Raw genomic sequence first — 57,671 nt, forward strand, 5'->3', positions numbered from 1 at the left:
GGCAAACTATAGTTCAGAAGAGCTCCATGAAAGAATCCAAGAATTACAAACTTATTCATCAGTGATCAAAAGGAAAAACGATAGATTAGCTTCGGCATTAGCTGCTGCTCGTCAAGAATTAGATGGTTTGCGTGCAGAAGTTGAGCGTTTAACAGCTCCTCCGTTAAACTTTGGCATATTTTTAAGCGTACACTCAGCAATTGATCGCCTAGTAGATGTTCTTGTCGGTGGTAGGAAAATGCGCTTAACTGCTACGGACAAAGTTGTTATAAATGCGTTACAAAAAGGACAAGAAGTCCTGTTAAATGAACATTTAGCTGTTATAGGTACAAGTAGTTTCACTACAACTGGTGACATCGTAATCGTAAAAGAAAAGATAGATAACGAACGAGTGCTGGTTTTAGTTAGAAACGAAGACGAAAAAGTAATAAAGCTTGCTGACACTTTAGCAAATACGAAGCTACGTGTAGGTGACGCTTTAATCGCTGATATGAAAACAGGGTATGCTTACGAAACTATTTTACGTAGTGAAGTTGAAGAACTACTGCTTGAAGAAATACCTGATATTAGTTATGAAGATATTGGTGGCTTATCTGAACAAATCGAGCAAATCAAAGACACAGTAGAGCTACCATTTTTACATCCAAATCTTTATGTTGAGCATGGCTTGAAACCTCCTAAAGGTGTTTTGCTTTACGGTCCTCCAGGATGTGGTAAAACGCTTATCGCTAAAGCTGTTGCTACTTCTCTAGCGAAAACAGCTGCAGAAAAAGCTGGTTGGGAGCAGCAAAAGTCTTACTTCTTAAACATAAAAGGTCCACAGTTACTAAATAAGTATGTGGGTGAGACTGAACGACAAATCCGTTTAATTTTCTCTAGGGCAAGAGATAAAGCTGAACGAGGAATCCCAGTAGTTATTTTCTTCGACGAGATGGAATCCTTGTTTAGGACAAGAGGAACAGGTAAAAGCTCCGATGTTGAAACTACTGTTGTCCCACAGCTTTTGAGTGAAATTGACGGTGTAGAATCCCTCGAAAACGTTGTAATAATTGGTGCTTCAAACCGTGAAGATATGATTGATCCTGCAATTTTGCGTCCTGGTCGCTTAGACGTGAAAATTAAGATTGAACGTCCAACCCTTGAAGGTGCTAAAGAAATTTTGGGTAAATATTTGACTGAAGAAATTCCTGTTCGAGATACTGATAGTCGTGCTAAAGCTGAAATCATAAAAGAAATGATTGATAAAGTTGCGTGGCGTTTATATGAAGTTTCTGAGGAAAATGAGTATCTAGAAGTCACGTATGCTTCAGGTATAAAAGAAACGTTATACGTCAAAGACTTTGTATCTGGTGCTATGTTGACAAATATTGTCGACAGGGCAAAGAAAACAGCTATCAAAGACTATATTAATGGTGCTGAAAAAGGTATAACTGTTCAACACTTGTTAGACGCAATTGACAACGAAATCAATGAAAACGAAGAGTTACAAAACACCACTAATCCTGACGAATGGGCACGTGTTGCTGGTCGTAAGGGCGAGAGGATTATGTATATTCGCACTATGGGTATGAAACGAGAAGAAGAAAGTCGTAGTGTTTTTGGACAAGTCGTAGATTCACCACAGTCTTTGGGCAATGTTGCTAAAGATACTGATGAACTAGAAGTAAATAATGACTATTTGTGAGCTTAGTTAGGTGGCTATCAAATGACTGTAAAACGAGTTATGGGGATTGAAACTGAATTTGGTATCATAAGCCCTACTTCTGATGATGATTCTGTAATATTAACTAGCCAGATTGTATTTGCTTACGCTGGTGCTATGCGTGAGATGAATGAACCTGAAGGGGTGCGTTGGGATTACTCTTCAGAGCAACCTTTACATGACGCTAGAGGGTATGTGATGGCTCGTGAAGAGGCTGATCCGTCCCAACTTACCGATGACCCTTACAATCTTGCTCCTAGTGGACCAAAAATTCTTTCTAAAGGTCGTCAAATGTCTCAAGTTGTACGTTTGACAGAACTTGAGGAAAAATTCCAAAGAGCCCCTAATAACAGTATGCCTAATGGTTCTAGAATGTACCTTGACCATGCTCATCCAGAGTACTCAAGTCCAGAAGTTCTATCTCCACGACAAGCAGTGCTGTATGACCGTGCAGGTGAATACATTATGCAAAGAGCTATGGTTGAAGTTGAACAGAATAAGGGCTTGCCGGATATTGTTTTGTACAAAAATAATGTTGACGGCAAAGGTGCTACATACGGAAACCACGAAAATTATATGGTAGATAGAAGAGTGCCTTTCGACGATATAGTGCAGACTTTTATTCCTTTCTTTGTAACTCGTCCTATTATTTGCGGTGCTGGCAGGGTAGGTATTGGACCATACAGCGAAAAACCAGGTTTTCAGATTTCTCAGAGAGCAGACTATGTTGAAAACACAGTAGGTTTGGAAACCACATTAAATAGGCCTATCGTAAACACTAGAGATGAGCCTCATGCTGATGGAAAGTTGTTCCGCCGTTTCCACGTAATAGGTGGAGATTCAAATGTTTTTGAAACTTCGACCTTTATAAAAATGGCGTCTACATCTCTAATTCTATGGGTGCTTGAAAACTATGGTGTGCCGAAGGAATGGAAAGAATTAGAATTAGCTGATCCAGTTTCTGAATGCTCTAAAGTTTCACATGATACTAGCTTGACCTACAAGTTATCTCTTGCTGATGGAAGAAAACTAACAGCAATAGAGATACAGCGAGTATATTTGGACACGATTAGTAAATACTACGAAGATAACGCTGATAAAAATGATCCAGAATATGATGAGGAAACTAGACAAGCCCTAAATATGTGGAAGCACATTCTAGACGCTCTTGAGAATAAAGAGTTTTCTAAGCTAGCTTCACAGGTGGAATGGGTATGTAAGAAACAAATCATGGAAGCAATGGCTGGACGAGAAAATCTTGGCTGGGAAAGTCCTAAACTAGCAGCTATGGACTTGCAGTGGGCTGATATGCGTTTAGGTCGTGGTCTAGCTTATCGTTTAATCGAAAGTGGAAAAGTAGCTACTTTGGTAGATAAGGAAGATATTTCTAAAGCAGAATTTTATCCTCCTGAAAACACACGTGCATACTTCCGTGGACAAATGATTAGGCGTTTCAACAAGGATATTTTCTCAGCTGGTTGGCACGCAATGGTAGTAGATACTGGTGAAGAACATATGCTTAGAGTTCCTATGTTCAATCCTCTTGGTGGAACTAAAGAAAGAGTTGAAAGTCTATTCGAGAAATCTACTTCAGTTAAAGACATAGTTGATGCTTTGACTAAGAAGTAATACGATGAAACTGCTTTAGAGGTAGGGCATTTTCACGGATTAGTGTATGCAACCTGAAATATATGTATTATAAGCAAAAAATGAACTAAACAATAGAAAATATAACTAAGGAGATAAAATGGCTGACCGTATTTATCGTCAATCACACCATGAAGATACACCAGAGCCAGAGGATGTTCCAACACCTGCTCCTGCTGGTGACTATGGACAAGTATTCGATGACATCCTAGATGACATTGATGATGTACTTGAAGAAAATGCTCTATCATTCGTACAAGGATTCGTTCAAAAGGGTGGACAATGATAACTGGGCGTATTTACGGGCTTGAAACCGAATATGGTGTTTTTGCTCAGCCAAAAGACTATAATGCTCCTGGTATTATTCCTAACCCTGGTGAATGCGTTAAAGAACTATTTGAATATATGCCTTCATCTAGCAAAACAACAAATTACTTTCTTTCCAATGGTGCAAGATTATACATAGATATTGGTGAGCATCCAGAATATGCTAGTGCTGAATGTGACCAAGTCTATGATGTTGTTGCTAATGACCGTGCTGGTGAAGAATTCTTGCGTGCTATGTTAAGTAGTGCGAATAAGAATTTTGCTGAAAAAAATATTGAAGCTGTCGTTCACCTTTTTAAAAATAACGTTGACTCTGTGGGTAACACTTTCGGCTGTCATGAAAATTATTTGTTTTCACGTAAAGTTGACTTTGACAAGAGCATTAGATCGCTAGTGAATTTCTTTGCTACACGTCAAATACTCACTGGGGCTGGCCATATTAAACATGATGAAAAAACTGGTGAAAGTCGCTATGTTTTCTCTCCACGTGCAGATTTTTTGAGCGAACAAACTAGTGCAGATACAACGAGATCACGTCCAATAATCAACACTAAAGATGAACCACACGGAGATGTAGATTTATACAGGCGTCTTCATGTGCTTTGTAGTGATTCTAATATTTGTGACGTAACTACAATGCTCAAGATAGCTCTTACAGGTATAGTGCTAGATTACTTAGAGTCTGGAAAAGACTTGTGCCAATTCGATTTAGTGAACCCTATTGAAGCTTTACATCAAATTAGTGACGATTTTACAGGAACTGTAAAAGTTGACCTAGTTGATGGTAGAAAAATGAGTGCTGTTGAAATACAGACTGAAATTATAGCTTTACTTGAAGAACACTTACGTGGCAAGAACTATGATTTAGACAACCAAGATGATGTCTATATTCAAGCTTTAAGCTTAGCTAAAGATGGCTTAGAAGCTATAGTTTCGCGTGATTTTTCAAAGGTTGACACTAAATTAGATTGGGCTATTAAATATAAATTATTCAAGCATTATATGAATAAGCATAATATCGATCTCTCATCGCCACTGATAGCAAGGCTAAATTTGGCATACCACGATTTAGATCCTAAGTATGGACTTGCTCCTGCTATGCGTGCTAAAGGTATGATGCAAGAGTATGTTGCTCATGAAGACGTTATTAAAGCCATGACAATGCCTCCACAAACTAGCCGTGCTAAAGTGCGTGGAGATTTCGTTGAAAAAGCTCTTAGATTAGGTTTTGACATCACAGTTAACTGGTCAGGAGTTCGCTTAAATAACCCTTATCGACCAACTATAGATTTAATGGATCCTTTCGCTAACTATAACGAAGAAGTATCACAGCTAATGCAAGATTTAGATGTGATTGTTCCTGAAAAATCTACAGCATAGCTCTAAACTTTTATGTGATTGTGCAAGAATTGTTGCCTACTGCTGACTGAAGATACAGTTAAAGCGTGGGCAACAAATTTTATTACTAACATTTGATATTATTTACTGAGATTTACGTTTTTAGACACTTATACTATGTACAAATGCTGAAATTATAGAATTTGTGAAACTCTGAAAGACGGAAGATGGCGACATGGAATTAAATTCTTATATTGACCACACTTTACTGAAAGCTGATGCTACTGCAAGCGATATTGAAGAATTAGTGCAAGAAGCTGTTGATTACAATTTTGCTGCTGTATGTGTGCAAGGATGCTGGGTTAGTTACGCTAAAGACCGTTTAAGTAATTCTGATGTAAAAGTTGCCACTGTTGTAGGGTTTCCTTTGGGTGGAAGTTCTACAGAATCAAAAGGTAATGAAGCTAGTAATGCTGTCATAAATGGTGCTGACGAAATAGATATGGTTATAAATGTCGGTTGGGCATTATCAGGTATGTGGGATAGTGTACAGGCTGATATTGAAAATGTTGTGGTTTCTTCTCGCATAGCAGAGTTACTATTATCTGATAATGCTGTAGATTTTGAAAATGATTTAGATTCTTTATACGAGTGTTCTACAAATGAAGAATTACAACGAGCATTAAATGAGTTAAAAATAGATAAGAATTCTTTCAACACAAAAGTAAAGGTAATACTAGAAACATCACTTTTAGATAACGAACAGATAAAAAATGCATGTGAATGTGCAAGGGTTGCTGGTGCTGATTTTGTAAAAACTTCCACAGGTTTTTCTTCCTCTGGAGCCAAGCTTGAACACGTTCAGCTTATGTGTGAAACAGTTGGTAATACAATGGAAATTAAGGCTTCTGGTGGAATACGCTCGTATGAGGAAGCTATTGAATTTATCAATGCAGGAGCATCGCGTTTAGGTACAAGTGCAAGTGTGAAAATTGTTACTGAACAGTTATAAAAGTTTTAGCAAAACATAGCAGTAAATTCATGTTCTAATTATAAAATTATCCAAATAAGTTTTGGATAAGGTAGTGATTTATGATTGGATCTTGGCTAGGTTTTGCTTTTGCTTTTGTAGTTTCTGTAATGTTAGTTTATTTACCTGGCATTACATTAGCTTACTGTTTGAGGATTAAAGGATTTTTAAGCCTTGCTGTTGCTCCAATTATCAGTGTCGCTTTATTGAGTTCATTTGCTGTAATTTTTGCAAGTTTAGGTATCAAATGGAAAGTCTGGTACTTTTGTGGAGCTGTTTTATTGCTAGCATTGCTGTTACTGGGAATTAGGAGATTGTTCGGCAAAATACTTATAAATACAAAGCCTCAAAAGACTGAACTAATAGTTGTTTCTTGGCGTGGGTTGTTTGTGCCTTTGTGTGTTGGTTTGGTTGCTGGTTTTGTTTTGTTTGTGCGTGTTTTGTTGGCTTTGAGGGTTCCTTTTGCTTTTAGTCAGAGTTCTGATGGGCATTATCATTATAATAGTGTTGCTAGTATGCTTGAGAGTGGGGATTTGTCTTCTTTGCATATGTTGCAGCTTCCTCCTAATTCTAGTTTTTATCCTGCTGCTTGGCATGATTTTGTTACTAGTGTTATTCATGTTACGGGTGTTAGTATTCCTGTTGCTGCTAATGCTTTTACTTATTTTTTGCTTTGTTTTGTGTGGCCTTTGTCTATGCTTACTTTTGCTTTATGTATCAGCAAAAACAAAGTATTTTTAACAACCGTTGTACTTATATGTAACCTTATCCCTTTCTTCCCGGGAATATACTTATATTTCGGAATATTGTACGCAAATATTGTTGGTTTATCTTTTATTCCAGTTGTATTTTTTATTGTTGTCACATTTTTGTTTAGACAAAAGTATTTTCAATATTGGCAAAGCATTTTATTAGGTATTTTTTCAGTGTTTGCTTTAGGTTTTTCTCAGCCTAATACTGTGTTTAGTGTGTATTATATTGTACTTATTGTTTTGCCTTTTGCTGGATATGAATTAGGGAAGAAATACGATACTATTACAAAACAACTTGTTGAAAATAATGTAGATAAAAAGTATAAATTTGCGTATAAAAATAGAATTATTTTCACTTTATTAGGTGTATTATTAAGCATTTTGATAGCTTGTTTAGTTATTTATATTTGCTATAAAACTCCTACTTTGTACAATGCAAAATTTACACCAAATATGCTTGTTAGAAATAAATATGATTACTATGAAGGAATATTAACATTTTTAACATCAGCTATCAGGTTCTTACCAGTGAGCTTAGATTCTGTATTTTATGAAACTATTTATATTTCTGTATTATCTTTTAGCGGTATTTTCTTTATTCTATGGAAAAAACGAAATGCAAAATACTTATGGTTAATAGTTGGTTGGTTGTGGTTTTCTTTTCTAGTTTTTGTATCTGCAACTTGTGAAAATAAACAAATTAGAGCTTTTCTAACAGGGTTATACTATGGGGATACAGTTCGTTTTATTCCAATTCAAACAGTTTTCATGGTGATTTTTATATCCTTGAGCATACTATTCATATTTTCAAAACTAAAACTTCTGTTCGTTGATAAGGCTGGCAATTACTCTTTTAAAACTGTTACAATTCTGGGGCTTTTAGTAGTGTTTATATCTGGGCATTCTACTTCGGTGATGAAAGACAGATTCGATAAACTTGAATATAATTTCTCATTACCTGATGATAATTTTCAAAATGTTTTAGCTTATTCTAAACATGAACTTGAATTTATGAAAAATAATGCTACCAAAGTTGATAAATCCTACACTTTTGCAGGTAACCCAAGAAAAGGTGTTACTGCGTCGTGGTTTATGTTTGGACAAAAGAATATTTTCTATCATGTTCAGACTCCTAAGGATAAGTATCACTTATTACTAGCTGAAAATTTGCAGAATGCGAATACTAATCCTAATGTTTGTAAGGCTGTAAAGAAGTATAATTTACGTTATATTTACTCTTTCTCTGGTAAATGTCAGTGGAATAAACCGTGTGATAAAAAATATCCAAGCTTTGATAACTTAGATGGTAAAAATGTTGCTAAAATAATCGACCAAGATAAGTATGGCAACAAGCTTTATGAAATTACTGCTTGTAAAGATTAGTATTATTAAGCATTACTAACGAATACTGTTTTAGTTCTAAACTTTATTTTGTTTTATATTTATAACCTTATAATATAAGATGTAGAATGGTTTATGAGTCTTTACTTATAGATAATAAAAGTTAGGTGTGTCATGAGTGCGAAAAGTAGTTTTATGAATGATCCACAGAGGAAACGTTTACATGAACTAATGGTCGGTACAGAGTTTTTTACTGCTGATTATTACGATGCTTTCGGGCAGCGCCTAGCTTTGCTTTTAAATCAGGAATTTTCTGTTTTGCTTGGACACGTTTTGCTGGACGTCCTAGAAGAAGGTGGTATAAGCCCTGACGATATTGATGGTATTGGTGCTAAAATGCCTCTGTCTGCACTTATGGCTTCTTCAATTACTCATGCAGCATCTTCTCGTGGCCAATCTTTGAATGCTTTCGGATATGTTGCTCCTCATGTTTTTGAACACGAAATAGTTACTAATACTGCTTCTTCTTTTGATTTGACTGGTTCTAGTGTAGTGCTTTTGATTTCTAGGCATGATAAACCTGAAGACGTTATGAAAGTAATAGAGGGATTAGAAAATTCAGGCACTCAAGTAAAAGCTTTGCTTTCGCTGATTTCGCATTCACAACACGATATTGAAACTTTCGAATCAGTGTCTTTGACTTATTTATATGTTTTCTAATATTTATCTATTTATCGCAGAAATTAACCATGAGTAATTACAATTTTTTCTTAAAAAACACTCCTAGAGATTTTAGTGCAAACACCATTAGAGTTGCTGAATATTTGGCTAGAATGAGCGATAAATCTGGCAGTATTATTGAAGTGAATCAGCTCAAGTTATCTAACACTTTGAATATTTCACGTACCACAGTTTACAAAGCTATAAAAAAACTTAAAGATGGTGGCATACTGGTTGAATTAAATCACGGAGTATTCAATAAGAAAATATTTGAATGGAAGTTTACTAAAGATTCTTTTGAAAAAACTGCTACCTCCGATTCTCATAAGGATAAGACAGAAGAGGATCGTATCGTTGGTGTTGGTCCTTGGCCTGGAGGTGAACAGAATTGGCCGACCGAAGATTTCTATGATCCAGAATTGCTACAAAATGGCGACAGACGTAATGTTTTAGACCATTATCGTTACTGGAAAATGTCAGCAATAATTGCAGATTTGGACTCTAACTATCGCACACCATTACATATAGCTATCGAAAATTTAGAGCATGATTACAATATAGGTTCAATTGTACGTAGTGCTAACGCTTTTGCTGTAAGTATGGTTCATATTGTGGGACGTAAACGCTGGAATCGTCGTGGAGCAATGGTTACAGATAGATATCAGCATATTATTCACCACAGCACTTTTGACGATTTCACCAGCTGGTGCTTAGAAAACGATATGCCAATTATAGGTATAGATATTTTGGATAACTCTAAGCCAATTGAAAAAGCTGTGTTGCCTGAAAAGTGTATGTTGTTGTTCGGGCAAGAAGGTGCTGGAATTTCTAAAGACTTACTCGATAAATGCGATCAGGTTTTGCATATTACTCAAAGAGGTTCTACTCGCTCAATAAATGTGGGGGCTGCGGCTGCTGTTGCAATGTACACATGGGGATTGCAGAATATAAACAATTTTTAGAGTATTGTTTATTAATTTTGATTTAGATATCTCCATTTAAATAGTTTAAATTTTCAGCATATTCTAATAAAACTAGCATTTTCACTTTAATCATCTTATCTCACATTTTGTATAACTTTACGTATTCTTTTGTTTTACGTATTTGTTTAGTTTCACTCTTCTAATGCATTTTATATAATATTGGAGGTTATATGAATAACACTGTTTTATATAAAGGGAATATATGTACGGGTCTTGGCTAGGTTTTGCTTTTGCTTTTATAATTTCTGGTATTTTGTTGTATTTTCCGGGTTACTTGATGAGCAGGGCAATAGGTATTCGTGGGTTTTTAGCTGTTTCTGTTGCTCCACTTATTAGCATTGGGTTTGTTTCAACTTTGGCTGTTTTGCTGGGTGCTTTACGTATTAAATGGAGCGTGTGGATTTTATTTGCCTGTATTTTCCTGACTTGCTTTTTGTTATTCATAATAAATGGGGGGGGGATTTATAATCGAGCTTTAATATTTTTTAAGGCAAAATTTTACCCGAAAACTTACGCAAATAGTTACGAGATAATTCCTAGTCGAGTGGGTAAAACTAGCAGAGTAGTTATTTCTTGGTGTGGGTTGTTTGTGCCTTTGTGTGTTGGTTTGGTTGCTGGTTTTGTTTTGTTTGTGCGTGTTTTGTTGGCTTTGAGGGTTCCTTTTGCTTTTAGTCAGAGTTCTGATGGGCATTATCATTATAATAGTGTTGCTAGTATGCTTGAGAGTGGGGATTTGTCTTCTTTGCATATGTTGCAGCTTCCTCCTAATTCTAGTTTTTATCCTGCTGCTTGGCATGATTTTGTTACTAGTGTTATTCATGTTACGGGTGTTAGTATTCCTGTTGCTGCTAATGCTTTTACTTATTTTTTGCTTTGTTTTGTGTGGCCTTTGTCTATGCTTACTTTTGCTTTATGTATCAGCAAAAACAAAGTATTCCTAAGCGTAGTAGCTGGTACTAGTACTCTGATTTCATTTTTCCCAGGTATTTATTTAACCTTCGGCATTCTTTACGCAAATATTACAGCTGCTGTTGTATTACCAGTAGTTTTCATGATTGTAGTGTCTTTCTTATTCAGACAACGTTTCTTTGGATTTTGGCAAGTAGTATTTTTGGGTGTAACTTCTTTGCTAGCCTTAGCTTTCGCTCAATCTAGTGGAATATTTACTGTCTACTATGTCGTCCTTATTGTTCTGCCTTTTGCTGGATATAAGTTAGGTAAAGAATTTGACGTTTATAATCTCGGTTTTAAAGACTTTATATTTGGTGTTTCAAAAACGAAAACTCTAAATGATAGTGGCAGTGCTGGTGAAATCGAAAGCCATTCTTATAAATATAGAATAATTTTTACAGCCTTAGCGTTTTTAGTATTGTTTGCAATTATTGCTGCTGTTACATACATTTCTTTAACAAATCCATCCATATATAACGCTCGATTTACTTCTAATATAGTAATACCGACAAGATATGGTAGAAAAGAAGCTTTATTAGCATTTTTGACTACAGGTCAGAGGTTTTTAACAGTACCTGGAGATCAAGTATTTTATGAGAACATATATGTGTCGGTTTTGTGTTTTATTGGCTTAGGTGTAATTTTACGCAGACATTTTAAAACTAACTATTTGTGGATAATTGTTGCGTGGATATGGTTCTCATTCTTGAACTTTATTGCTGCAAGCTGGCCAGATAATAGGCTCCGTGCCTTTTTGACTGGTATTTATTATGGTGAACCTATACGTTTGATATCAATACAAGTAATTTTCATGGTGATAATTATAGCTTTAGCTGTAATGTTTATGCTTTCAAAGTTAAAGTTGCTTGCTTATGATAGTGGAAAATATGGTTTTAAGATATTTGGTGCTATTACGTTAGTTCTTTTGTTTATTGTAGCCCAAGTAATACCTGCGTATTCATATAGATTTGTTGCTCAAAATATAAGTTTTTCTTTGCCTGAATCTAATCTAAATAATGAGTTAGTATATTCGAAATCTGAAGTTGACTTTATGCAATCCAATACGGATAAAATCGATAAATCTTATAATGTTATAGGCAATCCTTTCAAAGGAACTACTGCTTCTTGGTTCCTGTTTGGGCAAAGAAACGTAATGTACCATATTCAGCACCCAAGAGACGAGTATAGGCAAATATTGTCTAATAACCTTGAGGAAATTAATACGAATCCTAAGGTCTGTAAAGCTATTAAGAAGTATAAAGTACGTTACGTTTATTCTTTTGTTGGAAAGTGTCAGTGGGGTAGGGATTGCGATAGAGAATATCCTAGCTTTGATAATCTTGATAACAAACCATTCGCTAAGTTAATCAATAAAGATAAATATGGTAATAAACTTTTTGAAATCAATGGATGTGATAATCACTAAAGTTTTAATTTGAAATATAGCTTTTATTAGTACTCTTCTTTATCGTATACAGATAGTTTCTGATAAGATACTTTTAATTTGTAGATAAATATTGAGGGGAAAAATGCACGGAACTTGGTCTGATTTCACTTTTGCTTTGATAATTTGTGGTATTTTAGTTTATTTACCGGGCTTTATTCTTGCACGTGCTTTGAATATTCGTGGATTCCTCTCTATAGGTGTTGCTCCTATTATTAGCATATCTTTAATATCTACTACAGCTGTAATGTTTGGTTCCATAGGAATTCCATGGACAATAGTTGGCTTATTTATAGTATTTGTACTTGTCACCGTTTTTGCTTTAATCATAAGAGTTTTATTCAATTACGATGAAAAAATAAAAGTAGTTAGGTATAGAGAAACTTTTATACCTACTGTAATAGCCCTACTTACTGGTGGCGTATTCTTTGCAAGAGTTTTGTATTCTTTGAAAGTTCCTTATGCCATAAGTCAGACTTATGATGCAAACTATCATTATAATAGTGTTGCTAGTATGCTTGAGAGTGGGGATTTGTCTTCTTTGCATATGTTGCAGCTTCCTCCTAATTCTAGTTTTTATCCTGCTGCTTGGCATGATTTTGTTACTAGTGTTATTCATGTTACGGGTGTTAGTATTCCTGTTGCTGCTAATGCTTTTACTTATTTTTTGCTTTGTTTTGTGTGGCCTTTGTCTATGCTTACTTTTGCTTTATGTATCAGCAAAAACAAAGTATTCCTAAGCGCGGTTGCAACAGTTAGCACTTTAATAGCTTTCTTCCCAGGCGTTTACTTATGGTTTGGTATGTTATATGCCAATGTTGTGGCTTCATCTTTCTTGCCTGCTGTTTTGATGGTAGTTGTGGCATTCTTGTTTAGACAAAATTATTTCCAGTGGTGGCAGAGCATTATACTGGGAATTGCTTCTTTCTTAGGGCTAGTTTTCTCTCAACCTAATGGTATTTTTACTGTTTACTATGTTGTACTTATTGTTTTGCCTTTTGCTGCTTATTACTTTGGTAAAGATTTGGATAAAGGTAAATCCAAGAAAAATCGAATTCTTTTTGTTTTACTAGCGATAGTTGCTGATATTGCTTTAGAAATAGTAGTTGGTATTTTGTCATACAACATAAAGACACTATATAATCTTCGCTTTGACTACAATGTTATTATTGGGGCACCTCATGGTTATAAGAGCGGTATTCTAGCTTTCTTGACTGCTAGATTTGAAGGTTATGAAGGTAGCTTGTTACCTTATCTGGATAATTTACCTATAGCTGTCTTGGTGTTTCTCGGTCTTTTCTTAGTGCTTAGAAATTACAAAAAATCCTCATGGTTAATACTGGCTTATTTGTGGTTCTCTTTCATAAATTTTGTAGCAGGTTCTTTGCCTACTTCTTTGTTCAGAACACTTATAAGTGGTGTGTATTACTCTGAAAAAATGCGTTTAATTTCTATACAAGCAATATTTATGGTGATTTTTGTCGCTATATCTGTGCTGTTTATTTTTGAGAAAATCAAAGCTGTAAAGAAAAATTCACAAGGAGAATATAGCTTTAAGCTCGTTACTATTGCTGGGTTAGTGTTAGTTTTTGTTGCTGGTAATTTTGTTCCGTATTATGCAAGTCAATTTGAAGCTACTGAAGGTGCTTTTAGCTTGCCGAAAGATAATACGAAGTTAGGTTACGAGTACTCTAAAGAAGAAATTGATTTTATGGCAAGAACTATTAAATCTTTAGATAAGAACTACACGGTTACTGGTAATCCTTGGAAAGGTGCTACTGCTACTTGGTATTTATTTGGACACAAGAATCCTTTATATCATGCCGCATATCCATCTGATAAAAATCAATTACTGATAATCCAAAGTCTAAATAAAGCTAACGAAAATCCTAAAGTGTGTGAAGCAGTAAAGGCTTTGAAGCTGAAATATGTTTATTCTCTCAGTGGTAAGTGTTTATGGGAACGTAATTGTGATGTAGAAGGTTATCAGGGTTTAGCAGATTTGGAAGAAAATAATGTAGCCAAATTGTTAGATCAGGATAATGCTGGTAATAAACTATATGAGATTACAGCATGCAAATAGACTAAATTTGTGCTGTGTGAAGTAACTTAGATTAATTGCGAAGACTACATTTTGTTTCGTTTTGATTATTGTAAAAAGGAGCATAGTTTTTATATTGCTGAGCTGTCCTATTGTTAGAATATTTCCTTAAATATAACTTATATTATAAAGGTTATTTTCTAAATAGATAATATTTGAAAACGTTGAAATATCAATAATTTTTCTATTTATTTTAGGATAAAAGTTCAAATAAAAATTAGTTTTAATATTTTAAAATATACCCTTAAAAAATTGTTATTACTATGTTATAATTTTTGGACTGCCCACAATGGTGTGTGAGTTCTTAGTGATTTGTGCAAATTGTAACTAGAAATTTATGGGGAATTTCAATGAAGAACTTTTCTGAAGGTAAAAAAAATTTAGAGTTTTTACCGCAAGAAATATTAGACAAGGCATTAGTATGTGCTGATTATGCTATGGAACGTGAAATTCTTGCTTTAAATACAGCTAAGGAAAAAAATAAAATTTTGCTACCTGAAGTTATTAAGGTTCTTGCTTTGTCTCAGGGAAGAGTAATTGTCTCAGGTATAGGAAAGTCTGGGCACATAGGTAAAAAAATAGCAGCAACTTTAGCTTCAACAGGAACTCCATCATTTTTTGTACATTCAACTGAGTCTTTACACGGTGATTCTGGAATGTTTGTTTCAGGGGACGTTGCAATTTTAATTTCTTATTCAGGTACAACTGCTGAAGTTGTACAGTTAGCTACAATGCTTTCGCAACGTGGAGTAAAGACTATAGCTATGACAAAGTCAGCTGAAAGCATTTTAGCTCAAGAGTGTGATTTATTTATTGATATTAGTGTTGAGCGTGAAGCTGACCCGCTAAACTTAGCACCTACAGCCTCAACTACTGTTACACTGATGTTAGGTGATAGTATAGCTAGTGCTTTGATGGGAATATATAACTTTGAACCTAAAGACTTTAAATTTTTCCATCCAGGAGGAGCTTTAGGCTCCAAGCTTTCAGGAGGAAAAAAATGACTGTATGTGTAGTTGGATCTTTTATGATGGACTTGGTAGTTGTAGCTAGTCGTCGCCCAAATCCTGGAGAAACTCTAATAGGGGACAGCTTCTCAATGTTTGTTGGAGGTAAAGGTTTCAACCAAGCTGTAGCAGCAAAGCGTGCAGGAAGCCAAGTCTCAATGGTAGGACGTTTAGGGCAAGATCCTTTTGCTGACAAGTTTGTTGAGTTCATGAGGGCTGAGGGGATTGATTTTTCAGGCGTTGAATATGATGAAGAAGTCGGCACAGGTACCGCGACACCTTTAGTTGAGCATAGTGGCCAAAATTCAATTGTCATTGTTCCTCAATCTAATATGAGAATTACTGAAGAACAAATCGATGCTAAAAGCAATATCTTAGCTCAAAGTGATGTAGTAGTTTTGCAACTTGAAATACCTATACCGACTGTAAAGTACGTTGCTAAAAAAGCGAAAACTCTAGGGAAAACAGTTATTTTAAACCCAGCTCCTTATGCTGAATTAGATGCAGAACTGTTAAATAATGTTGACTTTATTATTCCAAATGAAGCAGAATTATTGGGATTAATTCCAGATTGCAATATTGATGATATTGATTCCATTATTTCTAGTGTAAAAGATTTCCAGAAAAAAATACCATTAAATTTTGTGGTTACTTTGGGAGAGCGTGGTGTGGTCTCAATTGATGAGAACGGCAAAGTGCTGTCAATAGAGCCTCATTGCGTAACACCAATAGATACTGTTGGTGCAGGAGATACTTTCTGTGGCTATTTCGCCAGTGCTTTATCTGAAGGAAAAGCCTTGCAAGAATGTTTAAGTCTTGCAAATAAAGCAGCTAGTATTTCAGTTACTCGCAGAGGTGCAGCACAGTCTGTTCCTCTAATAGACGAAGTAAGAATATAACATAAATACAAGGAGATAATTGTGCGTAAAACACAACGACGTGTTAGTGCGTTGATTGCTAGCGTTGCAGTTTTGGGATTAGCAGCAGGTTGTGCAGGTGCAGCAGATAGCAAATCATCTGACACAGGTAAAGACGGAGCAATCACTTTCCGTTCATGGAGCCCAGTAGATCAGACAACTAAAGACATGGTTAAGGCTACTGAAGCTGAACACAAAGACATTAAAATTGATTCAGTAATTTTCAACTACCCAGAATATCTAGTTGATCTAAGCACTCGTGCTTCTTCAGATTCAATGCCAGATATCGTTGGTTTGCAGCCAGGCGCTTTGACACAGCAGTACCGTGACAAGTTGATGCCTTTGCAAGATTGTGCTGAAAAAACTTGGGGTAAGGATTGGAAAGAAAAGTTCTTCCCAATTGGTATTGAGCAGGCTCGCATGGGTAATCCAGAAGGTGATGAAAACTTCTATGCTTTGCCAATGCTAGTACAGACAGTAAATATGTGGGGTAACACAGAAATTATGAAGTCTGAAGGTCTAGAAATTCCTAAGACTTGGGATGATCTAAAGACTATTGCTGAAAAGATGAAGGGCAAAGACAAGGCTGGTTTCATGCTACCTGCTAAGGATAGCTGGCTACGAAATGTTGTTTTCTTGCAAATTGCTAACAACATTGAACCAGGTTTAGCATACAAAGCTGAAGATGGCTCAGATAAATGGACCAATGCACGTATTGTTGAAGCTCTAGGCTACTGGCAGAAGCTATTCACAGAAAAACTAGTACAGGACGGTGCTGTAAGCTTGGATGCATACCCAGGTGGTGCTAACCAATTCGAAGCTGGAAATGCAGCTATGATTCCTCTAGGTGCTTGGTGGATTCAGCAGTCCGATCCTTCAAAGAAGGAAATTGCTCCTTTGAGTGAAGGTATGAAGGGCTTTGAACCATTCTTGTTCCCAACAATTCCAGGCGGTGCTGATAAGTCTCAGTTCGTTGGTGGTATCGACGTTTCTTTAGGTATTTCAAAGAACACAAAGAACCCAGAAAAGGCTTGTAAAGTTCTAACAGACTGGATTTCAGGCAAGGGTGCACAAACTCTAATCAACACATTCAACGACCTACCAGCATTCAAGGGTATAACACCTGAGAAATTCACTTCTGATCATCAGAAAGAATTGTGGTCAAAGTTTGTTGATGAATGGATGCCACAAGTTAAGTACTCACGTTACCTAAAGTCACCTAAGATGGATCAGGCTTTGGGCGATCAGCTAGCTGCTTTGGCTACTGGTAGTACTACTCCTGAAAAAGCTGCTGAAGAGTTGCAAAAAGTTCAGGATAAAGTTAACAAGAAATAGTTCTTAGTTATTAGTTTAGATTGGGTCTGTAGATATTATCAGGCTCAATCTAAACTTTTTGAATATTCTTATCTATTGATTTCCTTATATGTCTAAATATAAGCAAAGTAATGACAATAAGTTTATTCCACTAGAGGTTATACGTTTGTAGCTTACCTCTAAATAATCGTAATAATATAATTTGAAGAAAAGATAGTGATTTAAGTCAATGAAGACTAGATTTAGAAAAGGCAATTGGACAAACTACGCATTTGTACTGCCAGCTTTTGCTTTATTTATAGTGTTTATTATTTATCCAATTTTTTATAATATCCAAGCATCTTTCTTGGATTGGGATGGAGTAAATGCTGGTAAAAATGTAGGTATTGATAACTATAAGAACTTATTTTCTGATTCAGTTTTTTATACGACTTTGAAAAATTCTGTTCTATGGATGATTTTTACAATTATTCCGCAGTCTACTATAGGTTTCTTCTTAGCATTGGCTTTGAATGAAAAACTACGTGGACGCACTATTTATAGAACTTTATTTTTCTTACCTGTAGTTATTTCTCCTGTTGTTATTGGCATCGTGTGGCAACGTCTACTTGATCCTTTCAATGGTGTTTTTGCACAACTAGGTAGAAAAACTGGAATTGACTTTTTAACTACTAATTATCTTTCTTCAGATAAAGCTATTTTTGTTGTTATTTTTGTCAACGTCTGGATGTGGTCAGGTTATTCAATGCTGTTCTATTTGGCTGGTTTGCAACAAATTGATAAGTCTGTTTTGGAAGCAGCTAAAATTGATGGCGCTAGTGGTATGAAACTGGTTACAAGAATTATATTCCCACTTTTGAAGCCTACTCACTTGTCATTGTTACTTTTGTCAGTAATTGGATCTTTCAAGACTTTCGAGTTAGTTTACGTTATGACAGAAGGTGGACCAAATCACGCATCTGAAATGATACCTACTTATACTTTCTTATCAGCAATTAAGCTACAGCAAGTTGGATATGCTTCCACAATCAGCGTTATTTTATTAATACTTTCCTTATGTGCTGCTCTTGGAATAGTTAGAATTTTTGGTGCTGGTTTCATTTCTGGTAAGGATGAGAGGTAAAAGTTATGGCTAAAAATAATACTTCTTCTGTTGTCCAAATGAAACGTAGAAAAGATAAGACAAAGAACTGGATGCATAGTTTTTTGCTTCCTTTAGCAGCTATTTGGATGCTTCCTATATTCTTAGTCCTATCTATTTCCTTATTGCCTGCTAGCAACCCTAAGACTACTGCTTTAGGGCTGTTCCCGGAGTCTGCATCATTTTCTAACTACATTTTGATTTGGAAACAAAACCCTTTATTCGGTCATTTGATTAACAGCTTATTAATCACTGTTCCATCAGTTATCTTAACCGTATTAGTTGGTTCAATGATGGCTTTTGCTTTGGCTCGTCTGCAAATGCGTGGCAAGAAACTAATGTTCGGCGTGCTAGTTGGTGCTATGGTTTTGCCAATGGCTTCAATTATTGTTGCAACATACAAAATTTTGCAGTACTTGAATTTGTACAATAGCTTGGTTGGATTAGTTTTAGTATATACTGCACTCGGTATTCCTTTCGCTACAATCATGATTAGAAATGCTTTCATGGCTATACCCGATGATACTTATGAGGCTGCTTTGATTGATGGGGCGTCCAAATGGCGTATCTACTGGTCAATTTATTTGCCATTAGCTCGTCCTTCTTTAGCTGTTGTTATTGTTTGGCAATCTATGATGAGCTGGAACGATTTCTTGTTACCTCTAGTTTCTATAGCTGATAACGCTTTGAAACCTTTGGTTCTTGTGCCTTTGGCTTATCGTGGAATTTATTTGAGTCAGCCGGGTGGCCTATTCGCCATTCTAGTAGTGGTTTCTATTCCTATGGTTGTAATATTCTTGCTGGTTCAAAAGAATCTAGTTAACGGTTTAAGTGGAGCTGTGAAATGAAAATTTTGTCTGTTGACATTGGTACTTCAGGACTTCGATCTGCGATTTACACTCAAGATTTGAAATGCCTTGGTTCTAAGTCTGTTAGAACTCAGTTATATAGAGCAGATGGTGGAATTGTTGAAACTGATGTCGATGAAATATTTGATAATTTCATAACTACTGCTCGTGGAGTTATTGCTGAAGTATCTAAGACTCATAATATTGATGACTTAAGTTTGATTTCATACAGTGTACAAGGTGAAGCTGTCATTGCTGTTGACCATAAGGGAAATCCTAAGGGATTAGCACCTGTATCAATGGATGAAAGAGGCAAAGAATTAGCAAAGTCATTTAGTCAGGAAATGACAACGGACCAATTCAGGGAGATAACTGGTCAGCCTTTGCACCCAATGTTTTCTATTTTCAAAATAGCTGTTACTCCTAAGTGGCAGGATATGGAAATAGGTGAGTTTTTCTTGCCTATGGACGCTTATATTTCTTTAAAATTAGGTGCTAAACCTTATGTTGATATAACCTCTGCGGCTCGTTTTGGCTTACTCAATGCTGATACGGGGCAGTGGGACCACGATTTGGCTACTCGTTTTGGTATTTCTGTTCACACTTTACCTCCTATTGCTTATCCTGGTGAAAAAGTTGGGGTAGTTTCTAAAGAATGGAAAGAAACCTTAGGTTTGAGCGTAGAAAATGAAGTTGTAATTACTGCTGGCGCTCATGACCAAGCTTGTGCGTTTTGGGGTAGTGGTGGACGCTGTGACGGTGTAGTTACTTATTCTTTAGGCTCTACCGACTGTTTTACACAAGGCAGTACTTCTCGTCCTTCTTTGCCTGCTAATTCAGGTTTAGCTACTTATAAGGCTTTTGATAATTTGTGGATTACTTTGGCTGGTACGGCGGCTAGTGGCTGGTCTCTAGAGTGGCTAGATAAGGTTTTGAATAATACTCAAACATCAGATGTTGGTGCTATGTCTGAAAATATGAGCGATAAGCCGAGTGAGTTACTAGTTTTGCCTTATCATGCTGGTTCTGGAACTTTGGATAATAACCCGAATGCTCGTGGTGTGATACTAGGATTAGGATTAGATACTACGCGTGGAGATATTATTCGAGCTTTTTTGGAAGCTAGTGGATATGAAGTTGCTAAGATTATTCAAGCAACGAAGGATAGTTTTGCTCCAATACGTGTGGTTAATGCTGTTGGTGGCGGAGCTTGTGACAGTGATGTTATGCAACTTAGAGCTGATTCTTCCAATCTTGTTTTACAGCGTTTAGGATATGATGCAGCTTTGCGTGGAGCAGCAATACAGGCTCTAGTTGGAGCTGGTTTACTGTCAGATTACACTGAAGCCACCCCTGTAGCAAAGCAAGAAGAAGTATCACCCAGACCGGAGTATGTTGACCACTACGACAAGCAAAGAGATAAATATATTCGAGCTTATTCAAATTTGTTGAATTTGGAGAACTAAATTTCACCTTAAGGTGTTAAAAGTTTCTAAGAAAAATATAGGAGAAAAAATGTCTGTAAATGAATACAGAGAACTAAAAGAAGAAATTCTAGATTACTGTTTGCGTTCAATGGAATATGGATTGAATTTTAACACTCAAGGAAATATCAGTGTTCGTATTCCTGGTGAAGAGGATTTGTTCATTATTACACCAACCGATCTTGAATATGACAAGATGGGTCCAGGAGACATGGTTATTGTGGATTCTGATTGCAACGTTGTTTCAGGTATTCACGAGCCTTCATCTGAAGTAACTGTACATATGGCAACTTATAAGCGTCGCCCAGATGTAAATGCTATTGTTCACACTGAACCTATTTATACAAATGTATTTGGTGTTGCTGGTCAGCCTATTACAGGTTCTATGGTAAATATGGTTATTTACACAAAGGGTGATGTTCCTATCATGCCTTTCCACTTGTCAAACTCAACTGAATTTGGTGAGATGAGCTGTGATGTAATGGGTGACTTGAATGCTGTCGTATGGGCAAACCACGGTTTGTTGACTGTAGGTCCAGATTTGCGTACTGCTTTTAAAACTTCTGTTGCAGTAGAAAGTGCTGCTAAGGTACTTTTGTTCTCACGTGTTTTGACAGATAAGCCTAATCTTTTGGTATATGAAGAACTAGGTATTGATCACTCACTATAATTTATATTTTTATATTTATTGTGGCGGAATTACTTTTGAACTTCGTGTAACCGTTGGACTTTCTAAGTAGTTCTGCCACATAGTATTATTAGTTTATTAAAGATTAGTTTTATTAGATCGGATGATTTGTATGTTGTCGAATATGAAGTCAATACTTGATGATTGTGAAAAGCATTCTTATGCTATTGGTTCTTTTAACGTTTCTAGTATTGATCAGGTTTTGGCTGTTATTGATGCGGCAAATTTAGAAAAATCACCTGCTCTTATTCAGCCTATTGTAGGTACAACTTGTTATGACGATGAAGCTCGCTGGTGGGCTATGATACGTGAAGCTATTGTGAAGTATAGCGAAGTTCCGATAGGATTACATCTTGATCATGGATTGTCCTATGAGGATTGTGTTAGGGCATGCGAGAGTGGTTTTACTTCTGTAATGATTGACGCTTCACGTAATGTTGAAGACGGTGTTGCTAATAGTTTTGAAGATAATGTTGAGACTACTTTGAGAGTTGTCGAATATGCTCATGCTCACGGTATTGATGTTGAAGGTGAGATTGGTACCATTGGTGGTGGCGGTGAGGGAGCCAGCGCTAGAAGCGTAGATGATATTGAGTATACTGATCCTTTGCAGGCTAAGGAATTTGTGACAGTAACGGGTGTTGATGCACTTGCAATTGGTGCTGGTACTAGCCATGGTTCTGTTAAGTTTCCTAAGGGACATCAGCCACATTTAGCTATAGATTTGATTAAAGAAATCCATAGTCTTGTTCCTGATACTCATCTTGTTTTGCATGGTAGCTCAAGTATTGGTGAGGAAGATGTTGATACTATAAATAAGTATCATGGTGTGTTATCTCCTTCTTGCGGTATTGCTGATGAAGAAAAAGTTGCAGCAATTGCTGCTGGTGTCCGTAAGATTAATCAAGGCACAGATTCGCATTTAGCATTTACAGCTGCTATGCGTGAATATTTGGCATTAAATCCTTCTGATGTTGATCCTTACTTTTATTTGAAGCCAGGTATCAATGCGATGGTTGATATTGTGCGTATGCGTATGAGAGTTTTCGGATCAGCTGGTCGTGCGATTTAGGCAAACTTTAGGCAATTTTTACCTCTAACAGTGTTGGATAGTTTATTCGTTTATATACATAATCTCTGTATTTATAGAATATAAACAACCACTTATGTGTTTATTATTGTTTTAATTTGCCTTTAAAATATACCATGTAAGATGGTATGAAAGGTGTTTGATTTGGAAATTGAGATATCAATAGATCCATCTTGCGTTAACCCTAAAATCGTCATCAAAACAGCCGAAGTCAATGAACAAGTTAATTCACTAGTAGATACATTATCAAAATATTTTCCTAAAGTTATATCAGGTTTTGATGGTGAAAAGTATGAAATTTTAAATGAAGAAGATTTGATACATATCTACGCAAGTAACGGTAAAGTTTTTGCCCAAACTTTTTCTAAGAAGTATATTTTGAAATTTCGTCTTTATGAAATAGAAAAATTCTTAGATAAGACGAAATTTGTACGCATTTCAAAGTCTGAAATTATTAATTTAAAGATGGTTGAAAACTTTGATTTAAGCTTTTCAGGCACTATATGTATTAATTTGAAAAATGGAATTAAAACATATACATCTCGCAGATATGTTGCTAAAATTAAGGACATATTGGGGGTATAGTTGCAATGTATAGAGATTGCTATATTAGAGGGTTAAAAGGTCTAATTACTGGCTTTTTTATGACATTTTCTTTGTGCTTTACTTATTTCTTTTATAAATGGTAATCAGGCTTTTACACCTACTCATCAATCGATGATAGTTGCTTGGAATAATAACGAGAATATTGCCACTTTGATTCAAGGTTGTTTGGGCGGGGTAATTGGTTTCGTGCTTTATGCCAGTAGCATTGTTTGGGATTATTGTGATTGTTCGATAAATAAACAAATACTTTTAGTCTATCTTTTGAACATGCCTTCTACTTTTATTGCCACTTATGTTTGCTACTGGGTAGATAGAAATTGGTATGGATATTCGATTTTCTTGGGAATATACACTTCAATATTTACTCTTATAGGTATCGTGTATTATTACCTAAATGTAGAAAATGTTAAGCGTATAAACGCAAAGTTGTAAGGGTAGAATCGAAGTTATTAAACTTATAACTTTTACCTTAGTTAAGTATTTTACTTCTTTTATTTATCTGTAGTAGAATTTATTTGAGCTTATTCTGTAAACTGATAATAAAATAAAAAGTTATAAAAATAAGTGCGTGTTGCTTGACTTTTTGTGTAAATTTTGTTGAATCCTTTTCTATTTTTGTGTAGAATTATAAGTTACGTTTACTATGTCCGAGGTGGGCTATTTACGCACGTTTTAAGGCGCAAGACGTGGTCGGGTAGTGCCAGTTAGGGACTGTTTTCGTGTGCGCATTCCGAATAAACTTGCAGGGAAGGAAACCCGTGGCTGCACAGAAAAACTCTGCCGCACCAAAGTCTACACGTATCTCCTTCGCAAAATTCCATGAACCTTTGCAAGCACCTAACCTTTTGGGTGTCCAGATGGACAGTTTCAACTGGTTGCTAGGTTCTGATGAATGGAAGAAACGCGTTGAAGAGGACAAGGCTTTAGGAACTAATTCAGTAGCAACTGTTTCAGGTCTTGAAGAAATTTTCGAAGAAATTTCACCAATTGAAAATGCTGACAAGACCATGTCTCTTACAATTAAAGAACCTCAGTTCGAACCTCCGAAATATACAGCACAAGAATGTAAAGATAAAGACTTTACTTATGCTGCACAGATGTTCGTCAAAGGTGAATTTATAAATCACAAAACAGGTGAAATTAAACCACAAACTGTATTTATGGGTGACTTCCCATTGATGACAGAACATGGCACATTCATTATCAACGGTACAGAACGTGTCGTTGTATCACAGCTAGTACGCTCTCCAGGTGTGTACTTTGAAAAAGTAGTTGATAAAACAACAGATAAAGATCTTTTCAGTGCCAAAATTATTCCATCTCGTGGTGCATGGTTAGAACTAGAAATTGATAAGCGTGAAACAGTTTCTATTCGTATCGACCGCAAACGTAAGCAATCAGCAACTTTGTTCTTACGTGCTCTAGGTATGACAGAATCTGAAATACGTGAAGAATTTGCTAGCTACCCATTGTTGATTGACACTCTTGAAAAAGACACTGTTACAACACAAGAAGAAGCATTAATTGATATTTTCCGTAAGGTACGTCCAGGAGATCCTCCATCTGTTGAAGCTGGTCGTATTGCAGTGGAAAATCTATATTTCAACCCAAAACGCTATGATTTAGCTAAAGTTGGACGTTACAAGATTAACAAGAAGCTAGGCTTAGATGCTGAACTATCAGAATCAGTTCTAACACTTGAAGACGTTGTTACATCAATCAAATACTTGTTAGCTTTGCAAAAAGGTGAAGAAACATTCGCTGGAAAGAAAAATGGCGAAGATATTACTCTTAACGTTGAAGCTGATGACATTGACCACTTTGGTAACCGTCGTATTCGTGCAGTTGGTGAACTGATTCAGGGACAAATTCGTACAGGTTTGGCACGTATGGAACGTGTTGTACATGACCGCATGACTACCCAAGATGCTGATTCAATTACTGCTCAGTCATTGATTAACATTCGTCCGGTTACAGCTGCTATCAAAGAATTCTTTGGTACTAGCCAGCTATCACAGTTTATGGATCAGAACAACCCACTTGCTGGTTTGACACACAAGCGTCGTCTATCAGCACTAGGTCCAGGTGGTCTATCACGTGACCGTGCAGGTATGGAAGTTCGTGACGTTCACCCTTCACACTATGGTCGTATGTGTCCTATTGAAACACCTGAAGGTCCAAACATTGGTTTGATTGGTTCTCTTGCTGCTTTTGCACGTATTAACTCATTTGGTTTCATCGAGACACCTTACCGTATCGTACGTGACAGCCAAGTAACTGACGAAATTGCATACCTAACAGCTGATGACGAAGATCGTCACACAATTGCTCAGGCATCATCTCCAGTTGATGGCACAGGTCGTTTCATAGAAGACCATGTACTATGCCGTGTTACTGGTGGTGAACCAGCATTGATTCCATCAAACGAAGTTGACTATATGGACGTTTCAGCACGTCAGATGGTTTCAGTCGGTACAGCTATGATTCCGTTCCTAGAACACGATGACGCTAACCGTGCTTTGATGGGTGCTAACATGCAACGTCAAGCTGTTCCATTGTTAACTGTGCAAGCACCACTTGTAGGTACAGGTATGGAACGCCGTGCAGCTATCGATGCTGGTGACGTATTGACAGCCAAAGAAGCTGGTGTTGTTAAAGAAGTTTCAGCTGATAGTGTTGTAATTGCTTGCGATGAAGGTGGAACTCACACATACGCAATATCAAAGTTCTTGCGTTCAAACCAAGGTAACTGCTACAACCAGCGTGTAGTCGTAAATGAGGGTGACCGTGTTGAAGTTGGAACTATCTTGGCTGATGGTCCAGCAACAGATGGCGGAGAACTAGCTCTAGGCAAGAACCTACTCGTAGCATTTATGCCATGGGAAGGCTTGAACTATGAGGACGCTATCATCTTGTCACAGCGTGTCGTCTCAGAAGACGTATTGACTTCAATTCACATCGAAGAACATGAAATTGACGCACGTGATACAAAGCTAGGTCCAGAAGAAATTACTCGCGAAGTTCCAAACGTATCACCAGACGCAGTTGCTGATTTGGATGAAAGAGGAATTATTCGTATCGGTGCTGAAGTACAAGCAGGTGACATCCTAGTAGGTAAAGTAACTCCTAAGGGTGAAACAGAACTAACTTCAGAAGAACGTTTGCTACGTGCTATTTTCGGTGAAAAAGCAAAAGAAGTTCGTGATACATCACTACGTGTACCTCACGGTGAATCCGGTATCGTAATTGGCGTACGTGAATTTTCTAAGGAAAATAACGATGAAATGGCTGCTGGTGTAAATAACATGGTTCGTGTTTACATTGCACAGCGTCGTAAGATTACTGATGGTGACAAGCTTGCTGGTCGTCACGGTAACAAGGGTGTTATTTCTAAGATTCTACCTGTTGAAGATATGCCGTTCTTGGCTGACGGTACACCAGTTGACATTATTTTGAACCCACTTGGTGTTCCTGCTCGTATGAACGTCGGACAGGTTCTAGAACTTCACTTAGGTTGGATTGCAGCTCAAGGTTGGGATGCAACTGCTGCTGTTGAACAAGCTAAAGAATGGGCTAAGAAACTACCAGAAAATGGCTTGCAGGCTGAACCATTTACACCAGTTGCAACACCAGTATTCGACGGTGTTCAAGAGGACGAGCTACGTGGATTGCTATCTTGCACATTGCCTAACCGTGATGGCGATAGAATGGTCAACTCAGACGGTAAAGCTCAACTATTCGACGGCCGTAGTGGTGAACCATTCCCATACCCAATTTCAGTGGGTTATATGTATATCTTGAAGCTACACCACTTGGTAGACGATAAGATTCACGCACGTTCAACTGGTCCATACTCCATGATTACTCAGCAACCACTTGGTGGTAAAGCACAATTCGGTGGTCAGCGTTTTGGTGAAATGGAAGTTTGGGCTCTTGAAGCTTATGGTGCTGCTTATGCTTTGCAGGAATTGCTAACAATCAAGTCTGACGATGTTACAGGTCGTGTCAAGGTATACGAAGCAATCATTAAGGGCGAGGACATTCCAGAACCAGGTATTCCTGAGTCATTCCGCGTTCTAATTCAAGAAATGCGTTCCTTGTGTCTAAATGTTGAAGCGTTAGATGCAGCCGGAAATGCTATTGAATTGCGTGATACAGAAGATGAACCAAACAAGGCCTCAGAAGAATTAGGTATTGATTTGAGTCAACCAGTTCAGCCAACAACTTTGGAAGAACTCTAATAGTCCGTACATGATAAAAAGAGCAAAACGCTACGGATTGTAGAAAATAATCTGCTCTACTGAATAGGAAGTAAGAACATTGCTAGATGCGAATATCTTCGATAAGTTGCACATTGGTCTTGCCACCGCAAGCGATGTACGTGACTGGTCTCATGGTGAAGTAAAGAAACCAGAGACAATCAATTACCGTACATTGAAGCCAGAAAAGGAAGGTCTTTTCTGTGAACGTATTTTCGGTCCAACTCGTGACTGGGAATGTAACTGTGGTAAATACAAGCGTGTGCGTTACAAAGGTATTGTTTGTGAACGTTGTGGCGTTGAAGTTACACGTTCAAAAGTTCGTCGTGAACGCATGGCTCACATTGAGCTAGCAGCACCAGTAACACATATTTGGTACTTTAAAGGCGTACCATCACGTCTAGGTTACTTGTTGAACCTAGCACCAAAAGACTTGGAAAAAGTCATTTACTTTGCTGCTTACATGATTACCGAAGTTGATACTGAGGGTCGCCATGAAGATATGGCTTCTTTGCAGAACGAATATGATTTAGATTGCAAAGAAATAACAGCTTTCATGGAAGGTCAAATCAACAATCGCCTAGAAGCTTTGGAAAAAGAACTAGCTACTTTGGAAGCTGAAAATGCTAAGGAAGAGCTAAAGTCTAAAGTACGCAAAGCTGGCGAAAAAGAAGTTAACTTTATGCGTAAAAAGCTAGAGTCAGATTTGGCTTTGCTTGAGAAAGTATGGGAACGTTTCAAGAATCTACAGGTCGGTGACCTTGAAGGTGACGAAATCGTATTCCGTGAAATGGTTAACCGTTACGGTATTTACTTCAAAGGCTCAATGGGTGCTGAAGCTATTCAAAAACGTTTGCAGAACTTTGATTTAGAAGCTGAAGCAGAACTTTTGCATGAAATTATTGCTAATGGCACAGGTCAGCGTAAAGCTCGTGCATTGAAGCGCCTAAAGGTGGTAAATGCATTCCTAACCACAGGTAACTCACCTGAAGGTATGGTCTTGGACTGCATTCCAGTTATTCCGCCAGATTTGCGTCCAATGGTTCAGCTAGACGGTGGACGTTTCGCAACAAGTGACTTGAACGATTTATATCGTCGTGTTATCAACCGAAACAACCGTTTGAAGAAACTAATCGAACTAAATGCACCAGACATCATTATCAACAATGAGAAGCGTATGCTACAAGAATCAGTTGATGCTTTGTTTGACAACGGTCGCCGTGGTCGCCCAGTTACTGGTCCGGGTAACCGTGCACTCAAGTCTATTTCTGATATGTTAAAAGGTAAGCAAGGTCGTTTCCGTCAAAATTTGCTAGGTAAGCGTGTTGACTATTCTGGTCGTTCAGTTATCGTTGTTGGTCCACAGCTCAAGCTACACCAGTGTGGTTTGCCAAAGCAGATGGCTCTTGAATTGTTCAAGCCATTTGTTATGAAGAGACTAGTTGACCATAACTTCGCACAGAACATTAAAGCTGCTAAGCGTAAGGTAGAACGTGGAACTCCTGAAGTTTGGGACGTATTGGACGAAGTAATTCGTGAGCACCCTGTTTTGCTAAACCGTGCTCCTACCTTGCACCGTCTGGGTATTCAGGCATTCGAACCACAACTGGTTGAAGGTAAAGCTATTCAGTTGCACCCACTAGTTTGTGCTGCTTTCAATGCTGACTTCGACGGTGACCAGATGGCTGTTCACTTGCCACTTAGTGCTGAAGCACAAGCTGAAGCTCGTATTTTGATGCTTTCAGCTAACAATATTTTGAAACCAAGCGACGGTCGCCCAGTTACAATGCCTGCTCAGGACATGATTACTGGTTTGTACCACTTGACTTCAGAACCAAATCCAAATATTGAAGTAGCAGTTGACAGTGCTGGTAACCCAATAATTCCAACTTTCACATCAGTTGCTGAAGCAATTATGGCTTTTGATGCTGGTTGGTTAGATTTGAATGCTACCGTAGATATTCGTATGGACGACTTTGTACCTTATCCAGAATGGGATGGTCCAAGGGATTACTTCGAAGAGGAACCTGTTGTTGTACGCACTTCACTAGGTCGTGCATTGTTCAACGGTTTACTACCAGAAGATTACCCATATGTAAACTACGTTGTTGACAAGAAGCGTTTAGGTAGCTTGGTAAACGACTTAGCTGAACGTTATCCAAAGGTAGTTGTTGCTGCATCTTTGGACGCTTTGAAAGAAGCTGGTTTCCACTGGGCAACTTGGTCAGGTATGACAATTGCTTTCCCTGATATCGTTGGTCCATCAGATAAGCCAGAAATTCTAGCTAAGTACGAAGATCTAGCTGCTAAGATTCAGTCAGACTATGACATGGGTCTAATCGGTGAAGATGACCGTTACCGTGAACTTGTTGATATTTGGCAGGAATGTACAAAGAAAGTTGCTGAAGCAATGCTTTCATCATTCCCAGAACGCAACACCATTTTCCGTATGGTCAACTCCGGTTCTCGTGGTAACTGGGATCAGATTCGCCAGATTGCTGGTATGCGTGGTTTGGTGTCAGACCCTAAGCAAAAGCTAATTGAACGTCCAATTAAGTCTAACTATGCTGAAGGTTTGTCAGTTCTTGAGTACTTCATCGCTACACACGGTGCTCGTAAAGGTTTGGCTGATACCGCTTTGCGTACTGCTGACTCAGGTTACTTGACTCGTCGTCTAGTTGATGTTTCACAAGATGTTATTGTCCGTGAAGAAGACTGTGGCACTCGTCGTGGTCTGTCAATCACTATCGGTGAAAAGGACGCAGCAGGTAACGTTGTTATCTTGGATACTGTTGAAACTACTGCTTTTGCGCGTACTTTGGCTAAAGATGTTCTAAATGCTGAAGGTGAAGTACTTGCTCAAGCTGGTAGCGATATTGGTGATGTATTGATTAACAAGTTGATTGCTGAAGGTGTAACTCAAATTCCAGTTCGCTCAGTTTTGACTTGTGAATCAGCAGCCGGCGCTTGTGCTACTTGCTATGGTCGAAGCCTAGCAACAGGTAAACGAGTTGACATTGGTGAAGCAGTGGGTATTATTGCTGCACAGTCAATTGGTGAACCTGGTACACAGCTAACAATGCGTACTTTCCACACTGGTGGTGCTGCATCTGCTGCCGACATTACTCAAGGTTTGCCTCGTGTTCAAGAGTTGTTTGAAGCTCGTACACCTAAGGGTGAAGCTATCATCACTGAGGCTGCTGGTCGTGTAAAGATTGATGATTCTGAAGCTATTCGTCGTATTATTATTGTTCGCGATGATGCTGAAGAAGATTTGGTCATTGAAGTTTCACGTCGTCAAGAAATCCTAGTTGCTGATGGAGATCAGGTATCTGTTGGACAGCAATTGACTGCTGGTCCAGTTGATCCTAAGAAAGTTTTGCGCGTCTTGGGTCAAAACGCTACTCAGCGTATGCTAGTGAATGAAGTACAGAGCGTATACCGTTCACAGGGTGTAGATATCCACTCAAAGCACATCGAAGTTATTGTTCGTCAGATGCTACGTCGCGTTACTGTTCTAGAGCCAGGGGGCACAAACTTGTTACCAGGTGAGTTGATTGAGCAGTCTCGTTTCCGTGCAGAAAATGCTCGTATTCAGAGCGAAGGTGGCACTCCTGCATCTGGTCGTCCAGAACTAATGGGTATCACTAAGGCATCACTGGCAACTGAGTCTTGGCTATCTGCTGCTTCCTTCCAGGAAACAACTAAGGTCTTGACTGAGGCTGCTATGACACGTCGTAGTGATCCATTGCTAGGTCTAAAAGAAAATGTCATTTTGGGTAAGCTTATTCCAGCTGGTACTGGTTTGCAACGCTACAGCACTGTAGTAGTTCAGCCAACTGATGAAGCAATCAATGATGCTACTTATAATCAGTTTGATTTTGTTTCACAGCCAGATATGGATTACTTGTCTAACTTGAATTTAGACGTCGACTTCGCTGATACTTTCGGTGTAGATTTTGACTAATATTTGATTATGAGGCTCTTGTTTTTGATGGCAAGAGCCTCATTTTTATTTGTCATGTTATAGCTATGTCTGATGTACTTGTTCTTATTTTCAAGAAATATAATCTTTAGAATGCTTTGTTCATAATGCGCTTTTGAAAGTTAATGGTTTTTATATAAATTAATTATGAAATTTTGTTTTCTATCTTTATAGCAATGTATGTATACTCGTACGTGTAGAGTACCTTAAATATCATTTAAAACTATTTCTCAGTTATGGTAAATATAAGCTAACAAAATTTTAAAAAATATTACAATAATATAAATATTTAAGTGTGAATGAAATACTAGTATATTATAAATTTACAAGTCAGTATATTTCTGGCTTATTTGTTATAAAGTTATTACAGTCATTTATAAAAATAAGTATTTATAGTTTTGATGTAGTAATTTTATATAAAGTATTTCAACATTTATAATAAGTAAATTTTAATTTTGTTTATCGTGCTGGATAATATTTGAAGTTATTTTAGAATCTAGCAAGTTGAATAAATACTGTATGTATTAATAGTCGTATATTTGACTAAATACGTCACAGTATACTTAGAAATATTTAAAATGATGTAGTATCATACAATACGGATAAATAAATATATTTTATTGTATATTGTTACATCCTTTATACATAAATAATAGATAAGGGTTTTATTATGGTTAAGAAGATTGTTGCTCTATTTGCAACATTGTTCCTAGGTTTGTCTTTAGTAGCTTGCTCTAGCGATTCTGCTGAAACAAAGACTTTCGTTAAAGAAGGAAATGGCGTTAATTCAACATTGGTATACTACTACTCTGGCGATGAAGTAAGTAAGCAAACATTTGAAAATACTTTGGATTTGGCTGAGATTAAGAAAACAACAAAGATTGATGTTGAAGGCGTAAAAGCTCAAATTAAACAGCTAGGTAAACAGTACGAAGGTGTTAAAGGTATCGACTATAAGCTAGATATTAACGGCGATAAAGTTGTAGAAAAAGGCACAGTTGACTACAAAAACCTAGATTTTGCTAAGGCAAAGCAAATTAAAAGCATTATGCTAACAGGTGACGGTAAACAAAAAATTAGTATGAAGAAATCTGAAGAATCCGTTCTTAAAGCAGGATTTACAGAAAAGAAGTAGTTCTTACTGATTAATACTTTTAATGGGTGTGGCTTTGTGTCACACCCATTTTGCTGTTAAGGTATGTGAGTTTTGTAATTTTGTATTTTTGTCGAATTTTGATTTTGATTTGGTGTATTGTTTTTATCTGGATGCCGTTTTAATACGTGAGTAATGTACTAATGTTAAGTGTGTTTTGTGTAACTGTTTTGTAAATAGGTTATTTTATTTAAGTTGTTTTATTACAATAAAAGATAGATTCGTTTTGTTTAAGCTCTTTGTGAAATGGTGAAATTTTATGTTTAGGAAACTCTTTACAAGTTTGATTATTCTTGCCTTAGGTTTGTTGATGACAGGTTGTAGTAGTTCTGACTTTTTAGATAATAATAAATCTGCTGTTTCAAAAGAGTCTGATAAAAAGAATAAGCCTTTAGCGTTTAAGAAATTTTACAATAATAGTACAAAAGGTAGGAAAACATATTATATTTATTACGATAATGACAATAATGTTGTTAAATATACGTATGAATCTAGCTTAGACTTACAAGAAATAAAAGCTGCTCATCCTGAGGTTGATTTTGAAAAACTTACTCAAAACCTCATGGCACTTGAAGAGCAGATTGCTGGACATGAACACACTCTGTCGCTTTCAAATGATACTCTCATTGAGAAACAAATTGTAGATTATTCTAGTTTAGACTTTGAGAAAGCTAAAAAATAGAAGACGATATTTATGTCGAAAAATGATGGTAGGAGAGTTAGAGTTAATGAATTTGTTAAGTATTTGCTTTCGAAAGGATTTACTGAAGAAAAGTAGATATATTTAGCTGTTTATTAGCGAGTTTTTTATGTGCCTTAGAATGTGGTTTATTTGTTGGTAAGTTTTTTTGTGTGTTTGTCTCTTTAGGTGTTTGTATGTTTTTTAGGGTGTTTCCTTAGGTATTTTGTGGGTTTTATATTTTTTTCATTTTGATTTCTGGGTGTGATAGGACGTATATGTCAATAGAATTCCCTCAGCTGAAAATTGAAGTGACTAAATGTAATAGTTTTGGCTAAATTTTATAATTTTGTAAGCATTTAGGTGATATTTTTATGTTGAGTAAAACCGGAAAGTCTATAAAATAATACTTAGTCGCTTTTTTACCTATTTTCCGACTAAAAAGTTGATATTTTAAGCTTTTAGGTATAAATTTAATCTCAGTGCCCACATCGGGTTGCTACTTTTATGTCTCGTTTTTGTTTTCTCGAGATACGGACTCTTAGCTGTTAGCAGAGTTCCAGGACGTTATTACCATAGCGGTCTGGCCCTTTCTAGGTAGGAGTCTGTCTAAGTAGGGCTAGATGAGGAGCTATGGTTATTATTTTTTAACCAGCCTCTTTTAGAGGTTTAGTGAAATGTAAGATTTATCGAGACGGAGACGTAGTGCCTACGATACAGCAGCTGGTCCGTAAGGGTCGCAGCGTAAAGGCTGGAAAGACAAAGACTCCAGCCCTAAAAGGTAGCCCACAGCGCCGCGGTGTTTGTACTCGTGTATATACAACAACACCAAAGAAGCCTAACTCAGCGCTTCGCAAGGTAGCTCGTGTGCGTTTATCCAGTGGTATTGAAGTTACCGCTTATATTCCAGGTGAAGGTCACAACCTACAGGAACACTCAATCGTTCTTGTTCGTGGTGGACGTGTAAAGGATCTTCCAGGTGTTCGTTATAAGATCATCCGTGGTGCATTGGATACACAGGGTGTTCGTGATCGCAAGCAGGCTCGTAGCCGCTATGGTGCAAAGAAGGAGAAGAAGTAATGCCTCGTAAAGGTCCGGCTCCTAAACGCCCATTGGTTATTGACCCAGTTTACAACTCTCCAGTTGTTACACAGCTAATTAACCGTGTTTTGTTGGACGGTAAAAAGTCAATCGCTCAGAGCATTGTTTATGGTGCTTTGGAAGGTGTTCGCACAAAAGCTGATCAGGATCCAGTAGTTGTTCTAAAGCGTGCTTTGGATAACTTGCGTCCACAGCTTGAAGTTCGTTCACGTCGTGTTGGTGGTGCAACATACCAGGTTCCAGTTGAAGTTCGTGCATCACGTGCAACAACTTTGGCTCTACGCTGGTTGGTTGACTACTCACGTCAGCGTCGTGAAAAGACTATGACAGAACGCTTGCAGAATGAAATTCTTGATGCTGCTAACGGCCTAGGTGCTGCAGTTAAGCGTCGTGAAGACATGCATAAGATGGCTGAATCCAATAAGGCATTCGCTCACTATCGCTGGTAATATTCAGCTGTATTTTATTACTTTTATCGAAAGGGTTGTCCCGTGGCACTTGACGTGCTTACTGACCTAAAAAAGGTTCGCAACATCGGCATCATGGCTCACATTGATGCTGGTAAAACAACTGTTACTGAACGTATCTTGTTCTATACAGGTATTAACTACAAAATTGGTGAAACACATGATGGTGCTTCAACAATGGACTGGATGGAACAAGAACAAGAGCGTGGTATTACAATTACTTCTGCTGCTACAACATGTTTCTGGAAGAACAACCAGGTTAACATTATTGATACACCAGGACACGTTGACTTCACAGTAGAAGTTGAACGTTCATTGCGTGTTCTAGACGGCGCTGTTGCTGTTTTCGACGGTAAAGAAGGTGTTGAACCTCAGTCTGAAACAGTTTGGCGCCAAGCAGATAAATACGATGTACCACGTATTTGCTTCATCAACAAGATGGATAAACTAGGTGCTGACTTCTATTTCTCAGTACAGACCATTCGTGATCGTCTAAACGCAACACCAATTGTTATGACTTTGCCAATCGGTGCTGAAAACGATTTCGCTGGCGTTATCGACCTTATGAAGATGAAGGCTATTCGTTTCCCAGAAAAAGATGCTGATGGTAAAGAAACCAAGGGTTCTGTACTAGTTGAGGAAGAAATTCCAGCTGACTTGCAGGAAAAGGCTGAAGAATACCGCGAAATGTTGGTTGAAGCAGCTGCTGAAGGTACAGAAGAACTTATGGAAATTTACCTAGAAAACGGTGAACTTACAAACGAACAGATCAAAGAAGGTGTTCGTGCGTTAACAGTTTCATCACAGGCATATCCAGTATTCTGTGGTTCTGCTTTCAAGAACAAGGGTGTACAGGTAATGCTTGATGGTGTTGTTGACTATCTACCATCACCTCTTGATGTTCCAGCCGTTGAAGGTACAGAAGTTAATGACGAAGAGTCTGTAATCTCACGTAAAGCTGATGCAAGTGAACCATTTGCTGCTTTGGCTTTCAAAGTTGCAGCACATCCATTCTATGGAAAACTAACATACATTCGTGTTTATTCCGGTAAAGTTTCTCAGAGTGCTCAGGTTATGAACTCAACTAAGGGCAAGAAGGAACGTATCGGTAAAATGTTCCAGATGCACTCCAACAAGGAAAATCCTGTTGAAGAAGCAACAGCTGGACATATTTACGCATTTATTGGTTTGAAGGATGTTACAACTGGTGACACATTGTGTGCAATTGATTCTCCAATTGTTTTGGAATCAATGACATTCCCAGATCCAGTTATCCACGTTTCCATTGAACCTAAGACAAAGTCTGACCAAGAAAAGCTATCAATTGCTATTCAGAAACTAGCTGAAGAAGATCCAACCTTCACAGTTAAGTTGGACGAAGAAACAGGTCAAACAGTTATTGGTGGTATGGGTGAACTTCACCTAGATATCATCGTTGACCGTATGCGTCGTGAATTCAAAGTTGAAGCTAACGTAGGTAACCCACAGGTTGCTTACCGTGAAACCATTCGTAAGACTGTTGAAAAAGTTGAATATACACACAAGAAGCAGTCTGGTGGTTCTGGTCAGTTCGCTAAGGTTCAAGTTACATTTGAACCACTTGAAACAACTTCAGAGAAGTTCTACGAATTTGAAAACCAAATTACTGGTGGTCGTGTTCCACGTGAATACATTCCTTCAGTTGATGTTGGTATTCAAGACGCAATGCAGTCTGGTGTCCTAGCAGGTTATCCACTTGTAGGTATCAAGGCTATTTTGGTCGATGGTGCATACCATGACGTTGACTCCTCTGAAATGGCCTTCAAGATTGCCGGTACTATGGTTCTAAAGGAAGGTGCAAAGCGCGCTAATCCAGTTCTTCTAGAACCTATCATGGCAGTTGAAGTTCGTACACCTGAAGAATATATGGGTGATGTTATTGGTGACCTAAACTCCCGTCGTGGTGCTATCCAGTCAATGGATGACGCTTCTGGTGTTAAGGTTATTCGTGCTCAGGTACCTTTGTCTGAAATGTTTGGTTATATTGGCGACTTGCGTTCAAAGACTCAAGGTCGTGCTGTATACTCCATGCAATTCGATACATATGCTGAGGTTCCACGTAACGTTTCTGAAGAAATTATTGCTAAATCACGTGGCGAATAGTTTCTTTAGGATAAAAAATTAAAAAAGTAATTTATCCGACGTAGTTAACTCTTAGCATTAATGACAATTAGGTGATAAAGTAGTAATGTAATTACCTAAATTACGGGTTTAAAGTTAACTACCAGAGTCCAGGAGGACACAAGTGGCTAAGGCCAAGTTTGAACGTACCAAACCACACGTAAATATCGGTACAATTGGTCACGTTGACCATGGTAAGACAACTCTTACCGCTGCTATCACAAAGGTACTACATGACAAGTACCCAGAATTGAATGAATTCACACCATTCGATCAGGTTGATAACGCTCCAGAAGAGCGCGACCGTGGTATTACAATTAACGTTTCACACGTTGAATACCAGACAGACAAGCGTCACTATGCACACGTTGATGCTCCAGGTCACGCTGACTATATCAAGAACATGATTACAGGTGCTGCACAGATGGACGGTGCTATTCTTGTTGTTGCTGCAACAGATGGTCCAATGGCACAGACACGTGAACACGTTCTACTAGCTCGCCAGGTTGGTGTTCCATACCTATTGGTAGCTCTAAACAAGTCAGACATGGTTGATGACGAAGAAATGCTAGAACTAGTTGAAGAAGAAGTTCGCGATCTTCTATCATCACAGGGCTTCCCAGGTGAAGATGCTCCAGTTGTTCGCGTTTCAGCTCTAAAGGCTCTAGAAGGCGACGCTGAATGGGCAAAGAAAGTTGAAGAACTAATGGAAGCTGTCGACGAATTCGTTCCAGAACCAGTTCGTGACATGGACAAGCCATTCTTGATGCCTATTGAAGACGTTTTCACAATCACAGGCCGTGGTACAGTTGTTACTGGTCGTGTTGAACGTGGTAAGCTACCAATCAACTCAGAAGTTGAAATTTTAGGTATTCGTGAACCACAGAAGACAACTGTTACAGGTATCGAAATGTTCCACAAGTCAATGGACGAAGCATGGGCAGGCGAAAACTGCGGTCTTCTATTGCGTGGTACAAAGCGTGACGAAGTTGAACGTGGTCAGGTTGTTGCAGCTGTTGGCTCAATCACACCTCACACCAAGTTCGAAGGTCAAGTCTACATCCTAACAAAGGATGAAGGTGGCCGCCACAAGTCATTCTACGATGGTTACCGTCCACAGTTCTACTTCCGTACAACTGACGTAACAGGTATCATCAACCTTCCAGAAGGTACAGAAATGGTTATGCCAGGTGACACAACTGATATTAGTGTTGAACTAATCCAGCCAATTGCTATGGAAAAGGGTCTAGGCTTCGCTATTCGTGAAGGTGGCCGTACAGTTGGTTCAGGTCGTGTTACAGAAGTTATCGAATAATTCAGATAATTCGACTTTACTTTAATAAAAATGGGATTCACTTTTTGTGAATCTCATTTTTATTTTAAATATCCTTTTTGATATACTTTATGCAATTGTCTTATTTAGGGCGTTTGGAGTATTACCCATGAGTATAAAAGATACATTAGAGTACGGTATAGAGCAGGATGGTTGGGAATCTGTACATAGGATTATTTTTCCAATATCAGCCAATTATGACCGTGGTATTTTATATACTCAAGATGGTAGTGACAAATATAAGGTTTCCCCTAAATATCTTAAAGTAAATGAAACTTCTTACTATAGTGCAATACTATCTCCTAGTTCACACTTAAGTTTTGCTACTTATTTTAATTCTTTCCCTGCTGCTTATTGGAAGCATTGGACTCATGTAAATAAAGTTAGATTATTTGTTAAGATTTCTGGTTCTGGAAAGATTTTGCTGTATAAATCTAATGTTAAAGGTGATTGTATTCTTTTAGATTCCAAAGAGTTTTCTATGAACTCTGAGGTAAGTAATAGAAATTTTGTAGTCGTTGAGGGTGGAAATACTAAGAACTCTGCAGATTTTGAAGTTGAAGGTGAAACTGGCAACAAGTCTTTAGGCGCTGTGGCTGAGGACAGAAGTGATAAAAACTCTTTAGATGTTGAGAATAGAAATACTACTAATTCTGCAGGCGTTGAGGATAACCATAGTTCTAACATCTTTTATTTTGATGTTTCATTAAATAGTTTTTCCAGCGGGGGATATTTATGGTTTGATGTAGTGTCTGATGATGTTGAAGTGATAGTAGAATCTGCTTCTTGGTGTGTGCCTATCTTAGAGCGAAGAGTCACCCAAAAAACTCATTCTAATATTGGTATCACTACTTTCAATATGGGTGTTGAATGCATTGCACAACTTGAACGATTACAGTGCAACGAAAAGCTGATGGATCGTATTTGCCAGATAACTCTTGTTGATCAGGGTACGAATAAAGTGCGTGATACTCAAGGATATGAAGAACAAGCTGAGAAACTAGCTGAAAAGTTTAAGCTTATTGAACAACCTAATTTGGGTGGTTCTGGCGGATTTTCTCGCAGTATGTATGAGATGTTGAATAATCCTAATGCTGATTATGTTTTGCTTTTGGACGATGATGCTGTTGCTGAACCTGAAAGTATATTGCGTGCTATCCAGTTTGCTGATTACACTTGCGACCCAACTATAGTTGGCGGTCATATGTTTAACTTAAATGATCCGACCGTTTTGCATTCTTTAGGCGAAAGAGTAGGAGGACGCATATTTTTCTGGGGGGCAGTTGATTCTACTTTAAGTAATATAGATTTTAGAGGTAAGTCAATCCGCTCCAATATTGCTTTGAATAAGCGTATCGATGTTGGATATAACGGCTGGTGGATGTGCTTAATTCCTAAGGAAGTTGTAGAAAGTATTGGTTTATCTTTGCCTATTTTTATCAAGTGGGATGACGCTGAATACGGTATGCGTGCTGCGAATGCTGGATTTTCAACTGTTTCCATGCCTGGTGTAGCTGTTTGGCATTTGCCTTGGACTATAAAGAATGACAGGGTTGATTGGCAAGCTTATTATCATCAACGAAATAGGTGGATTACGGCTTTTGTGTCCAGTGATAGAAAGAGAGCTGGTTGGCTAGGTATACATAGTTTTGCAAACGATCTTGTACATTTGATTTCTATGCAGTATACACCTGTTAAACTGCGTAACTTAGCTTTGAAAGATTTACTTGTGGGTCCTTATCACTTGCATAAGACTATTATTAGTCGAGCAAAGCAGGTGCGTGAGGAAATAAAATCTAATCCAGATACAGTTATTCATTCTAACGAGAGTTTACATGAGCAGTTTGGTGAAGCTTTGTATGATTTACCTTTGGATAATGTTTCTCATAAGAAGATTGGAAGTGCAGGTTGGTTTTTTGCTAGTGTGAAGATTGTTTTACATCAGTTTAGGAAACCTAATAAGACCTATATTTCTGTTCCGAGGGAAAGAGTTAGTGCCGATAATGGTCGTTGGTGGGGGATAGGATTAAAAGATTCTGTTTTAGTGAATACACCTGATGGTTTAGGTGCATGGTGGTATAAGCGAAATCGTAGAAAATTTGTGATGAATTTGTATTATAGTGTCAAGTTACATTTGCGTGTTCGTAAAGAATGGGACATTTTGAAAAAAGTTTACAGTGATGCTTTGCCAGATATTACTTCGCCTGAAAGTTGGAAAGAAATTTTTGAGAGCAGATAGTTAGTGTTGTTGGATTTGTGATAATTTATTGTCTATTTAGTTGTATTAGGTAACTTTACTGCCAAGTTTTGTTAGTTTTAGGTACTTGGTACTTTTGGTATGCATGGTTAGTGTATGGTGTGTATTTAAAAGTTTTATTTATCAGGGTATTTATGGCTGTATTTGTTGATGTGGGAAAGTGTTTAAAAATCTCTGAAGGATTGTTTAACAATATTTTATAATTACATTATTGTAATTTGTTTTACGATTTTTCAAAGTTACTTTTAGATAAAACATTGAATTTTAGCCGTTATCCTGCATTCGGGCGTGTCTAGAAAAGTTCCATTATCCCGCATTCGGGCGTGTCGTGTGAAAAAACTTTGACATTTAGGCAAAAAAGTAGGTAAAGTATATAGTCGAGTCTGTTTGACTACCTTTAAAAAGTTTTCATGACAGATTCAGCCATTTAGAAATATTTATCATTTTGATACAAATATTTGTAGATGGTGGACCATGTGTCCTTGTTGTTTATAATCGTTTCCACTAGGAACATGACAGTTTTGTAACAGTCTTTCTTAAGTGAAATACGACATCAAAACTTGATTGATATCTATTGGTGGTACTACGAAGAAGAGGTAAAACGGTATGGCGGGACAAAAAATCCGCATCCGGTTGAAGTCCTATGACCACGAAGTCATTGACAATTCAGCACGTAAAATTGTTGAAACTGTGACTCGTGCTGGCGCTACAGTCGTTGGACCAGTGCCATTGCCGACTGAAAAGAACGTATTTTGCGTTATTAGGTCGCCACATAAGTATAAGGACAGCCGCGAGCACTTTGAAATGCGCACTCACAAGCGGCTTATCGACATTATCGATCCATCTCCAAAGGCAGTTGATTCACTAATGCGTCTTGACTTGCCAGCGGATGTAAATATCGAGATTAAGCTCTGAGGAATCTGCAATGACTATGACCTACAAGCAGGTTGCCGCAACTAAAGCGTTGCTAGGCACAAAGCTAGGTATGACTCAAGCATGGAATGAAGACGGTCGTGTCGTTCCATTGACAGTCGTACAGGTGGGCACCAACGTCGTTACGCAGGTGCGCACTATTGAAACAGACGGCTACGAAGCCGTACAAATTGGATATGGCGAATTGGACCCACGCAGGGTAACAAAGCCACTATCAGGTCACTTCGCAAAGGCAGGCGTAACACCACGTCGCCATCTAGTCGAAGTGCGCACATCGGATGCATCCTCCTACGAATTGGGTCAGGAATTAACAGCTGAAACATTCGAAGTAGGCGCTGCAGTCGATGTTACAGGTAAGACCAAGGGTAAAGGTACAGCTGGTGTTATGAAGCGTCACGGCTTCGCTGGTGTATCAGCTTCCCACGGTGCTCACCGAAATCACCGCAAGCCAGGTTCAATTGGTGCTTGCGCTACTCCAGGACGCGTTTTCAAAGGCCTACGCATGGCAGGTCGCATGGGTAACGTTCGTCACACAGTCCAGAATCTAACAGTTCATGCTGTAGACGTGGAAAAGGGTCTAGTTCTACTAGCTGGTCCAGTTCCAGGTCCAAAGGGCTCAGTTGTTATGATTCGTAACGCAGCGAAAGGCATGTGATTATGGCTGAAATGACAATCGATATCCTAGATGCTTCTGGAAAGAAGAATGGTTCAGCTGTTCTACCAGCTGATGTTTTTGACGTTGTTACAAACGTTCCATTGATTCACCAAGTTGTGGTGGCTCAATTAGCTGCTGCTCGTCAGGGTACACACGCTACTAAGACACGTGCGATGGTATCTGGTGGTGGTAAGAAACCTTACCGTCAGAAAGGTACAGGTCGTGCTCGTCAGGGTTCTACTCGTGCTCCACAGTTTGCTGGTGGTGGCACAGTACACGGTCCACAGCCTCGTGATTACTCACAGCGCACACCTAAGAAGATGAAAGCTGCCGCTCTACGTGGTGCTTTGTCAGATAGGGCCCGTGCAGGACGTGTACACGTTGTTACAGGTTTTGTTGCAGGTGAAAAGCCATCAACAAAGGTTGCTTTGTCAACTTTGAATGCTGTAACACCACGCTCAGCTTTGGTTGTTTTGCACCGTGGTGCTGATGTTGATGCACTATCTTTGCGTAACTTGCCAAACGTACATGCACTTTGGGTAGATCAGCTAAACACATATGATGTTTTGGTATATGACGATGTCGTATTCACCTCAACTGCTCTAGATCTATTCTTGGGTAATAATGAGGGGGTAAACTAATGAGTTTAGAACTTACTAAGAACCCACGCGACATTATTCTAAAACCTGTCGTGTCTGAAAAATCGTACAATCTAATGGATCAAGGAAAATACACATTCCTTGTAGATCCACGAGCAAATAAGACAGAAATTAAGATTGCAATCGAAAAGATTTTTGATGTCAAGGTCTCATCTGTCAACACAGCAAACCGTTTGGGTAAAGTAAAGCGTACTCGTAACGGTTTTGGTAAGCGTAAGGACACCAAGCGCGCAATTGTTACATTGCGTGAAGGTACTATCGACATCTTTGGCGAGTTGGCTGGATAGCCGCCGCTAAGAGAATAAAGGATCAATATGGGAATCCGTAAATATAAGCCAACTACCCCGGGTCGCCGTGGTAGTAGTGTGGCCGACTTTGCCGAGATCACCCGCTCTGAGCCGGAGAAGTCGCTGGTTCGTCCGTTGACAAAGACCGGCGGCCGTAACTCAAACGGTCGAGTGACATCTCGTCATCGCGGTGGTGGCCACAAGAGAGCCTACCGCATTATTGACTTCCGTCGTCATGATAAAGACGGTGTACCAGCAAAGGTCGCACACATTGAGTACGATCCAAACCGTACTGCACGTATTGCTCTATTGCACTATGCAGACGGCGAAAAACGTTACATTATTGCTCCAGCAAAACTAAGCCAGGGCGATATTGTTGAAAACGGACCTAAAGCTGATATCAAGCCAGGTAACAACTTGCCTCTACGCAATATCCCACTAGGTACAGTTATCCACGCTGTGGAACTAAAGCCAGGTGGCGGTGCTAAGATCGCTCGTTCTGCTGGTTCATCAGTACAGCTAGTAGCTAAAGAAGGTCGTTTCGCTCAGTTGCGTATGCCATCTGGTGAAATTCGTAACGTTGATGCACGTTGTCGCGCATCCATTGGTGAAGTAGGCAACGCTGAACAGTCCAACATTAACTGGGGTAAAGCCGGTCGTATGCGTTGGAAGGGCCGTCGCCCACATGTTCGCGGTGTTGTCATGAACCCAGTGGATCACCCACATGGTGGTGGTGAAGGACGCACCTCAGGTGGTCGTCACCCAGTTAGCCCATGGGGTAAGCCAGAAGGCCGTACACGTCGTCCAAATAAGCCAAGTGATAAGCTCATTGTACGTCGTCGCCGTACTGGTAAGAAGCGCTGATAGGGGAATACGATGCCACGTAGTTTGAAAAAGGGACCTTTCGTTGATGAACATCTAATGAAAAAAGTAGATGCTGAAAATGAAAAAGGTACAAAGAACGTCATCAAGACCTGGTCACGTCGTTCGGTTATTACACCAGACTTTCTAGGTCACACTTTTGCAGTGCATGATGGTCGTAAGCATGTAACAGTTTTCGTAACTGAATCCATGGTTGGCCATAAACTCGGAGAGTTCGCTCCAACTCGTACTTTCCGTGGACATGTTAAGGAAGACCGCAAAGGACGTCGTCGTTAAGACGCGACCTCTGACGAGCGAAAATTAAAGTAAGGCAGGAATACATGAACGCCAAGGCGCAGGCACGATTCGTGCGTGTTACGCCAATGAAAGCACGTCGTGTTGTTGATATTATTCGCAACAAGGGTGCAATTGAGGCCGTAAACGTACTGCGTTACGCTCCTCAGGCTGTAGCGGTTGATGTCCGCAAAGTTCTTGAGAGCGCAATTGCCAACGCAAAGGTTAAGGCTGAAAAAGCCGGAACAGTTTTTAATGAAGCCGAACTAGTTATTGTTGAGGCTTTCGTAGATGGTGGACCAACAATGAAACGTTACCGTGCACGTGCACAGGGACGTGGTGGACGTATTTTGAAGCGTACATCACACATTACAATCGTTGTTGGCACAAAGAGTGAGAAGGGGGACCAGTAAGATGGGTCAGAAGGTAAACCCAACTGGGTTCCGTCTAGGTATCACAACTGAATACCGTTCACGCTGGTTCGCTGATTCCACAGATAAAGGACAGCGTTACTCCGATTATGTTCGTGAAGATGTTGAAATCCGTAAGCTAATGACAGCTCGACTAGAGCGCGCTGGTATTTCACATGTAGACATCGAACGTACTCGTGACCGTGTTCGCATCGACCTACACACAGCCCGTCCAGGCATTGTTATTGGTCGTCGTGGTACAGAAGCTGATCGTCTACGTAGCCAGTTAGAAAAGCTAACAGGCAAGCAAGTTCAGCTAAACATTCTTGAAGTAAAGAATCCAGAAATCGACGCACAGCTTGTTGCTCAGGGTATTGCTGAGCAGTTGACATCACGTGTCTCATTCCGTCGCGCAATGCGTAAGGGAATTCAAGCTGCTCTACGTTCAGGTGCCAAAGGTATCCGCGTCCAGTGCTCTGGTCGTTTGGGTGGTGCTGAAATGAGCCGCGCCGAATTCTATCGTGAAGGTCGTGTGCCATTGCATACACTTCGCGCAAATATTGACTATGGCTTCTATGAAGCTCACACAACTTTCGGCCGTATTGGTGTGAAAGTTTGGATTTATAAGGGCGACGTTACCGAAAAAGAATTTGCACGTTTGCAGGCTGAACAAGGCTCTCGCGGACGTCGTGGTGACCGTCGTGGTGGTTCTCGCCGTCAGCGTGATAACGCTAAGCAGGTTAAGAACGCTCAAACACCAGCACCTGAAGCAAAAACTGAAACAGAAGGAACGGAGGCCTAATAGTGTTAATCCCACGTAGGACCAAGTTCCGTCGTCAGCACCGTCCACATCGTACAGGTATGTCAAAAGGTGGAACTGAGGTAGTATTCGGTCAGTATGGTATTCAGGCTCTAGAACCTGCATACATCACTAACCGCCAGATCGAGGCAGCCCGTATCGCTATGACACGTCATGTCAAGCGTGGTGGTAAGGTTTGGATTAATATTTTCCCAGACCGTCCTCTAACAAAGAAACCAGCTGAAACTCGTATGGGTTCAGGTAAAGGTTCCCCAGAATGGTGGGTAGCACCAGTAAAGCCAGGTCGAATTATGTTCGAATTGGCTGGCGTACCGGAGCCGCTAGCACGCGAAGCTATGCGTCGTGCAATGCACAAGCTCCCAATGAAGACTCGTTTTGTTGTCCGTGAGGGTGGTGAAGACTGATGGCTATCGGTTCTGAAGGACTACGTCCAACTGACCTCGATGAGATGGATGACATCCGTCTAGCACAGGAACTGGAAAAGGCGAAAGCTGAACTATTCAACTTGCGATTTTCGCAGGCAACTGGTCAGCTTGAAGACCACGGCCGTATTAAGGCTGTTCGCCGCGATATTGCCCGTATCTACACGATTGCGCGTGAACGCGAATTAGGAATTCGCACTGCGCCAGAGTCTGAGAAGTGAGCGTAAACGTGAGCGAAAATAACGAAAAGGTCGTACGCAATGACCGTAAAGTACGTCGTGGTTACGTCGTAAGTGACAAAATGGACAAAACCATTGTTGTCGAGGTTGAAGAACGAGTAAAGCACGCTCTTTACGGTAAAGTTGTTCGTAGATCAAAGAAGGTTAAGGCACACGACGAAAACAGCATTGCTGCAGTCGGTGACTTAGTCCGCATTATGGAAACTCGTCCACTAAGTGCAACAAAGCACTGGCGTTTGGTCGAGATTATTGAGAAGGCTAAGTAAGCCCTTCTACTAAAAGAAGTCCAAATCCGTTCGGCTAGGCTCGTAAAAGACGAGAACCGGCACGACGACAGGAGAAAGAATGATTCAGCAGGAGTCGCGACTAAAAGTTGCCGACAACACAGGTGCAAAAGAAATTCTATGTATCCGTGTTCTAGGTGGTTCAGGTCGCCGCTACGCGGGAATCGGTGACATCATCGTCGCCACAGTAAAGGATGCTATTCCTGGTGGCAACGTTAAGAAGGGTGATGTCGTCAAGGCAGTGGTTGTTCGTACAGCTAAAGAACGCCGCCGCCCAGACGGTTCCTACATACGTTTCGATGAGAACGCAGCCGTTATTCTCAAAAATAAAGACGGAGATCCACGCGGTACACGTATTTTCGGCCCAGTAGGTCGTGAACTACGTGAAAAGAAATTCATGCGTATTATCTCCTTGGCTCCGGAGGTGATTTAATAATGGCGTCCAAAATTAAAAAGGGCGACCTCGTACAGGTCATCTCTGGTAAAGACAAAGGTAAACAAGGTCGTGTTACCAACGTTGATAAGTTACGTGATCGCGTAACAGTTGAAGGCGTTCAGCTTGTAACACGTCACCTTCGTCAAGGACAAAACGGTTCTTCCGGAGGTATCCAGACAGTCGAGGCCCCAATTCATATTAGTAACGTTATGCTAGTTGACCCTGAAACAAAGAAGCCAACACGCGTTGGTTTCCGCGAAGAAGAGGTTACACGTGGTGGACGTAAGCGTGTTGTACGTATACGTGTCGCCAAGAAGTCAGGAAAGGATGTTGAGTAATGAGTGATCTAACACCTCGTCTCAAGACTCGCTATAAAGAGGAAATCCTTCCTAAGCTACGTGAAGAGTTTGGTCACAAAAACATCCATCAGGTTGGCGGTCTAGTAAAGATCGTAGTCAACATGGGTGTTGGTGAAGCTGCACGCGACTCAAAGCAAATTGAAGGTGCGGTTCGTGACTTGACAGCTATTACTGGTCAAAAGCCAGTTGTTACAAAAGCTCGTAAGTCAATTGCACAGTTCAAACTACGTGAAGGTCAGCCAATTGGTGCTCACGTTACACTACGTGGAGATCGCATGTGGGAATTCCTAGATCGTTTGTTATCTTTGGCATTGCCACGTATTCGTGACTTCCGTGGTCTATCCTCAAAACAGTTTGATGGTAACGGAAACTACACATTCGGTTTGACTGAACAATCAATGTTCCATGAGATTGACCAGGATGCCATTGACCGTGTACGCGGTATGGATATTACTGTTGTCACCTCTGCAACAACCGATGAAGAAGGACGTGCATTGTTGCGTCATCTAGGTTTCCCATTCAAGGAGGACTAATATGGCAAAGACCTCACTAAAGATTAAAGCAGCACGTAAACCAAAATTTGCTGTACGTGCATACACACGCTGTCAGCGTTGTGGTCGTCCACACTCTGTGTACCGCAAATTCGGCTTATGCCGTATTTGTCTTCGTGAGATGGCTCATGCGGGCCAGCTCCCAGGTGTAAGCAAGTCTAGCTGGTAACAACTACGTCGTAGGTCTCTGGTTGATAACTGGGAAACCGCGATGAGGAAGGGCTGTAGCCCAAAATGACTATGACAGATCCAATCGCAGATATGTTAACTCGTCTGCGTAATGCCAATTCGGCACATCACGATTCGGTTTCAATGCCTTATTCAAAGCTAAAAGCCGCAATCGCTAACATTTTGAAGACTGAAGGTTATATTGCTGACTGGTCTGAAGAAGAAGCACGCGTAGGTAAAACACTTACATTGACACTAAAGTACAGCGCTAATCGCGAACGTGCTATTTCAGGTATCAAACGTGTTTCAAAGCCTGGTATGCGTATTTACGCAAAATCCACTAAGCTACCTAAGGTTCTTGGTGGGCTAGGTGTTGCAATTTTGTCCACATCCTCAGGTCTACTAACAGACCGTGAGGCATCCGAGAAGGGTGTGGGTGGGGAAGTCCTCGCCTACATCTGGTAAGAATGGAGGCTGAATAAAATGTCGAGAATCGGCAAGATTCCAGTATCCATTCCAGCAGGTGTGGACGTTAAGCTTGAAGGCTCAACACTAACTGTCAAGGGTCCTAAAGGTGAATTGACTCACCAGATCCCTGAACAGATTACTGTAACTTTGGCAGAAAACGAAGTAGTTGTAACACGTAATGGTGAAGATCGCCTACCTCGTTCACTACACGGTCTAACTCGTACACTAATTTCCAACATGGTTATTGGTGTTACAGCAGGTTTCGAAAAGAAACTTGAAATTGTTGGTACAGGTTACCGTGTTGCTGCTAAAGGTCAAGGTATTGAACTAGCACTAGGTTTCTCTCACCCAGTCGTTGTTGAACCACCAGCTGGTATTACACTAGCTGTTGAAGGCACAACAAAGATTACTGTTTCTGGTATCAGCAAGCAGCAGGTCGGAGAAGTCGCAGCAAATATTCGCAAGATTCGTAAGCCTGAACCATACAAAGGTAAAGGTATTCGATATGCTGGTGAACATGTCCGTCGCAAGGTTGGAAAGGCTGGTAAGTAATAATGGCTTACTCGATCGCAGGAAAGGGAAAGGCTGTTGCTCGTAAGCGTCGCCATATTCGTGTACGCAAGCGTGTAAATGGTTCTTCAGAACGTCCTCGTTTGGTCGTAACACGTTCCAACCGCCACATGGTTGCTCAAATAATCGATGACACTAAAGGTCACACATTGGTTTCTGCTTCAACTCTTGAAGCAGTTGCTAAGGGCTTTGAAGGTACAAAGGTTGAAGCAGCTCGTGAAGTTGGTAAGCGTATTGCTGAACGTGCCCAAGCTTCAGGCATTACTACTGTAGTATTTGACCGCGGTGGTAACAAATATCATGGTCGCGTAGCGGCTGTCGCAGAAGGTGCCCGTGAGGGTGGCTTAAGCTTATAATCCCCGGAAGAGAGTAGAGGAATACTGATGGCTGCAACGCAGCGTGTAAAGAATGGTCAGGCCTCAGCCGAGGGTCGCGACGAAGAACGTCGCGAACGCAGGGGAGGACGCCGTGAAGAGCGCCGTGACAATCGTCGTGGTGAAGAAAGAAATCAATATATTGAGCGTGTTGTTACTATCAACCGCGTTTCCAAGGTTGTAAAGGGTGGACGTCGTTTCTCCTTTACAGCTCTAGTAGTTGTCGGTGACGGTGAAGGTACCGTTGGCGTAGGCTATGGAAAAGCTAAAGAAGTTCCAGCCGCTATTGCTAAAGGCATTGAAGAAGCTAAGAAAAACTTCTTCAACATTCCAATGATTCGTCGCACAATTCCTCACCTAGTTCAAGGTGAAGATGCTGCTGGCGTAGTTTTGTTGCGTCCTGCATCTCCAGGTACTGGTGTTATCGCTGGTGGTCCTGTTCGTGCGGTACTTGAATGCGCTGGTATTCATGACGTACTAAGTAAATCACTTGGTTCTGCTAATGCAATAAATATCGTTCATGCAACCGTAGATGCACTAAAGCAACTAGAACAGCCAGAAGCTGTTGCTGCTCGCCGTGGTTTGCCATTGGAGCGTGTTGCTCCAGCAGCTATGCTACGTGCACGTGCAGAAGGTGAAGCTGAAAAGCGTGCTACTCGTGAAGCAAAGGTCGGTGAATAATGGCTCAGCTAAAGATTACACAGACTAAGTCTTCAATTGGTGGTAAGCGTAACCAGCGTGAAACTCTTCGCACTCTAGGTTTGCATCGTATTGGTCAGACAGTAGTTCGTGAAGACAACGCTCAGGTTCGTGGAATGATCCATGTTGTTTCACACCTAGTGAAGGTTGAGGAGGACAACTGATTATGGCTGATGAAAAAGTACAGACTTTGAAAGTTCACCATTTGCGTCCAGCACCAGGTGCTAAGACAGCTAAGACTCGTGTGGGTCGTGGTGAAGCTTCTAAAGGTAAGACAGCTGGTCGTGGTACTAAAGGTACAAAGGCTCGTTATCAAGTTTCAGCACGCTTTGAAGGTGGTCAGATGCCATTGCATATGCGCCTTCCAAAGTTGCGTGGATTCAAGAATCCATTCCGTGTTGAATACCAAGTAGTAAACTTGGAAAAACTTGTTGAACTTTTCCCAGAAGGTGGCAAAGTAACTGTTGCTGACTTGGTAGAAAAGGGAGCTGTTCGCGACAAGAATCTTGTTAAAGTTCTTGGTACAGGCGAAGTTTCTGTAAAGTTTGAACTTGAAGTTGATGCAGCTTCTGCATCTGCTAAAGACAAGATTGAAAAGGCTGGCGGTAGCGTTAACATTGTTACTCGCTAAAGTTTGTTTTTTAGTTTGGGTGGTATATATTGCCACCCAAATTTTTTTAAAAAAATTTGTAGAGTTTAATCAAAAATAACTGAAAAGTTTAACTAGATTTATTGTAGTTTGCAGTCGGAATTACAATCATGTCTCTAAAAGTTGTATTAGATAACTTAACACTAACAACATAGCGAAAACTTAAACAGGTTACTATGGATATAAATTTAAAACAGGTATTTAAATTTATTTATGAAGTGACCATTTGCTGTTTTATGGGATAGTCAAGTTTTTAAATATAGGCATTTATATTTGTGAAATCTGCTTTATTGCAAGAAAATGTGTAGTTATTTTGAGGATAAAGTTATTTTGTCCTGTAGTGGATAAAAATAATTCATTCTACGCCTAGGTATTTTCTAAATTAGACAGAAAGCAAAAGTATATTTGTACTGTTATATCAGATAGTATTTCTAGCCATTTTATTAAGCTTGGTATTCCTAATAGGCAATGAAGATTTTGGAATTTTCGCAAAAGTATATAGTTCTTTCATTTAAAGATAGAGCTTTTGGGAAAATGGAGGGTTCTTTTATTGAGAAAATAGTGCTTTTCTTACTAAGAGGCTATACTGCTTTTGCTACTTTAAAGAGTAGCTCCTTTGGATACTGAGGAGATATCAGGGGCTACCATTATGAAAAAATAGTCATGCCTAAGATTATTGTTATAAATTCGATTTTTTAGAAAACAAATCAAGTAAAACGAGTTCTTTTCTATCAGAGTATGAATAAAAACTGCTCGCATTGCGTGTGGTTTACAAATGTATTATTGAGCGTGTCTATGTAAGGTATAACGTATTTGATTTTACTTATTGTACGTTGCTACAGGAGTTTTATATTTATAGTTTAGTTATAATATATTTATGAAAGTAAACTTATATTGTATTGCTACATTGTAATAATTACCGTTGTGAATAACATTGGATTGTCTAGGATTTCTAAGATATTAGAATAAGAGTATGTGCAAGTAAATGTTCCTTTTTATAATTCTTAATTATTAAAAAAGTAAAATATTGGAACTATTTTTATATATTTTTATAATTTTAATGTATTTTTTTGATAAATCAGATACAGTATTAAAGGTTTAATGTAATTATTGACTATATTGAAAGTTAGTAATTACTTGTTCGTTTAAGTGGAAAATAAGGTGGAATAAGATTGTTCTCCGTGTTTGCTCAAGCATTGCGTACACCTGATTTGCGACGCAAAATATTATTTACATTAATGATTATTGTATTGTTCCGCGCGGGTTCGCATTTGCCTACGCCAGGTATTTCATATACTAATGTGCAAAAATGCTTGGTTGCTACCCAAGAAGGTGGATTCCTATCTTTAGTTAATCTGTTTTCTGGTGGAGCTTTGCTTCAGCTTTCAGTTTTTGCTTTAGGTATTACGCCTTACATTACGGCTTCAATCATTATTCAGCTTTTGCGTGTGGTAATTCCTCGTTTTGAAGATCTTCATCAAGAGGGACAAAGTGGTCATGCTGTAATGACTCAGTACACACGTTATTTGACTATTTTCCTAGCTATTTTACAATCTGCAGTTATTATTTCCATTGCTAGGGCTGGGCGACTATTCCCTGGATGTAATACACCAATTATTCCAAATAACACTGTCATGAACTTCATTATTATGATGATTACTATGACTGCTGGTACTGGTGTAATCATGTGGTTAGCAGAGTTAATAACTCAAAAGGGAATTGGTAATGGTATGTCATTGCTAATTTTCACTTCCATTATTTCTAATATGCCAAGTCATATTTGGGCTATTTCTAACTCAAACAACGGGGTATCAAAGACATTTGGTGTTATAGGAATTATCGTTGCTGTTACGATAGCTATTGTGTTCATTGAACAGGCTGCTCGTCGTATACCAGTTCAGTACACTAAGCGTATGATTGGTAGCCGTAGTTATGGTGGTACAACAACTTATATCCCAATAAAAATTAACATTTCAGGTGTTATTCCTATCATATTCGCTGTTTCAATTTTGGCTTTGCCTCAGTTGATTGTTCAGTTCGGAGATCAAAAGAGTAGTTGGGTAGCATGGGTCAGTGCTAATTTCCACAACCAGTCTGCACTATATCTAGTTATTTATGCGGTGCTAGTTAGCTTCTTCTGCTTCTTCTACACAACTATTGCTTTCAATCCAGATGAAGTTGCTGAGAATATGAAGAAATATGGAGGATTTATTCCAGGTGTTCGCGCTGGACGTCCAACAGCAGAATATTTGCGTTATGTAGTTAGCCGTATTACAACTGCGGGTGCTATTTATCTTGTAGGTATAGCTATGATTCCTGAAATCATTATGATTGCTATGGGAATTCAGCAGATGCCGTTTGGTGGTACAACACTACTAATTATGGTTGGTGTAGGTTTGCAAACTGTACAGCAACTTAACTCACAATTAAAACAACATCATTATGAAGGATTCTTGAGATGATACGCATAATTTTGCTAGGTCCTCCGGGGGCTGGTAAAGGTACACAGGCTGTTCGTATTGCTGAACATTTTAATATTCCAGCTATATCAACTGGTGAAATTTTCCGCAAAAATATGAGCGAGAATACACCTTTGGGAATTGAAGCTAAAAAATATGTAGAAAAGGGCGAATATGTCCCTGATACAGTTACAAATCCTATGGTGGCAAGTCGTCTAACTGAAGATGACTGTAGTAACGGATTTTTGTTGGATGGATATCCACGTACAATTGAACAAGCTGAAGTATTGAATGGTATTCTTGTTGAACGTGGAGAAGAACTAGACTTTGTCCTTGAAATTCAAGCAGATGATGACGAAGTTGTAAAGCGTATGCTTAACCGCGCTAAAGAACAAAACCGTCCAGATGACAATGAAGAAGTAATTCGTGAACGTATGAAGATTTATCATGAATTGACTCGCCCATTGACTGATTACTATTCAAAACTTGGATTGCTCGTTCAAGTAGACGGTAGCGGTAGTATAGATGAAGTTAGTGAACTAATTTTCAAGGCGCTAGCAAAATAAAGTTTTACTATAAGAAACGGGATTTATTCCCGTTTCTTTTGCATTAAGGGAATATTAAAAATGGGACGTATAGAGTATAAAACATTAGATCAGATGAGACATATGCGTAGAGCTGGTCTAGTTGTAGCTAAGATACATGAAAATTTACGTAAAGAATGTAAAGCTGGAATGACAACTGCTGACTTAGATGATGTGAGCAGGCAAACAATTGCTTCCTTGGGAGCAAAATCAAATTTCTTAGGATATTATGGGTTTCCAGCAACAGTATGTATTAGTGTGAATGAAGTAATTGTGCATGGCATACCGGGTAAGCAAAAGCTACGAGACGGCGATTTAGTTTCTTTTGACTGTGGAGCAATAGTTGAAGATGAAAAGGGCAATCAGTGGCACGGTGATGCAGCTTTTACGATGATTGTCGGTGGAGATGAAAAAGGCGCTGAGAAAGATAGGCAGCTTTGCGAAGCTACACGTAGGGCAATGTGGGCAGGAATAGCTTCTTTGTCCAGATCTAAGACTTTATCTGGTGTTGGGGTAGCTGTTGAAGATGTAGTTAGCCAATTTGCTCATAAATTTGGTTGGGAACCAGATATTGTTCTAGATTTTATTGGGCATGGCATTGGTTCGACTTTGCATCAGCCGCCTGATGTTTTGAACTATGTTGCTGCTGGACGTCACGCAAAGATTAAGCCGGGGTTAGTAGTTTGTGTTGAACCAATGCTCACTGCAGGCAAGCAGGACAACCGGACTCTTGAAGATGAGTGGACAGTGGTGACTTTGGATAAATCTAGAGCTGCTCATTGGGAGCATACAGTTGCTATAACTCCTGATGGAATTAGTGTTTTGAGTGCACCTGATTACGGGAAAGAAGAATTATCTAAATTTGGTATAACTCCTGTTAGTTTAGATTAAAATTTCTTCTTTGCTTAAATTTTCTCATATTTATAATTATTGCTTTATTTTATTATAAAAATAGCGTAAAGTATTAGTCTGTGCGTCCTCTCTACGTACTTTATTTATGAAATATGTTTTGGGGGTTTCTTACATAAGGTGTGTAAGGAATTATTTGCGTGCTAAATATTAAGGATAGTCGGAGTAAATGGCTAAAAAAGACGGTGTTATTGAGATCGAGGGAACGATTATTGAATCCCTACCGAACGCAATGTTTCGTGTGGAACTAAGTAATGGCCACCTTGTTCTTGCGCATATTTCAGGTAAGATGCGTCAGCATTATATTCGTATTCTTCCAGAAGACCGCGTTATCGTTGAATTGAGCCCATACGACCTAACTCGTGGTCGTATAGTTTACCGCTATAAGTAACTGTTGCCAGCGTGCGCTGGCGGAGGAAGATTATGAAGGTAAAGCCGAGTGTCAAGAAAATCTGTGATAAGTGCAAGGTGATTCGTCGCCATGGACGTGTCATGGTTATCTGTGAAAATAGTCGACACAAACAGCGTCAGGGCTAATTTCTGACGTAATTAAATGATAGGTGTCCAACAAGCTTTTGAAGCAACCCCCGGTGTCGGAGGCCGGGGCCGATGGAACCAGCATCGGATGTTGGGCAAAGCCTCCGAATGAACAATTGGAGTAGAAATAGTGGCACGTCTTGCCGGTGTTGATCTCCCCCGCGAAAAGCGGCTAGAGATCGCATTAACCTATATCTATGGTGTTGGTCGTACAAGCGCAAAGCAAACTTTGGAAGCTACAGGTATTAGTCCTGATTTGCGCGTTAAAGATATGACTGACGATGATCTGGTCAAGCTTCGTGATTATATTGAAGCAAACTTCAAAGTTGAGGGTGACTTGCGCCGTGAGGTAGCAGCTAATATTCGTCGTAAAGTTGAAATTGCTTGTTATCAAGGTCTTCGCCACCGTCGTGGTTTGCCAGTTCACGGTCAGCGTACCAAGACAAACGCACGTACTCGTAAGGGTCCAAAGCGTACAGTGGCTGGAAAGAAGAAGGCCAAGTAAAAGTTGTCCGCGCCTTAAAATAAGGTAGCGGTTGATTACCTCTCAGGAGAAAGAAAAATATGGCATCAAAGGCTCGCGTTAGCTCTGCACGTAAAGGTCGTCGCAAAGAGCGTAAGAACGTAACTCATGGCAATGCTTATATTAAGTCAACCTTCAACAATACAATCGTCTCTATTACAGACCCAACAGGTGCTGTTATTGCATGGGCCTCTTCAGGTCAGGTCGGTTTTAAGGGTTCTCGTAAATCTACACCATTTGCTGCACAGCTAGTAGCTGAAGCTGCTTCACGTCGTGCACAAGAACATGGTATGAAAAAGGTTGATGTTTTTGTAAAAGGACCAGGATCAGGTCGCGAAACAGCGATTCGCTCTCTACAGGCTACAGGTCTGGAAGTTGGTTCTATCCAGGACGTTACACCACAAGCACATAATGGTTGCCGTCCTCCAAAGCGTCGTCATCCATAATTGAACTATATAACGTAACTACCTGCTTTATTTAAGCAAGGTGCTTCGACTGTGGTATTGCCACAGAAACCCTGCCCCCGGCATCATATAGTGGATGCTGGAAAGAAAGGACATTAAAGTGCTTATTGCACAGCGACCAACATTAACCGAGGAAGTTGTTTCTCCTTTCCGTTCTCGTTTCACAATTGAACCACTTGAACCAGGATTCGGTTATACTCTCGGTAACTCACTGCGTCGTACGCTACTTTCCTCTATACCTGGTGCGGCAGTAACATCCATTCGCATTGATGGTGTTCCACACGAATTCCGCACTATTGCAGGGGTAAAAGAAGATGTAACTGAAATTATTTTGAATATCAAAGAATTAGTTTTGTCTTCAGATAATGACGAACCAGTAGTGATGTACCTACGCAAATCTGGTCCAGGAGAAGTTACAGCAGCTGACATTACTTTGCCAGCTGGTGTTGAAGTACACAATCCAGATTTGCATATCGCAACACTAAACAGCAAAGGTAAGATTGAAATCGAACTTACTGTTGAACGTGGACGTGGATATGTTTCAGCACAACAGAACAAAGATGCTAATGCTGAAATTTCACGTATCCCAATTGATTCAATTTATTCACCAGTTCTAAAGGTGACATATAAAGTTGAAGCAACACGTGTTGAACAGCGTACTGACTTCGATTGTCTAATTATCGATGTTGAAACAAAGCCAGCTATTAAGCCTCGTGACGCTGTAGCATCAGCTGGTAAGACACTAGTTGAACTATTCGGTTTGGCTCGTGAATTGAATGTTGATGCTGAAGGTGTTGAAATTGGCTTAGCTGTAACAGATGCGTCTTTGACAGCTGAATATGCTATTTCTGTTCAGGATTTGGGCTTGTCATCTCGTTCTTTGAACTGCTTGATGCGTGAAGGTATTGCAACTGTTGGTGAACTTGTTGCTCGTTCTGAAGCAGACTTGATGGATATTCGTAACTTCGGTGCAAAATCTATTAGTGAAATTAAGGACAAGTTGGCTTCTATGGGAATGTCATTGAAAGATAGCCCAGTACCATCTCTTGTCCCAGACGCAGTTACAACTAGTGATATTCAATTCAGTAACGGAACCCCATTCTGATTGAGACGATTTATTAAATAGGAGACATTATGCCGAAGCCGGCAAAAGGCCCACGTTTGGGTGGTAGCCCAGCACATGAGCGTCTAATGTTGGCCAACTTGGCCACTGAATTGTTTAGACATGAGTC

The 57,671-nt window shown here is 39.3% G+C and carries 58 protein-coding genes and 1 pseudogene (2 of these 59 running past the window's edge); all 59 read left to right on the forward strand.

The genetic code is table 11. The annotated features are described in order from the left end of the window. A protein-coding gene (arc, locus tag HCQ94_RS00435; RefSeq protein WP_166982769.1) for a proteasome ATPase crosses the window boundary here: on the forward strand, positions 1-1,684 show its 3' portion. Its footprint begins 2 nt before the window's first position; only the last 1,684 of its 1,686 coding nucleotides appear in the window; its start codon straddles the left edge of the window (only 1 of its three bases is visible, at position 1); the stop codon is at positions 1,682-1,684. 21 nt (positions 1,685-1,705) lie between these two features. After that, entirely contained in the window at positions 1,706-3,331 is a 1,626-nt protein-coding gene (gene dop / locus HCQ94_RS00440; RefSeq protein WP_166982771.1) for a depupylase/deamidase Dop, read from the forward strand. Positions 3,332-3,449: 118 nt separating this feature from the next. After that, positions 3,450-3,635, forward strand: a complete 186-nt coding sequence (locus tag HCQ94_RS00445; protein ID WP_166978047.1) for a ubiquitin-like protein Pup — start codon at positions 3,450-3,452, stop codon at positions 3,633-3,635. Then, complete coding sequence (locus tag HCQ94_RS00450) at positions 3,632-5,056, forward strand: proteasome accessory factor PafA2 family protein (protein WP_166982773.1); 1,425 nt, start codon at positions 3,632-3,634, stop codon at positions 5,054-5,056. Before HCQ94_RS00445 ends, HCQ94_RS00450 begins: the two co-directional genes overlap by 4 nt. A gap of 193 nt (positions 5,057-5,249) precedes the next feature. Beyond that, positions 5,250-6,026 (forward strand): deoxyribose-phosphate aldolase, encoded by a 777-nt coding sequence (gene deoC, locus HCQ94_RS00455; RefSeq protein WP_232525728.1) that lies wholly within the window; start codon positions 5,250-5,252, stop codon positions 6,024-6,026. Positions 6,027-6,106: 80 nt separating this feature from the next. Continuing rightward, a complete protein-coding gene (locus HCQ94_RS00460; RefSeq protein ID WP_166982774.1) occupies positions 6,107-8,179 on the forward strand; it encodes a DUF6541 family protein in 2,073 nt (690 codons plus the stop codon). 153 nt (positions 8,180-8,332) lie between these two features. Continuing rightward, positions 8,333-8,857, forward strand: coding sequence for a hypothetical protein (locus HCQ94_RS00465; RefSeq protein WP_166982776.1), 525 nt, complete (start codon positions 8,333-8,335; stop codon positions 8,855-8,857). A 29-nt stretch (positions 8,858-8,886) separates the two neighbouring features. Then, positions 8,887-9,819: a TrmH family RNA methyltransferase gene (locus HCQ94_RS00470; protein ID WP_166982778.1), complete on the forward strand. Its 933-nt coding sequence runs from the start codon at positions 8,887-8,889 to the stop codon at positions 9,817-9,819. Positions 9,820-10,042: 223 nt separating this feature from the next. Further along, the gene (locus tag HCQ94_RS00475; protein WP_196373609.1) at positions 10,043-12,217 is read left to right on the forward strand and encodes a DUF6541 family protein; all 2,175 of its coding nucleotides are present in this window, start codon (positions 10,043-10,045) and stop codon (positions 12,215-12,217) included. A 103-nt stretch (positions 12,218-12,320) separates the two neighbouring features. Beyond that, complete coding sequence (locus tag HCQ94_RS00480) at positions 12,321-14,318, forward strand: DUF6541 family protein (protein ID WP_166982929.1); 1,998 nt, start codon at positions 12,321-12,323, stop codon at positions 14,316-14,318. A 368-nt stretch (positions 14,319-14,686) separates the two neighbouring features. Continuing rightward, a complete protein-coding gene (locus tag HCQ94_RS00485; protein ID WP_198426294.1) occupies positions 14,687-15,340 on the forward strand; it encodes a KpsF/GutQ family sugar-phosphate isomerase in 654 nt (217 codons plus the stop codon). After that, complete coding sequence (rbsK, locus tag HCQ94_RS00490; protein ID WP_166982931.1) at positions 15,337-16,242, forward strand: ribokinase; 906 nt, start codon at positions 15,337-15,339, stop codon at positions 16,240-16,242. The genes HCQ94_RS00485 and rbsK overlap by 4 nt, the downstream gene beginning before the upstream one ends. Before the next feature lie 21 nt (positions 16,243-16,263). After that, entirely contained in the window at positions 16,264-17,595 is a 1,332-nt protein-coding gene (locus HCQ94_RS00495) for an ABC transporter substrate-binding protein (RefSeq protein WP_166979139.1), read from the forward strand. 208 nt (positions 17,596-17,803) lie between these two features. Beyond that, the gene (locus HCQ94_RS00500; protein ID WP_166979142.1) at positions 17,804-18,697 is read left to right on the forward strand and encodes a carbohydrate ABC transporter permease; all 894 of its coding nucleotides are present in this window, start codon (positions 17,804-17,806) and stop codon (positions 18,695-18,697) included. A 5-nt stretch (positions 18,698-18,702) separates the two neighbouring features. Further along, positions 18,703-19,563: a carbohydrate ABC transporter permease gene (locus tag HCQ94_RS00505; protein ID WP_166982933.1), complete on the forward strand. Its 861-nt coding sequence runs from the start codon at positions 18,703-18,705 to the stop codon at positions 19,561-19,563. Continuing rightward, positions 19,560-21,029: an FGGY-family carbohydrate kinase gene (locus HCQ94_RS00510; protein ID WP_166982935.1), complete on the forward strand. Its 1,470-nt coding sequence runs from the start codon at positions 19,560-19,562 to the stop codon at positions 21,027-21,029. The genes HCQ94_RS00505 and HCQ94_RS00510 overlap by 4 nt, the downstream gene beginning before the upstream one ends. A 49-nt stretch (positions 21,030-21,078) precedes the next feature. Then, a complete protein-coding gene (locus HCQ94_RS00515) occupies positions 21,079-21,717 on the forward strand; it encodes a class II aldolase/adducin family protein (RefSeq protein ID WP_166979151.1) in 639 nt (212 codons plus the stop codon). A gap of 142 nt (positions 21,718-21,859) precedes the next feature. Then, a complete protein-coding gene (locus HCQ94_RS00520; protein WP_198426295.1) occupies positions 21,860-22,807 on the forward strand; it encodes a class II fructose-bisphosphate aldolase in 948 nt (315 codons plus the stop codon). 162 nt (positions 22,808-22,969) lie between these two features. Next, positions 22,970-23,410: a LytTR family DNA-binding domain-containing protein gene (locus HCQ94_RS00525; RefSeq protein ID WP_166979157.1), complete on the forward strand. Its 441-nt coding sequence runs from the start codon at positions 22,970-22,972 to the stop codon at positions 23,408-23,410. Between the two features lie 81 nt (positions 23,411-23,491). Continuing rightward, a pseudogene (locus HCQ94_RS00530) lies at positions 23,492-23,863 on the forward strand (DUF3021 family protein); the annotation flags it as partial. Between the two features lie 326 nt (positions 23,864-24,189). Further along, positions 24,190-27,672 carry a DNA-directed RNA polymerase subunit beta gene (rpoB, locus tag HCQ94_RS00535; protein ID WP_166979162.1) on the forward strand — a complete coding sequence of 1,161 codons (3,483 nt, stop codon included), beginning with the start codon at positions 24,190-24,192 and terminating at the stop codon, positions 27,670-27,672. A 79-nt stretch (positions 27,673-27,751) separates the two neighbouring features. After that, positions 27,752-31,657, forward strand: a complete 3,906-nt coding sequence (locus HCQ94_RS00540) for a DNA-directed RNA polymerase subunit beta' (protein ID WP_166982939.1) — start codon at positions 27,752-27,754, stop codon at positions 31,655-31,657. A gap of 688 nt (positions 31,658-32,345) precedes the next feature. Then, entirely contained in the window at positions 32,346-32,810 is a 465-nt protein-coding gene (locus tag HCQ94_RS00545; protein WP_166979168.1) for a DUF1307 domain-containing protein, read from the forward strand. A gap of 277 nt (positions 32,811-33,087) precedes the next feature. Beyond that, positions 33,088-33,510 (forward strand): DUF1307 domain-containing protein, encoded by a 423-nt coding sequence (locus HCQ94_RS00550; RefSeq protein WP_166982941.1) that lies wholly within the window; start codon positions 33,088-33,090, stop codon positions 33,508-33,510. A gap of 702 nt (positions 33,511-34,212) precedes the next feature. After that, complete coding sequence (gene rpsL / locus HCQ94_RS00555) at positions 34,213-34,587, forward strand: 30S ribosomal protein S12 (RefSeq protein ID WP_166979296.1); 375 nt, start codon at positions 34,213-34,215, stop codon at positions 34,585-34,587. Next, positions 34,587-35,057 carry a 30S ribosomal protein S7 gene (gene rpsG / locus HCQ94_RS00560; RefSeq protein WP_166979174.1) on the forward strand — a complete coding sequence of 157 codons (471 nt, stop codon included), beginning with the start codon at positions 34,587-34,589 and terminating at the stop codon, positions 35,055-35,057. Before rpsL ends, rpsG begins: the two co-directional genes overlap by 1 nt. Before the next feature lie 42 nt (positions 35,058-35,099). Continuing rightward, entirely contained in the window at positions 35,100-37,217 is a 2,118-nt protein-coding gene (fusA, locus tag HCQ94_RS00565) for an elongation factor G (protein ID WP_166982943.1), read from the forward strand. A 142-nt stretch (positions 37,218-37,359) separates the two neighbouring features. Beyond that, positions 37,360-38,550, forward strand: coding sequence for an elongation factor Tu (gene tuf / locus HCQ94_RS00570; protein WP_166979180.1), 1,191 nt, complete (start codon positions 37,360-37,362; stop codon positions 38,548-38,550). Positions 38,551-38,677: 127 nt separating this feature from the next. After that, on the forward strand, positions 38,678-40,807 hold the full coding sequence (locus HCQ94_RS00575) for a glycosyltransferase (RefSeq protein WP_166982945.1): 2,130 nt from the start codon (positions 38,678-38,680) through the stop codon (positions 40,805-40,807). 624 nt (positions 40,808-41,431) lie between these two features. Next, on the forward strand, positions 41,432-41,740 hold the full coding sequence (gene rpsJ / locus HCQ94_RS00580) for a 30S ribosomal protein S10 (RefSeq protein ID WP_166979186.1): 309 nt from the start codon (positions 41,432-41,434) through the stop codon (positions 41,738-41,740). 10 nt (positions 41,741-41,750) lie between these two features. Further along, a complete protein-coding gene (gene rplC / locus HCQ94_RS00585) occupies positions 41,751-42,413 on the forward strand; it encodes a 50S ribosomal protein L3 (protein ID WP_232525731.1) in 663 nt (220 codons plus the stop codon). 2 nt (positions 42,414-42,415) lie between these two features. Then, complete coding sequence (rplD, locus tag HCQ94_RS00590; protein ID WP_196373610.1) at positions 42,416-43,054, forward strand: 50S ribosomal protein L4; 639 nt, start codon at positions 42,416-42,418, stop codon at positions 43,052-43,054. After that, complete coding sequence (gene rplW / locus HCQ94_RS00595; protein ID WP_166979192.1) at positions 43,054-43,359, forward strand: 50S ribosomal protein L23; 306 nt, start codon at positions 43,054-43,056, stop codon at positions 43,357-43,359. Before rplD ends, rplW begins: the two co-directional genes overlap by 1 nt. Positions 43,360-43,386: 27 nt before the next feature. Further along, positions 43,387-44,223 (forward strand): 50S ribosomal protein L2, encoded by an 837-nt coding sequence (gene rplB / locus HCQ94_RS00600; protein WP_166979195.1) that lies wholly within the window; start codon positions 43,387-43,389, stop codon positions 44,221-44,223. Between the two features lie 12 nt (positions 44,224-44,235). Then, positions 44,236-44,517: a 30S ribosomal protein S19 gene (gene rpsS / locus HCQ94_RS00605; RefSeq protein ID WP_166979198.1), complete on the forward strand. Its 282-nt coding sequence runs from the start codon at positions 44,236-44,238 to the stop codon at positions 44,515-44,517. 44 nt (positions 44,518-44,561) lie between these two features. Beyond that, positions 44,562-44,927 carry a 50S ribosomal protein L22 gene (gene rplV, locus HCQ94_RS00610; RefSeq protein ID WP_166979201.1) on the forward strand — a complete coding sequence of 122 codons (366 nt, stop codon included), beginning with the start codon at positions 44,562-44,564 and terminating at the stop codon, positions 44,925-44,927. Between the two features lies 1 nt (position 44,928). After that, positions 44,929-45,726 (forward strand): 30S ribosomal protein S3, encoded by a 798-nt coding sequence (gene rpsC, locus HCQ94_RS00615; protein ID WP_166979204.1) that lies wholly within the window; start codon positions 44,929-44,931, stop codon positions 45,724-45,726. Between the two features lie 2 nt (positions 45,727-45,728). Continuing rightward, complete coding sequence (gene rplP / locus HCQ94_RS00620; RefSeq protein ID WP_166979206.1) at positions 45,729-46,148, forward strand: 50S ribosomal protein L16; 420 nt, start codon at positions 45,729-45,731, stop codon at positions 46,146-46,148. Beyond that, positions 46,148-46,387 (forward strand): 50S ribosomal protein L29, encoded by a 240-nt coding sequence (gene rpmC / locus HCQ94_RS00625; RefSeq protein ID WP_166979209.1) that lies wholly within the window; start codon positions 46,148-46,150, stop codon positions 46,385-46,387. The genes rplP and rpmC overlap by 1 nt, the downstream gene beginning before the upstream one ends. Positions 46,388-46,395: 8 nt before the next feature. Beyond that, entirely contained in the window at positions 46,396-46,671 is a 276-nt protein-coding gene (gene rpsQ / locus HCQ94_RS00630) for a 30S ribosomal protein S17 (protein WP_166979212.1), read from the forward strand. Between the two features lie 79 nt (positions 46,672-46,750). Next, on the forward strand, positions 46,751-47,122 hold the full coding sequence (gene rplN / locus HCQ94_RS00635) for a 50S ribosomal protein L14 (protein WP_166979215.1): 372 nt from the start codon (positions 46,751-46,753) through the stop codon (positions 47,120-47,122). A 2-nt stretch (positions 47,123-47,124) separates the two neighbouring features. Continuing rightward, positions 47,125-47,463 (forward strand): 50S ribosomal protein L24, encoded by a 339-nt coding sequence (rplX, locus tag HCQ94_RS00640; RefSeq protein WP_166979218.1) that lies wholly within the window; start codon positions 47,125-47,127, stop codon positions 47,461-47,463. Continuing rightward, positions 47,463-48,017 carry a 50S ribosomal protein L5 gene (rplE, locus tag HCQ94_RS00645; protein ID WP_166979221.1) on the forward strand — a complete coding sequence of 185 codons (555 nt, stop codon included), beginning with the start codon at positions 47,463-47,465 and terminating at the stop codon, positions 48,015-48,017. Before rplX ends, rplE begins: the two co-directional genes overlap by 1 nt. 1 nt (position 48,018) lies before the next feature. Further along, positions 48,019-48,204 (forward strand): type Z 30S ribosomal protein S14, encoded by a 186-nt coding sequence (locus tag HCQ94_RS00650; protein ID WP_166979224.1) that lies wholly within the window; start codon positions 48,019-48,021, stop codon positions 48,202-48,204. A gap of 65 nt (positions 48,205-48,269) precedes the next feature. Next, on the forward strand, positions 48,270-48,668 hold the full coding sequence (gene rpsH / locus HCQ94_RS00655) for a 30S ribosomal protein S8 (RefSeq protein ID WP_166979227.1): 399 nt from the start codon (positions 48,270-48,272) through the stop codon (positions 48,666-48,668). A gap of 18 nt (positions 48,669-48,686) precedes the next feature. Further along, positions 48,687-49,223, forward strand: coding sequence for a 50S ribosomal protein L6 (rplF, locus tag HCQ94_RS00660; protein ID WP_166979230.1), 537 nt, complete (start codon positions 48,687-48,689; stop codon positions 49,221-49,223). 2 nt (positions 49,224-49,225) lie between these two features. Continuing rightward, a complete protein-coding gene (gene rplR, locus HCQ94_RS00665) occupies positions 49,226-49,597 on the forward strand; it encodes a 50S ribosomal protein L18 (protein WP_166979233.1) in 372 nt (123 codons plus the stop codon). Between the two features lie 27 nt (positions 49,598-49,624). Continuing rightward, positions 49,625-50,296 carry a 30S ribosomal protein S5 gene (gene rpsE / locus HCQ94_RS00670; protein ID WP_166979236.1) on the forward strand — a complete coding sequence of 224 codons (672 nt, stop codon included), beginning with the start codon at positions 49,625-49,627 and terminating at the stop codon, positions 50,294-50,296. After that, entirely contained in the window at positions 50,296-50,478 is a 183-nt protein-coding gene (gene rpmD / locus HCQ94_RS00675) for a 50S ribosomal protein L30 (RefSeq protein WP_166979239.1), read from the forward strand. The genes rpsE and rpmD overlap by 1 nt, the downstream gene beginning before the upstream one ends. 2 nt (positions 50,479-50,480) lie before the next feature. After that, positions 50,481-50,945: a 50S ribosomal protein L15 gene (rplO, locus tag HCQ94_RS00680; protein ID WP_166979242.1), complete on the forward strand. Its 465-nt coding sequence runs from the start codon at positions 50,481-50,483 to the stop codon at positions 50,943-50,945. 1,190 nt (positions 50,946-52,135) lie between these two features. Continuing rightward, on the forward strand, positions 52,136-53,425 hold the full coding sequence (gene secY, locus HCQ94_RS00685; protein WP_166979245.1) for a preprotein translocase subunit SecY: 1,290 nt from the start codon (positions 52,136-52,138) through the stop codon (positions 53,423-53,425). Continuing rightward, the gene (locus tag HCQ94_RS00690) at positions 53,422-53,988 is read left to right on the forward strand and encodes an adenylate kinase (RefSeq protein WP_166982947.1); all 567 of its coding nucleotides are present in this window, start codon (positions 53,422-53,424) and stop codon (positions 53,986-53,988) included. The genes secY and HCQ94_RS00690 overlap by 4 nt, the downstream gene beginning before the upstream one ends. Before the next feature lie 60 nt (positions 53,989-54,048). Next, positions 54,049-54,897, forward strand: a complete 849-nt coding sequence (gene map, locus HCQ94_RS00695; protein ID WP_166979251.1) for a type I methionyl aminopeptidase — start codon at positions 54,049-54,051, stop codon at positions 54,895-54,897. Between the two features lie 187 nt (positions 54,898-55,084). Beyond that, complete coding sequence (gene infA, locus HCQ94_RS00700) at positions 55,085-55,306, forward strand: translation initiation factor IF-1 (protein WP_166979254.1); 222 nt, start codon at positions 55,085-55,087, stop codon at positions 55,304-55,306. 32 nt (positions 55,307-55,338) lie between these two features. Next, positions 55,339-55,452, forward strand: a complete 114-nt coding sequence (gene rpmJ, locus HCQ94_RS00705) for a 50S ribosomal protein L36 (protein WP_166979257.1) — start codon at positions 55,339-55,341, stop codon at positions 55,450-55,452. A 130-nt stretch (positions 55,453-55,582) separates the two neighbouring features. Next, positions 55,583-55,957 (forward strand): 30S ribosomal protein S13, encoded by a 375-nt coding sequence (gene rpsM, locus HCQ94_RS00710; protein WP_166979260.1) that lies wholly within the window; start codon positions 55,583-55,585, stop codon positions 55,955-55,957. Between the two features lie 59 nt (positions 55,958-56,016). Beyond that, the gene (rpsK, locus tag HCQ94_RS00715) at positions 56,017-56,421 is read left to right on the forward strand and encodes a 30S ribosomal protein S11 (protein WP_166979263.1); all 405 of its coding nucleotides are present in this window, start codon (positions 56,017-56,019) and stop codon (positions 56,419-56,421) included. A 118-nt stretch (positions 56,422-56,539) separates the two neighbouring features. Continuing rightward, positions 56,540-57,544: a DNA-directed RNA polymerase subunit alpha gene (locus HCQ94_RS00720; RefSeq protein WP_166979266.1), complete on the forward strand. Its 1,005-nt coding sequence runs from the start codon at positions 56,540-56,542 to the stop codon at positions 57,542-57,544. A 29-nt stretch (positions 57,545-57,573) separates the two neighbouring features. Continuing rightward, a protein-coding gene (gene rplQ / locus HCQ94_RS00725; protein WP_166979269.1) for a 50S ribosomal protein L17 crosses the window boundary here: on the forward strand, positions 57,574-57,671 show its 5' portion. Its footprint extends 400 nt past the window's final position; only the first 98 of its 498 coding nucleotides appear in the window; the start codon lies at positions 57,574-57,576; its stop codon lies off the right edge, out of view.

The sequence above is a fragment of the Actinomyces sp. zg-332 genome (genome assembly GCF_011751945.2).
GTDB lineage: Bacteria > Actinomycetota > Actinomycetes > Actinomycetales > Actinomycetaceae > ZJ293.

Coding starts and splice junctions, on each gene's coding strand:
- dop (WP_166982771.1), top strand. CDS start 1,706: ATGACTGTAAAACGAGTTATGGGGATTGAAACTGAATTTGGTATCATA.
- HCQ94_RS00445 (WP_166978047.1), top strand. CDS start 3,450: ATGGCTGACCGTATTTATCGTCAATCACACCATGAAGATACACCAGAG.
- HCQ94_RS00450 (WP_166982773.1), top strand. CDS start 3,632: ATGATAACTGGGCGTATTTACGGGCTTGAAACCGAATATGGTGTTTTT.
- deoC (WP_232525728.1), top strand. CDS start 5,250: ATGGAATTAAATTCTTATATTGACCACACTTTACTGAAAGCTGATGCT.
- HCQ94_RS00460 (WP_166982774.1), top strand. CDS start 6,107: ATGATTGGATCTTGGCTAGGTTTTGCTTTTGCTTTTGTAGTTTCTGTA.
- HCQ94_RS00465 (WP_166982776.1), top strand. CDS start 8,333: ATGAATGATCCACAGAGGAAACGTTTACATGAACTAATGGTCGGTACA.
- HCQ94_RS00470 (WP_166982778.1), top strand. CDS start 8,887: ATGAGTAATTACAATTTTTTCTTAAAAAACACTCCTAGAGATTTTAGT.
- HCQ94_RS00475 (WP_196373609.1), top strand. CDS start 10,043: ATGTACGGGTCTTGGCTAGGTTTTGCTTTTGCTTTTATAATTTCTGGT.
- HCQ94_RS00480 (WP_166982929.1), top strand. CDS start 12,321: ATGCACGGAACTTGGTCTGATTTCACTTTTGCTTTGATAATTTGTGGT.
- HCQ94_RS00485 (WP_198426294.1), top strand. CDS start 14,687: ATGAAGAACTTTTCTGAAGGTAAAAAAAATTTAGAGTTTTTACCGCAA.
- rbsK (WP_166982931.1), top strand. CDS start 15,337: ATGACTGTATGTGTAGTTGGATCTTTTATGATGGACTTGGTAGTTGTA.
- HCQ94_RS00500 (WP_166979142.1), top strand. CDS start 17,804: ATGAAGACTAGATTTAGAAAAGGCAATTGGACAAACTACGCATTTGTA.
- HCQ94_RS00505 (WP_166982933.1), top strand. CDS start 18,703: ATGGCTAAAAATAATACTTCTTCTGTTGTCCAAATGAAACGTAGAAAA.
- HCQ94_RS00510 (WP_166982935.1), top strand. CDS start 19,560: ATGAAAATTTTGTCTGTTGACATTGGTACTTCAGGACTTCGATCTGCG.
- HCQ94_RS00515 (WP_166979151.1), top strand. CDS start 21,079: ATGTCTGTAAATGAATACAGAGAACTAAAAGAAGAAATTCTAGATTAC.
- HCQ94_RS00520 (WP_198426295.1), top strand. CDS start 21,860: ATGAAGTCAATACTTGATGATTGTGAAAAGCATTCTTATGCTATTGGT.
- HCQ94_RS00545 (WP_166979168.1), top strand. CDS start 32,346: ATGGTTAAGAAGATTGTTGCTCTATTTGCAACATTGTTCCTAGGTTTG.
- HCQ94_RS00550 (WP_166982941.1), top strand. CDS start 33,088: ATGTTTAGGAAACTCTTTACAAGTTTGATTATTCTTGCCTTAGGTTTG.
- rpsG (WP_166979174.1), top strand. CDS start 34,587: ATGCCTCGTAAAGGTCCGGCTCCTAAACGCCCATTGGTTATTGACCCA.
- HCQ94_RS00575 (WP_166982945.1), top strand. CDS start 38,678: ATGAGTATAAAAGATACATTAGAGTACGGTATAGAGCAGGATGGTTGG.
- rpsJ (WP_166979186.1), top strand. CDS start 41,432: ATGGCGGGACAAAAAATCCGCATCCGGTTGAAGTCCTATGACCACGAA.
- rplC (WP_232525731.1), top strand. CDS start 41,751: ATGACTATGACCTACAAGCAGGTTGCCGCAACTAAAGCGTTGCTAGGC.
- rplD (WP_196373610.1), top strand. CDS start 42,416: ATGGCTGAAATGACAATCGATATCCTAGATGCTTCTGGAAAGAAGAAT.
- rplW (WP_166979192.1), top strand. CDS start 43,054: ATGAGTTTAGAACTTACTAAGAACCCACGCGACATTATTCTAAAACCT.
- rplB (WP_166979195.1), top strand. CDS start 43,387: ATGGGAATCCGTAAATATAAGCCAACTACCCCGGGTCGCCGTGGTAGT.
- rpsS (WP_166979198.1), top strand. CDS start 44,236: ATGCCACGTAGTTTGAAAAAGGGACCTTTCGTTGATGAACATCTAATG.
- rplV (WP_166979201.1), top strand. CDS start 44,562: ATGAACGCCAAGGCGCAGGCACGATTCGTGCGTGTTACGCCAATGAAA.
- rpsC (WP_166979204.1), top strand. CDS start 44,929: ATGGGTCAGAAGGTAAACCCAACTGGGTTCCGTCTAGGTATCACAACT.
- rpmC (WP_166979209.1), top strand. CDS start 46,148: ATGGCTATCGGTTCTGAAGGACTACGTCCAACTGACCTCGATGAGATG.
- rplN (WP_166979215.1), top strand. CDS start 46,751: ATGATTCAGCAGGAGTCGCGACTAAAAGTTGCCGACAACACAGGTGCA.
- rplX (WP_166979218.1), top strand. CDS start 47,125: ATGGCGTCCAAAATTAAAAAGGGCGACCTCGTACAGGTCATCTCTGGT.
- rplE (WP_166979221.1), top strand. CDS start 47,463: ATGAGTGATCTAACACCTCGTCTCAAGACTCGCTATAAAGAGGAAATC.
- HCQ94_RS00650 (WP_166979224.1), top strand. CDS start 48,019: ATGGCAAAGACCTCACTAAAGATTAAAGCAGCACGTAAACCAAAATTT.
- rpsH (WP_166979227.1), top strand. CDS start 48,270: ATGACTATGACAGATCCAATCGCAGATATGTTAACTCGTCTGCGTAAT.
- rplF (WP_166979230.1), top strand. CDS start 48,687: ATGTCGAGAATCGGCAAGATTCCAGTATCCATTCCAGCAGGTGTGGAC.
- rplR (WP_166979233.1), top strand. CDS start 49,226: ATGGCTTACTCGATCGCAGGAAAGGGAAAGGCTGTTGCTCGTAAGCGT.
- rpsE (WP_166979236.1), top strand. CDS start 49,625: ATGGCTGCAACGCAGCGTGTAAAGAATGGTCAGGCCTCAGCCGAGGGT.
- rpmD (WP_166979239.1), top strand. CDS start 50,296: ATGGCTCAGCTAAAGATTACACAGACTAAGTCTTCAATTGGTGGTAAG.
- rplO (WP_166979242.1), top strand. CDS start 50,481: ATGGCTGATGAAAAAGTACAGACTTTGAAAGTTCACCATTTGCGTCCA.
- HCQ94_RS00690 (WP_166982947.1), top strand. CDS start 53,422: ATGATACGCATAATTTTGCTAGGTCCTCCGGGGGCTGGTAAAGGTACA.
- map (WP_166979251.1), top strand. CDS start 54,049: ATGGGACGTATAGAGTATAAAACATTAGATCAGATGAGACATATGCGT.
- infA (WP_166979254.1), top strand. CDS start 55,085: ATGGCTAAAAAAGACGGTGTTATTGAGATCGAGGGAACGATTATTGAA.
- rpmJ (WP_166979257.1), top strand. CDS start 55,339: ATGAAGGTAAAGCCGAGTGTCAAGAAAATCTGTGATAAGTGCAAGGTG.
- rpsK (WP_166979263.1), top strand. CDS start 56,017: ATGGCATCAAAGGCTCGCGTTAGCTCTGCACGTAAAGGTCGTCGCAAA.